The organism is Lactobacillus sp. ESL0228 (genome assembly GCF_003692825.1).
Lineage (GTDB): Bacteria > Bacillota > Bacilli > Lactobacillales > Lactobacillaceae > Lactobacillus.
Window position 1 is genome coordinate 1 of the sequence record NZ_REHJ01000007.1, and the last position, 57,671, is coordinate 57,671.

At 34.8% G+C, this 57,671-nt stretch carries 51 protein-coding genes, 28 tRNA genes, 1 rRNA gene and 1 riboswitch (1 of these 81 running past the window's edge); of the genes, 73 read left to right on the forward strand and 7 right to left on the reverse strand.

What is annotated here, in order from left to right; translation table 11 throughout:
- The first annotated feature begins 8 nt into the window (after nucleotides 1-8).
- From rrf to F5ESL0228_RS08580, 40 genes are all read left to right on the forward strand, one after another.
- Nucleotides 9-125, forward strand: a 5S ribosomal RNA gene (gene rrf, locus F5ESL0228_RS01725).
- Between the two features lie 4 nt (nucleotides 126-129).
- Nucleotides 130-202: transfer RNA gene (locus tag F5ESL0228_RS01730), tRNA-Val, on the forward strand.
- Between the two features lie 4 nt (nucleotides 203-206).
- Nucleotides 207-279: transfer RNA gene (locus F5ESL0228_RS01735), tRNA-Lys, on the forward strand.
- 12 nt (nucleotides 280-291) lie between these two features.
- Nucleotides 292-373: transfer RNA gene (locus F5ESL0228_RS01740), tRNA-Leu, on the forward strand.
- Between the two features lie 31 nt (nucleotides 374-404).
- Nucleotides 405-477, forward strand: a tRNA-Thr gene (locus F5ESL0228_RS01745).
- Between the two features lie 11 nt (nucleotides 478-488).
- Nucleotides 489-560: transfer RNA gene (locus F5ESL0228_RS01750), tRNA-Gly, on the forward strand.
- A 10-nt stretch (nucleotides 561-570) separates the two neighbouring features.
- Nucleotides 571-656: transfer RNA gene (locus tag F5ESL0228_RS01755), tRNA-Leu, on the forward strand.
- Nucleotides 657-665: 9 nt separating this feature from the next.
- Nucleotides 666-739 (forward strand) — tRNA-Arg (locus F5ESL0228_RS01760).
- A gap of 6 nt (nucleotides 740-745) precedes the next feature.
- Nucleotides 746-819 (forward strand) — tRNA-Pro (locus F5ESL0228_RS01765).
- A 34-nt stretch (nucleotides 820-853) separates the two neighbouring features.
- Nucleotides 854-927, forward strand: a tRNA-Met gene (locus tag F5ESL0228_RS01770).
- A gap of 13 nt (nucleotides 928-940) precedes the next feature.
- Nucleotides 941-1,014 (forward strand) — tRNA-Ile (locus F5ESL0228_RS01775).
- 40 nt (nucleotides 1,015-1,054) lie between these two features.
- Nucleotides 1,055-1,128 (forward strand) — tRNA-Met (locus F5ESL0228_RS01780).
- 3 nt (nucleotides 1,129-1,131) lie between these two features.
- Nucleotides 1,132-1,205: transfer RNA gene (locus tag F5ESL0228_RS01785), tRNA-Asp, on the forward strand.
- Nucleotides 1,206-1,211: 6 nt separating this feature from the next.
- Nucleotides 1,212-1,284, forward strand: a tRNA-Phe gene (locus F5ESL0228_RS01790).
- A 13-nt stretch (nucleotides 1,285-1,297) separates the two neighbouring features.
- A tRNA-Gly gene (locus F5ESL0228_RS01795) sits at nucleotides 1,298-1,368 on the forward strand.
- A gap of 7 nt (nucleotides 1,369-1,375) precedes the next feature.
- A tRNA-Ile gene (locus tag F5ESL0228_RS01800) sits at nucleotides 1,376-1,449 on the forward strand.
- An 11-nt stretch (nucleotides 1,450-1,460) separates the two neighbouring features.
- A tRNA-Ser gene (locus F5ESL0228_RS01805) sits at nucleotides 1,461-1,550 on the forward strand.
- A gap of 652 nt (nucleotides 1,551-2,202) precedes the next feature.
- A tRNA-Glu gene (locus F5ESL0228_RS01810) sits at nucleotides 2,203-2,274 on the forward strand.
- Nucleotides 2,275-2,302: 28 nt separating this feature from the next.
- Nucleotides 2,303-2,389, forward strand: a tRNA-Ser gene (locus F5ESL0228_RS01815).
- A gap of 10 nt (nucleotides 2,390-2,399) precedes the next feature.
- Nucleotides 2,400-2,473: transfer RNA gene (locus F5ESL0228_RS01820), tRNA-Met, on the forward strand.
- Between the two features lie 3 nt (nucleotides 2,474-2,476).
- Nucleotides 2,477-2,550: transfer RNA gene (locus tag F5ESL0228_RS01825), tRNA-Asp, on the forward strand.
- 6 nt (nucleotides 2,551-2,556) lie between these two features.
- A tRNA-Phe gene (locus F5ESL0228_RS01830) sits at nucleotides 2,557-2,629 on the forward strand.
- A gap of 7 nt (nucleotides 2,630-2,636) precedes the next feature.
- A tRNA-Tyr gene (locus tag F5ESL0228_RS01835) sits at nucleotides 2,637-2,718 on the forward strand.
- 4 nt (nucleotides 2,719-2,722) lie between these two features.
- Nucleotides 2,723-2,793, forward strand: a tRNA-Trp gene (locus F5ESL0228_RS01840).
- A gap of 12 nt (nucleotides 2,794-2,805) precedes the next feature.
- A tRNA-His gene (locus F5ESL0228_RS01845) sits at nucleotides 2,806-2,878 on the forward strand.
- 7 nt (nucleotides 2,879-2,885) lie between these two features.
- Nucleotides 2,886-2,957, forward strand: a tRNA-Gln gene (locus F5ESL0228_RS01850).
- A gap of 21 nt (nucleotides 2,958-2,978) precedes the next feature.
- A tRNA-Cys gene (locus F5ESL0228_RS01855) sits at nucleotides 2,979-3,049 on the forward strand.
- Between the two features lie 43 nt (nucleotides 3,050-3,092).
- Nucleotides 3,093-3,177: transfer RNA gene (locus F5ESL0228_RS01860), tRNA-Leu, on the forward strand.
- Nucleotides 3,178-3,283: 106 nt separating this feature from the next.
- The gene (locus F5ESL0228_RS01865) at nucleotides 3,284-4,456 is read left to right on the forward strand and encodes a glycosyltransferase family 4 protein (RefSeq protein WP_122022676.1); all 1,173 of its coding nucleotides are present in this window, start codon (nucleotides 3,284-3,286) and stop codon (nucleotides 4,454-4,456) included.
- On the forward strand, nucleotides 4,449-5,492 hold the full coding sequence (locus F5ESL0228_RS01870) for a glycosyltransferase family 4 protein (RefSeq protein WP_122022677.1): 1,044 nt from the start codon (nucleotides 4,449-4,451) through the stop codon (nucleotides 5,490-5,492). The genes F5ESL0228_RS01865 and F5ESL0228_RS01870 overlap by 8 nt, the downstream gene beginning before the upstream one ends.
- Nucleotides 5,492-6,508 (forward strand): lysylphosphatidylglycerol synthase transmembrane domain-containing protein, encoded by a 1,017-nt coding sequence (locus F5ESL0228_RS01875; RefSeq protein ID WP_122022678.1) that lies wholly within the window; start codon nucleotides 5,492-5,494, stop codon nucleotides 6,506-6,508. The genes F5ESL0228_RS01870 and F5ESL0228_RS01875 overlap by 1 nt, the downstream gene beginning before the upstream one ends.
- Nucleotides 6,509-6,560: 52 nt before the next feature.
- Nucleotides 6,561-8,621, forward strand: coding sequence for an LTA synthase family protein (locus F5ESL0228_RS01880; protein ID WP_122022679.1), 2,061 nt, complete (start codon nucleotides 6,561-6,563; stop codon nucleotides 8,619-8,621).
- Nucleotides 8,622-8,690: 69 nt separating this feature from the next.
- Nucleotides 8,691-8,924 carry a preprotein translocase subunit SecG gene (secG, locus tag F5ESL0228_RS01885; RefSeq protein WP_122017834.1) on the forward strand — a complete coding sequence of 78 codons (234 nt, stop codon included), beginning with the start codon at nucleotides 8,691-8,693 and terminating at the stop codon, nucleotides 8,922-8,924.
- Between the two features lie 71 nt (nucleotides 8,925-8,995).
- The gene (rnr, locus tag F5ESL0228_RS01890) at nucleotides 8,996-11,311 is read left to right on the forward strand and encodes a ribonuclease R (protein WP_122022680.1); all 2,316 of its coding nucleotides are present in this window, start codon (nucleotides 8,996-8,998) and stop codon (nucleotides 11,309-11,311) included.
- Between the two features lie 9 nt (nucleotides 11,312-11,320).
- Nucleotides 11,321-11,779: an SsrA-binding protein SmpB gene (smpB, locus tag F5ESL0228_RS01895; RefSeq protein ID WP_122017836.1), complete on the forward strand. Its 459-nt coding sequence runs from the start codon at nucleotides 11,321-11,323 to the stop codon at nucleotides 11,777-11,779.
- 261 nt (nucleotides 11,780-12,040) lie between these two features.
- Nucleotides 12,041-12,697, forward strand: a complete 657-nt coding sequence (locus F5ESL0228_RS01900; protein WP_122017837.1) for a nitroreductase — start codon at nucleotides 12,041-12,043, stop codon at nucleotides 12,695-12,697.
- Between the two features lie 78 nt (nucleotides 12,698-12,775).
- Nucleotides 12,776-14,119: a hemolysin family protein gene (locus F5ESL0228_RS01905; protein WP_122022681.1), complete on the forward strand. Its 1,344-nt coding sequence runs from the start codon at nucleotides 12,776-12,778 to the stop codon at nucleotides 14,117-14,119.
- A gap of 766 nt (nucleotides 14,120-14,885) precedes the next feature.
- A complete protein-coding gene (locus F5ESL0228_RS01910) occupies nucleotides 14,886-15,788 on the forward strand; it encodes an XRE family transcriptional regulator (protein WP_122022851.1) in 903 nt (300 codons plus the stop codon).
- Nucleotides 15,781-16,506 carry a hypothetical protein gene (locus F5ESL0228_RS01915; RefSeq protein ID WP_122022682.1) on the forward strand — a complete coding sequence of 242 codons (726 nt, stop codon included), beginning with the start codon at nucleotides 15,781-15,783 and terminating at the stop codon, nucleotides 16,504-16,506. The genes F5ESL0228_RS01910 and F5ESL0228_RS01915 overlap by 8 nt, the downstream gene beginning before the upstream one ends.
- Nucleotides 16,507-16,854: 348 nt before the next feature.
- On the forward strand, nucleotides 16,855-17,061 hold the full coding sequence (locus F5ESL0228_RS08580; RefSeq protein ID WP_369916838.1) for a helix-turn-helix domain-containing protein: 207 nt from the start codon (nucleotides 16,855-16,857) through the stop codon (nucleotides 17,059-17,061).
- A gap of 50 nt (nucleotides 17,062-17,111) precedes the next feature.
- Here F5ESL0228_RS08580 and F5ESL0228_RS01925 read toward each other — a convergent pair whose 3' ends face one another.
- From F5ESL0228_RS01925 to hpt, 3 genes are all read right to left on the reverse strand, one after another.
- Nucleotides 17,112-17,324 carry a DUF2087 domain-containing protein gene (locus F5ESL0228_RS01925; RefSeq protein WP_158592467.1) on the reverse strand — a complete coding sequence of 71 codons (213 nt, stop codon included), beginning with the start codon at nucleotides 17,322-17,324 and terminating at the stop codon, nucleotides 17,112-17,114.
- Between the two features lie 121 nt (nucleotides 17,325-17,445).
- Nucleotides 17,446-17,634 (reverse strand): hypothetical protein, encoded by a 189-nt coding sequence (locus F5ESL0228_RS08230; protein WP_147441415.1) that lies wholly within the window; start codon nucleotides 17,632-17,634, stop codon nucleotides 17,446-17,448.
- Between the two features lie 296 nt (nucleotides 17,635-17,930).
- On the reverse strand, nucleotides 17,931-18,500 hold the full coding sequence (hpt, locus tag F5ESL0228_RS01930) for a hypoxanthine phosphoribosyltransferase (RefSeq protein ID WP_122017841.1): 570 nt from the start codon (nucleotides 18,498-18,500) through the stop codon (nucleotides 17,931-17,933).
- Nucleotides 18,501-18,739: 239 nt separating this feature from the next.
- On the opposite strand from hpt, the gene F5ESL0228_RS01935 reads away from it, so the two are divergent.
- On the forward strand, nucleotides 18,740-19,822 hold the full coding sequence (locus F5ESL0228_RS01935; protein ID WP_122017842.1) for a M42 family metallopeptidase: 1,083 nt from the start codon (nucleotides 18,740-18,742) through the stop codon (nucleotides 19,820-19,822).
- Between the two features lie 50 nt (nucleotides 19,823-19,872).
- Nucleotides 19,873-19,962: riboswitch (TPP riboswitch) on the forward strand.
- A gap of 43 nt (nucleotides 19,963-20,005) precedes the next feature.
- Entirely contained in the window at nucleotides 20,006-20,584 is a 579-nt protein-coding gene (locus F5ESL0228_RS01940) for an ECF transporter S component (protein WP_122017843.1), read from the forward strand.
- Between the two features lie 45 nt (nucleotides 20,585-20,629).
- Here F5ESL0228_RS01940 and udk read toward each other — a convergent pair whose 3' ends face one another.
- Nucleotides 20,630-21,271, reverse strand: a complete 642-nt coding sequence (gene udk, locus F5ESL0228_RS01945) for a uridine kinase (RefSeq protein ID WP_122017844.1) — start codon at nucleotides 21,269-21,271, stop codon at nucleotides 20,630-20,632.
- A gap of 708 nt (nucleotides 21,272-21,979) precedes the next feature.
- On the opposite strand from udk, the gene F5ESL0228_RS01955 reads away from it, so the two are divergent.
- The 4 genes from F5ESL0228_RS01955 (at nucleotide 21,980) to F5ESL0228_RS01970 (ending at nucleotide 23,781) form a co-directional block, all read left to right on the forward strand.
- The gene (locus F5ESL0228_RS01955; protein ID WP_122017846.1) at nucleotides 21,980-22,315 is read left to right on the forward strand and encodes a PTS sugar transporter subunit IIB; all 336 of its coding nucleotides are present in this window, start codon (nucleotides 21,980-21,982) and stop codon (nucleotides 22,313-22,315) included.
- Between the two features lie 10 nt (nucleotides 22,316-22,325).
- Entirely contained in the window at nucleotides 22,326-22,685 is a 360-nt protein-coding gene (locus F5ESL0228_RS01960; protein ID WP_122017847.1) for a PTS lactose/cellobiose transporter subunit IIA, read from the forward strand.
- A gap of 468 nt (nucleotides 22,686-23,153) precedes the next feature.
- On the forward strand, nucleotides 23,154-23,366 hold the full coding sequence (locus tag F5ESL0228_RS08395) for a hypothetical protein (RefSeq protein WP_158593347.1): 213 nt from the start codon (nucleotides 23,154-23,156) through the stop codon (nucleotides 23,364-23,366).
- A 103-nt stretch (nucleotides 23,367-23,469) separates the two neighbouring features.
- Nucleotides 23,470-23,781 (forward strand): hypothetical protein, encoded by a 312-nt coding sequence (locus F5ESL0228_RS01970; protein ID WP_122017849.1) that lies wholly within the window; start codon nucleotides 23,470-23,472, stop codon nucleotides 23,779-23,781.
- Between the two features lie 537 nt (nucleotides 23,782-24,318).
- Here F5ESL0228_RS01970 and F5ESL0228_RS01975 read toward each other — a convergent pair.
- Nucleotides 24,319-25,764, reverse strand: coding sequence for a 6-phospho-beta-glucosidase (locus F5ESL0228_RS01975; protein ID WP_122017850.1), 1,446 nt, complete (start codon nucleotides 25,762-25,764; stop codon nucleotides 24,319-24,321).
- A gap of 141 nt (nucleotides 25,765-25,905) precedes the next feature.
- On the opposite strand from F5ESL0228_RS01975, the gene F5ESL0228_RS01980 reads away from it, so the two are divergent.
- The 7 genes from F5ESL0228_RS01980 to F5ESL0228_RS02010 all read left to right on the forward strand — a co-directional run bounded on the left by F5ESL0228_RS01980 (nucleotide 25,906) and on the right by F5ESL0228_RS02010 (nucleotide 31,656).
- A complete protein-coding gene (locus F5ESL0228_RS01980; RefSeq protein ID WP_122017851.1) occupies nucleotides 25,906-26,397 on the forward strand; it encodes a PTS cellobiose transporter subunit IIA in 492 nt (163 codons plus the stop codon).
- An 82-nt stretch (nucleotides 26,398-26,479) separates the two neighbouring features.
- Complete coding sequence (gene celB / locus F5ESL0228_RS01985; RefSeq protein WP_122022683.1) at nucleotides 26,480-27,829, forward strand: PTS cellobiose transporter subunit IIC; 1,350 nt, start codon at nucleotides 26,480-26,482, stop codon at nucleotides 27,827-27,829.
- 100 nt (nucleotides 27,830-27,929) lie between these two features.
- On the forward strand, nucleotides 27,930-28,514 hold the full coding sequence (locus tag F5ESL0228_RS01990) for a hypothetical protein (protein ID WP_122022684.1): 585 nt from the start codon (nucleotides 27,930-27,932) through the stop codon (nucleotides 28,512-28,514).
- Between the two features lie 84 nt (nucleotides 28,515-28,598).
- Entirely contained in the window at nucleotides 28,599-29,069 is a 471-nt protein-coding gene (locus F5ESL0228_RS01995) for a DNA starvation/stationary phase protection protein (protein ID WP_122017854.1), read from the forward strand.
- A gap of 116 nt (nucleotides 29,070-29,185) precedes the next feature.
- Complete coding sequence (gene rpiA / locus F5ESL0228_RS02000) at nucleotides 29,186-29,878, forward strand: ribose-5-phosphate isomerase RpiA (protein WP_122022685.1); 693 nt, start codon at nucleotides 29,186-29,188, stop codon at nucleotides 29,876-29,878.
- Between the two features lie 119 nt (nucleotides 29,879-29,997).
- The gene (locus tag F5ESL0228_RS02005; RefSeq protein WP_122022686.1) at nucleotides 29,998-30,918 is read left to right on the forward strand and encodes a nucleoside hydrolase; all 921 of its coding nucleotides are present in this window, start codon (nucleotides 29,998-30,000) and stop codon (nucleotides 30,916-30,918) included.
- 12 nt (nucleotides 30,919-30,930) lie between these two features.
- Nucleotides 30,931-31,656, forward strand: coding sequence for a GntR family transcriptional regulator (locus tag F5ESL0228_RS02010; RefSeq protein ID WP_122017857.1), 726 nt, complete (start codon nucleotides 30,931-30,933; stop codon nucleotides 31,654-31,656).
- 34 nt (nucleotides 31,657-31,690) lie between these two features.
- On the opposite strand, the gene F5ESL0228_RS02015 is transcribed toward F5ESL0228_RS02010, so the two are convergent.
- On the reverse strand, nucleotides 31,691-32,050 hold the full coding sequence (locus F5ESL0228_RS02015; protein ID WP_122022687.1) for a bacteriocin immunity protein: 360 nt from the start codon (nucleotides 32,048-32,050) through the stop codon (nucleotides 31,691-31,693).
- Nucleotides 32,051-32,057: 7 nt separating this feature from the next.
- Nucleotides 32,058-32,822 carry a DeoR/GlpR family DNA-binding transcription regulator gene (locus F5ESL0228_RS02020; RefSeq protein ID WP_122022688.1) on the reverse strand — a complete coding sequence of 255 codons (765 nt, stop codon included), beginning with the start codon at nucleotides 32,820-32,822 and terminating at the stop codon, nucleotides 32,058-32,060.
- 281 nt (nucleotides 32,823-33,103) lie between these two features.
- Here F5ESL0228_RS02020 and F5ESL0228_RS02025 point away from each other — a divergent pair, with 281 nt between their 5' ends.
- The 20 genes from F5ESL0228_RS02025 to F5ESL0228_RS02120 form a co-directional block, all read left to right on the forward strand.
- The gene (locus F5ESL0228_RS02025; protein ID WP_122022689.1) at nucleotides 33,104-35,503 is read left to right on the forward strand and encodes a phosphoketolase family protein; all 2,400 of its coding nucleotides are present in this window, start codon (nucleotides 33,104-33,106) and stop codon (nucleotides 35,501-35,503) included.
- 197 nt (nucleotides 35,504-35,700) lie between these two features.
- On the forward strand, nucleotides 35,701-36,897 hold the full coding sequence (locus F5ESL0228_RS02030) for a bifunctional UDP-sugar hydrolase/5'-nucleotidase (RefSeq protein WP_122022690.1): 1,197 nt from the start codon (nucleotides 35,701-35,703) through the stop codon (nucleotides 36,895-36,897).
- A gap of 10 nt (nucleotides 36,898-36,907) precedes the next feature.
- Nucleotides 36,908-38,080: a nucleoside transporter C-terminal domain-containing protein gene (locus F5ESL0228_RS02035; RefSeq protein ID WP_122022691.1), complete on the forward strand. Its 1,173-nt coding sequence runs from the start codon at nucleotides 36,908-36,910 to the stop codon at nucleotides 38,078-38,080.
- Between the two features lie 177 nt (nucleotides 38,081-38,257).
- Nucleotides 38,258-40,927 carry a calcium-translocating P-type ATPase, PMCA-type gene (locus F5ESL0228_RS02040; RefSeq protein WP_122022692.1) on the forward strand — a complete coding sequence of 890 codons (2,670 nt, stop codon included), beginning with the start codon at nucleotides 38,258-38,260 and terminating at the stop codon, nucleotides 40,925-40,927.
- A 261-nt stretch (nucleotides 40,928-41,188) separates the two neighbouring features.
- Nucleotides 41,189-41,926 carry an amino acid ABC transporter ATP-binding protein gene (locus F5ESL0228_RS02045; RefSeq protein ID WP_305017786.1) on the forward strand — a complete coding sequence of 246 codons (738 nt, stop codon included), beginning with the start codon at nucleotides 41,189-41,191 and terminating at the stop codon, nucleotides 41,924-41,926.
- An 11-nt stretch (nucleotides 41,927-41,937) separates the two neighbouring features.
- Nucleotides 41,938-42,753 (forward strand): glutamate ABC transporter substrate-binding protein, encoded by an 816-nt coding sequence (locus F5ESL0228_RS02050; protein WP_122017864.1) that lies wholly within the window; start codon nucleotides 41,938-41,940, stop codon nucleotides 42,751-42,753.
- Nucleotides 42,750-43,388, forward strand: coding sequence for an amino acid ABC transporter permease (locus F5ESL0228_RS02055; protein WP_122022693.1), 639 nt, complete (start codon nucleotides 42,750-42,752; stop codon nucleotides 43,386-43,388). Before F5ESL0228_RS02050 ends, F5ESL0228_RS02055 begins: the two co-directional genes overlap by 4 nt.
- 15 nt (nucleotides 43,389-43,403) lie before the next feature.
- Nucleotides 43,404-44,057 (forward strand): amino acid ABC transporter permease, encoded by a 654-nt coding sequence (locus F5ESL0228_RS02060; RefSeq protein ID WP_122017866.1) that lies wholly within the window; start codon nucleotides 43,404-43,406, stop codon nucleotides 44,055-44,057.
- A 112-nt stretch (nucleotides 44,058-44,169) separates the two neighbouring features.
- Nucleotides 44,170-45,291: a helveticin J family class III bacteriocin gene (locus F5ESL0228_RS02065; RefSeq protein WP_122022694.1), complete on the forward strand. Its 1,122-nt coding sequence runs from the start codon at nucleotides 44,170-44,172 to the stop codon at nucleotides 45,289-45,291.
- Nucleotides 45,292-45,670: 379 nt separating this feature from the next.
- Nucleotides 45,671-46,810: a CDP-glycerol glycerophosphotransferase family protein gene (locus F5ESL0228_RS02070; RefSeq protein ID WP_122022695.1), complete on the forward strand. Its 1,140-nt coding sequence runs from the start codon at nucleotides 45,671-45,673 to the stop codon at nucleotides 46,808-46,810.
- A 9-nt stretch (nucleotides 46,811-46,819) separates the two neighbouring features.
- Complete coding sequence (locus F5ESL0228_RS02075) at nucleotides 46,820-48,250, forward strand: oligosaccharide flippase family protein (protein ID WP_122022696.1); 1,431 nt, start codon at nucleotides 46,820-46,822, stop codon at nucleotides 48,248-48,250.
- Nucleotide 48,251: 1 nt separating this feature from the next.
- The gene (locus F5ESL0228_RS02080; RefSeq protein WP_122017870.1) at nucleotides 48,252-48,950 is read left to right on the forward strand and encodes a glycosyltransferase family 32 protein; all 699 of its coding nucleotides are present in this window, start codon (nucleotides 48,252-48,254) and stop codon (nucleotides 48,948-48,950) included.
- Nucleotides 48,950-49,405, forward strand: a complete 456-nt coding sequence (locus F5ESL0228_RS02085; protein ID WP_122017871.1) for a SprT family protein — start codon at nucleotides 48,950-48,952, stop codon at nucleotides 49,403-49,405. The genes F5ESL0228_RS02080 and F5ESL0228_RS02085 overlap by 1 nt, the downstream gene beginning before the upstream one ends.
- A 93-nt stretch (nucleotides 49,406-49,498) precedes the next feature.
- Nucleotides 49,499-50,185, forward strand: coding sequence for a MarR family winged helix-turn-helix transcriptional regulator (locus F5ESL0228_RS02090; RefSeq protein WP_122022697.1), 687 nt, complete (start codon nucleotides 49,499-49,501; stop codon nucleotides 50,183-50,185).
- 69 nt (nucleotides 50,186-50,254) lie between these two features.
- Entirely contained in the window at nucleotides 50,255-52,006 is a 1,752-nt protein-coding gene (locus F5ESL0228_RS02095) for an ABC transporter ATP-binding protein (protein ID WP_122017873.1), read from the forward strand.
- Between the two features lie 68 nt (nucleotides 52,007-52,074).
- Nucleotides 52,075-52,160, forward strand: a tRNA-Leu gene (locus F5ESL0228_RS02100).
- 188 nt (nucleotides 52,161-52,348) lie between these two features.
- Nucleotides 52,349-52,996, forward strand: coding sequence for a glycoside hydrolase family 73 protein (locus F5ESL0228_RS02105; protein ID WP_122017874.1), 648 nt, complete (start codon nucleotides 52,349-52,351; stop codon nucleotides 52,994-52,996).
- A 77-nt stretch (nucleotides 52,997-53,073) separates the two neighbouring features.
- Nucleotides 53,074-55,314, forward strand: coding sequence for a DNA helicase PcrA (gene pcrA / locus F5ESL0228_RS02110; RefSeq protein ID WP_122017875.1), 2,241 nt, complete (start codon nucleotides 53,074-53,076; stop codon nucleotides 55,312-55,314).
- A 36-nt stretch (nucleotides 55,315-55,350) separates the two neighbouring features.
- Entirely contained in the window at nucleotides 55,351-57,363 is a 2,013-nt protein-coding gene (gene ligA / locus F5ESL0228_RS02115) for an NAD-dependent DNA ligase LigA (protein ID WP_122017876.1), read from the forward strand.
- A 13-nt stretch (nucleotides 57,364-57,376) separates the two neighbouring features.
- Nucleotides 57,377-57,671 carry the beginning of a CamS family sex pheromone protein gene (locus tag F5ESL0228_RS02120; protein ID WP_122018164.1) on the forward strand. 845 nt of this gene lie beyond the right edge of the window, so 295 of the gene's 1,140 nt are visible here — the first part of the coding sequence; it begins with the start codon at nucleotides 57,377-57,379; the stop codon falls past the right edge of the window.

Consider the following 57,671-nt stretch of genomic DNA (forward strand, 5'->3'; position numbering starts at 1 on the left):
AGAGAAAGTACGGTGGCAAAAGCAAGAAGGAAACACCTGTAACCATGCCGAACACAGCAGTTAAGCTTCTTAACGCCGAGAGTAGTTGGTGGGAGACTGCCTGCGAGGGTAGGAAGCTGCCGTGCTTATGGAGGATTAGCTCAGCTGGGAGAGCATCTGCCTTACAAGCAGGAGGTCACAGGTTCGAGCCCTGTATCCTCCATACCGAGTCGTTAGCTCAGTCGGTAGAGCATCTGACTTTTAATCAGAGGGTCGACGGTTCAAGCCCGTCACGACTCATGACCCCATTTTGCGGGTGTGGCGGAATTGGCAGACGCGCTAGATTTAGGTTCTAGTGTTCTCGGACGTGTGGGTTCAAGTCCCACCACCCGTATTCGCCAATATTTATACCATATTTACATCATGCCGATTTAGCTCAGTTGGTAGAGCATCTGTCTTGTAAACAGGGGGTCGTACGTTCAAATCGTATAATCGGCATACATAGTTACGCGGAAGTAGTTCAGTGGTAGAACATCACCTTGCCATGGTGGGGGTCGCGGGTTCGAATCCCGTCTTCCGCTTTCATTACTTGCCGGGGTGGCGGAATTGGCAGACGCACGGGACTTAAAATCCCGCGGTTGGTTTCAACCGTACCGGTTCGACTCCGGTCCTCGGCATTTAATGATGCGCCCTTAGCGCAACTGGATAGAGTGTCTGACTACGAATCAGAAGGTTGAAGGTTCAAATCCTTCAGGGCGCATATTTACGGGAAGTGGCTCAGTTTGGTAGAGCACCTGGTTTGGGACCAGGGGGTCGCAGGTTCGAATCCTGTCTTCCCGATTTGTAATCTTTATATCTTATGGTTACATTTGTTGGCGGTGTAGCTCAGCTGGCTAGAGCGTCCGGTTCATACCCGGGAGGTCGAGGGTTCGATCCCCCCCGCCGCTATTCGCTAGAGCTTGGACCTTTAGCTCAGTTGGTTAGAGCAGACGGCTCATAACCGTCCTGTCGTAGGTTCGAGTCCTACAAGGTCCATAACCAATGTAGGTTTTGTACATTTATTTAATAATAACATCGCGGGATGGAGCAGTATGGTAGCTCGTCGGGCTCATAACCCGAAGGTCGGTGGTTCAAATCCACCTCCCGCAATATGGTCCATTGGAGCAGTGGTTTATCTCGTCTCCCTGTCACGGAGAAGATCATCAGTTCAAATCTGATATGGACCGTAAGATGGCTCGGTAGCTCAGTCGGTAGAGCAAAGGATTGAAGCTCCTTGTGTCGGCGGTTCGATTCCGTCCCGCGCCATTTTAGTTTAAGTGCGGGTATGGTTTAGTGGTAAAACGAAAGCCTTCCAAGCTTTAGTCGCGAGTCCGATTCTCGTTACCCGCTTTATAGGGGGCCTATAGCTCAGCTGGTTAGAGCGCACGCCTGATAAGCGTGAGGTCGATGGTTCAAGTCCATTTAGGCCCATATATATTTATGGAGACTTACTCAAGTGGCTGAAGAGGCGCCCCTGCTAAGGGTGTAGATCGGGTTATTCCGGTGCGAGAGTTCGAATCCCTCAGTCTCCGTTAAGAACAAAAAAGACTATTAAGCTTATTCTTTAATAGTCTTTTTTTGTTCTTAATTTAATTCTTTGAGAAAGTAAGATAATTGTTTTTTATTCTAAAGTTTATTTCTAAGTTTATCTTTAGCTAACAATCTGTCTTTCATGTTGCCATTATTGCTTTATATCCCAACGACAGGTTGTATTTCAAATGTTTTCATTTTATCACAACAATATTGTAACTTAAGTTGCTTTTTTGTTTGTGCCTTTTTTTACACAATAATAATTTTGGCAAATTGCTAGTTTTGATTCTAAAACCTATTTTAACTTAGGAGATAAGGTATCCAGTTCAATGATCCTGTTGAAGTTAGTTATTAATATTCTGTGGTATAGCTATCGGGATATTAATCATTAGCAGAAAAGTTAAAAAATTGAGGTTTTATATGTTATAAACTTTATAAGAGACGTTATTGCTACATTATTTTTATGTAAAATAAAAAAAGTTAACTTTTTTGTGAAAACCTCTTGCAAGATTCAAATTATTCCTGTATTATAAATAACGTTGTTGATTTAAAAAAGCAGTTAAGCGTTGAAATCAGGAATAAAAAGTAGTTGACAAATTCAGCTAAGTTAGGTATTATAATTAAGCGTCATGTGACGTTAATAATAACGAACATGACCCGTTGGTCAAGTGGTTAAGACATCGCCCTTTCACGGCGGTAACATGGGTTCAAATCCCGTACGGGTCATTACCATTAAGTTGGTACATTTACATTTGGAGGATTACCCAAGTGGCTTAAGGGGACGGTTTTGAAAACCGTTAGACGGTCTTGCCGTGCGTGGGTTCAAATCCCACATCCTCCTTTAATAACATCGCGGGATGGAGCAGTATGGTAGCTCGTCGGGCTCATAACCCGAAGGTCGGTGGTTCAAATCCACCTCCCGCAATATGGTCCATTGGAGCAGTGGTTTATCTCGTCTCCCTGTCACGGAGAAGATCATCAGTTCAAATCTGATATGGACCGTAAGATGGCTCGGTAGCTCAGTCGGTAGAGCAAAGGATTGAAGCTCCTTGTGTCGGCGGTTCGATTCCGTCCCGCGCCATCAGCCTGGAGGAGTAGCGAAGTGGCTAAACGCGGCGGTCTGTAAAACCGCTCTCTCTGAGTTCGGCGGTTCGAATCCACCCTCCTCCATAATAGGGATATCGTATAAAGGTAGTACATCGGTCTCCAAAACCGCTAGTGTGGGTTCAATTCCTACTATCCCTGTTTAACTTCATGGCGGAATTGGTGAAGGGGTTAACACACCGGTTTGTGGATCCGGCATACATGGGTTCGAATCCCATATTCCGCCCTAGCATTGGGATATAGCCAAGTGGTAAGGCACTAGACTTTGACTCTATTATGCGCTGGTTCGAATCCAGCTATCCCAATCTATTAATAAAATATTCAATGGCGGTGTAGCCAAGTGGTAAGGCAGAGGTCTGCAAAACCTTAATCGTCGGTTCAAATCCGATCCCCGCCTTAAGGTTCAGTCATTGAACTATTAGTTAATAATATTAGACGATGGCGGTGTGGCGGAATTGGCAGACGCGCCAGACTCAAAATCTGGTGTCCGTTTAGGACGTATCGGTTCGACCCCGATCACCGCTATTTTTAACAGCTCCCTATGGAGCTGTTTTTGTTTATAAATTTTTCTTTATAAAAATTGCACATGTTATGTGGAATCTTTATAATACCTTTATACGGAGGTATTCAAATGAATATTGGTATTTTTACCGATACATATTTTCCACAGATTAGTGGTGTGGCCACTTCTATCAAGACGCTGAAGGATGCCCTTGAAGAACAAGGCCATAATGTATTTATTTTTACAACAACTGATCCACACGTAGCTAAAGGGACAGTCGAGGCAAATGTTTTTCGTTTTAGTAGCATGCCATTTATTTCGTTTACAGATCGCCGAGTTGCTTATCGAGGCTTTTTTGAGGCAACAAAAGTTGCCCGAGAGGTTAAACTGGATATCGTTCATACACAGACAGAATTTGCATTAGGAATGATTGGCAAATATGTTGCACACCAACTAAAAATCCCAGCAATTCATACATATCACACAATGTATGAAGATTATTTACACTACGTGTTAAATGGTCATTTGTTGCGGCCTTACCATGTTAAGCAGTTTACGAATGTCTTTCTTAAAAGTATGGATGGTGTAATTGCTCCTAGTAAGCGCGTTGAGGAGCTTTTACGACGGTATAAAGTTTCTATTCCACTAAAAATTATTCCTACTGGAGTTGATATTAAAAGCCTTAATACGCCAGTTAACCGCAATGTTCGTCATGAATTGGGAATAGCGGACAATGCCCCCGTTTTATTAACGTTAAGCCGAATTGCTGGAGAAAAAAAGATTGACCGGATTTTAAATGTGATGCCAGAAATCATCGATGAATTTCCTCAGCTGCGTTTGGTGATTGCTGGAGATGGTCCTGATGTGGAAACTTTGAATGAGCAAGTAGAACGATTAACGCTTGAGGATAATGTAATTTTTGCTGGAGATGTTTTACATGAAGATGTAGGTGCCTTTTATAAAATGGCCGATCTATTCATTTCGGCTAGTGATACAGAAACACAAGGTTTAACCTATATAGAAGCTTTGGCTGCTGGAACTAAATGTGTTGTTTATGATACAGATTACACAGAGCACGTGTTTGATGATAAGGATTTTGGACAGGTTTTTACACGTCCTGATCAAATGAGGGATGAGATATTGTCATATCTTAGGGAAGATCCCATAAAAATTCCAGAAAAGAAATTATCTAAAAAACTTGAACAAATTTCCGCCAAACGATTTGGAAGTGAGGTTCACCAATTTTATAAAGACGTAATTAAAAACTACCAAGTAAATCTCAAAGAGGATAGCAATGATTAGAATTAATATGTTTTCACAGGCTGCTTCTGTTAAAGGTCAAGGTGTGGGCTCTGCTTATAACGAACTTATTAGTCTGCTTAGAAAGCGCTTAGTGGATCAGTTTTATGTAACAAATAATAAGTATGGTGAGAGTGATTTGACTCATTATCACACGATTAATCCCACTTATTTCGTTAATAGTTTTTCACCCGCTCGTGGCCGCAAAATTGGTTACGTTCACTTTTTACCAGAAACACTTGAGGGTTCAGTTAAATTACCTTCATGTGCCAAGAATATTTTTTACAATTATGTGATTAATTTCTATAAACGAATGGATCAGATCGTTGTAGTTAATCCAATTTTTATTGATAAATTAGTCAAATATGGAATTAAACGTGAAAATGTTCAGTATATTCCCAATTTTGTTGCAAAAAGTGAATTTTATATTGAAAGCCAAGAAAAAAAGAATGCCTTTCGTCATCAATTAAAAATACCATTAGATAAATTTGTGGTTTTTGGTGATGGTCAAGTTCAGGAACGTAAAGGTGTTGATGACTTTGCGCGAATGGCTCAGGCCAATCCTGAAATGCAGTTTATTTGGGCTGGTGGATTTTCCTTTGGTAAAATTACTGACGGCTATGATCACTTTAAAAAATTGGTTGATCATCCGCCGAAGAACTTAAAGTTTACAGGGATTATTGATCGTGAACAATTGGTGGATTACTTAAATATTGCTGACCTCTTTGTCTTGCCATCATTTGATGAATTATTTCCAATGTCCGTTTTGGAAGCTTTTAGTTGCGGAACACCTGTCTTGCTTCGTGACCTTGAGTTATACAAAGCAATTATCAGCGGATATTATTTAAAGGGTAATGATTTTTCTGAGATGAACGCGCGATTGCGTCAGGTTGCCAATGATAAGACGCTTTTGAATAAATATAGTAATTTATCTAATATGGCTAGTGAGAAATATTCAGAAGATAATTTGGCTCGAATTTGGAGTGATTTTTATCATGAACAGTATGAACTTGGTCGCAAATTGGGACAGATTCGCTGATGAATAAAAAATATCTGTGGGGAATTATTATTGTCTTATCGATCAGTGCTGGGGTTTTATATTTTGATTTACGCAATATTCCAATTAGACAATTACAACATGTTGCTCAAAATATTAATCCAGTTGGTTTACTATTGGTATTTGGCCTGATGCTTGCTTCTTACTTGTTTGAAGCAACTACTTTAGCAGTTTTAGCAAAAAGTCAAAATGAACCACAGCGTTCAAAGTGGGCATTTTTTAGAATTCCAATTATTCAAGCTTTATTTAATGCAATAACCCCAATGTCAACTGGTGGTCAACCGTCGCAATTAGCTGCAATGATCCAAATGGGTATTGAAGGCGGGCGTGCTACCTCTTTATTAGTGATGAAGTTTATTATTTATCAGGTTGTGGTTTTTTTCGCTTATGTAGTGACTATTATTACTGGGTTTCAGATGGTAGCGACTAAATTTGCCGGGCTAGCCCTTTTAATTGCAATTGGTTTTTTAATTCATATTAGTTCTATTGCTTTTTTATTGGCAACACTTTTTGCGTATACGTGGACCAAAAAGGTTACCAATGTGTTAATGACTTTTTTGGCAAAATTTGTTGATGCTAAACGCGTCGCAAGTTGGCAAAAAAATGTTATGGCCAAAATTGATTCTTTTTATCAAGAAAGTCAAAAATTAAAAAAAGAAAAAAAGAAATTACTTTTGTGTTGTGGGTTGACGATATTACAGCTACTTTGCTTTTATTCAATTCCTTTCATGATTTTGGTAGCACTTAATATTTCAGCAGATTGGATCAATGTGACCCAAATGAATATTATGATTACTATGTTAATGGCAGTTGTCCCAATTCCAGGAGCATCGGGAGGAGCAGAATATAGCTTTCAAAAGCTTTTTGCAAGTTTTGTTAGTTCTAAAGAATCGCTAATTGTGGGAATGTTTCTTTGGCGATTTGTTACGTATTTTTTTGGAATGATTCTCGGGATTTGGGGATGGATATTTAAACCCAAAAGGGTCGTAGATCAATAAAATGATTAATTTTACTTGATGTAGTATCTTAGCAAGATGGGGAGATAAAAGGATGGCACGGACTAAGTCTTTTATACAATGGTTAACCAAAAACAAATTAGGCTTTTTTACCATTGTTTTAATATCATTTTGGATAAAATCTTACGTAATATACTTAACCAAATTTAATTTGGGTGCAGTCGGGTCAATGCAAAATTTCCTTTTATTACTTAATCCTCTTCCAACGGGAATACTTCTATTAGGAATAGGGCTGTTCTTTAAGGGACGTAAGTCATATTGGATTATTCTTATAATTGATTTTTTGTTAAGTTTATGGCTATTTGCAAATATTTTGTATTATCGCGAATTTTCTAATTTTTTATCATTTTCAATTATTAAAACTTCTGGTTCAACAGCTGATAATTTAGGTAAGAGCATAGTGGGAATTACACATGCGACTGATTTTCTATCTTTTTTGGATGTTGTGGCAATTTTTGCTCTTTTATGTAGTAAGATTATCCACTACGATTTACGACCATTAAAAGTCAAGTTTAATTTGTTAGTCGAAAGTTTAGCTATAGTATTAATTGGAATTAACTTGTTGATGGCACAAAAAGATCGCTCAGGATTACTAACGAGAACTTTTGATAATAGCTATATTGTTAAGTACCTCGGTATTAACGAATATGCGGTATATGATGGTTTTAAAACAGCTCAAACTAGTGAACAAATGGCAAAGGCAAACGTTTCAGATTTGCGTTCAGTAAAAAAATACTTAAAAATAAACTACATTAAGCCAAATGCAGAATACACTGGAGTTGCAAAAGGTAAAAATGTTCTAGTTATTCACCTTGAAAGTTTTCAACAGTTTTTGATTGGCTATAAGTGGAAAGGTAAAGAAGTAACCCCTAATCTGAATAGATTATACCACTCCAAAAGTACGCTAAGTTTTGCAAATTTTTATAATCAAGTAGGGCAAGGTAAGACATCTGATGCTGAAATGATGTTGGAAAACTCGCTGTATGGTTTACAATCCGGCTCGGCTATGTCAAGTTATGGTACTTCTAATACGTTTGAAAGTGCTCCAGCGATTCTTCAACAAAAATCAGGTTATACAACAGCAGTAATGCATGGTGGTGCCGGTTCGTTTTGGAATCGTAATAATGCTTACAAGCAGTTTGGTTATCAATATTTTATGCCACTTTCATATTATGAAAATAAACCTAAATATTATATTGGTTACGGTTTAAAGGACAAAATTTTCTTTTCTCAATCAATTAAATATATAGAACATTTACCACAACCCTTTTATCTTAAGTTGATTACTGTGACAAACCACTACCCATATGATTTAGATAAAAAGAATCAAACAATTACACGTACTGATACAGGTGATGAAACAGTTGATGGATATGTGCAAACCGCACATTATTTGGATCAAGCAATTGGCGAACTTCTCAGTTGGTTAAAGAAAACGGGGCTTGATAAAAACACACTTCTAGTATTGTATGGTGATCATTATGGTATTTCGGGTAATCATCATAAGGCTAGTGCAGAATTACTAGGTCAAGATGAATTTAACAATTTTGATAATTTAAAGTTTCAACGTGTACCTTTGATGTTTCATATGAAGGGTTTGAAAGGAGGGATTAGTAAAACTTATGGTGGAGAAATAGATGTTTTACCAACGCTGCTCAATTTATTAGGAATTAGTAATTACTCCACAATTCAATTTGGTCATGATTTACTTAGTTCTGAAGCCCCGCAAATAGTAGCTCAACGAAATGGTGATTTTATTACTCCGCAATATGCTAAAGTTGGCAGTGCCTATTTTTACACAAAAACAGGTGATGAAATTGTTAACCCTGATTCCAAATTAAAGAAAAAGCTAATTGCGCTTTCAAACAAAGTAACGACACAATTGTCTTTGTCAGATCGTGTAATTACTGGAAACTTGTTGCGTTTTTATAAACCCAAGTGGTTTAAACGGGTTAAATCGCATGATTATGATTATAATGAAGAAGTGGCGCTAAAAAATTTATATTCTAAAGATAAGACATCGCTGTGGTATCGTCACCATAAAAAAACGACACAAAAGATGTTTAAAACTAATGCGCCAGAGTTAGAAAAATAAAACTCGAAATAATATATATTTTGTGTTAAAATTTATCAGTAATCGTATCTGTATATTGGAGGCAGCGTATTGTATAACTTATTTATGACGCTACTAATTATTGTTTCAATCTTAATTGTTATTGTGACAATGATGCAGCCGCAAAAGCAGCAAGATGCATTGAACGCCTTATCTGGCGGTGCAGTTTTTAGTGGCCAAACGAAAAAACGTGGTTTTGAGGCATTTATGGAAAAGGTGACGGCCGTTTTACTGGTTCTCTTTTTCGCTTTTGCTATTGTATTAGCTTATTTGTCTTCAAAGTAAGTTTCAGTTCCTCCCGATCAAGTGATGGGAGGACTTTTTTTATCTATTTATAAGAAATGGAGATTTAGTGCATGGCACAAAATGAGAAAATTTTAGCTAATGTTTTAGAAATCTTTCGCCATAATCCTAAAAAACAATATCAAGTAGAACAAATTGAACGTCTTCTGCGACGTGATCGTTTAGGGGGATTTTCTGACATTGTTAAGGCTCTATCTTTTTTGGAACAGGAAAAGAAAATTATTACTGATGGTCATGGACACTATCAATTAGCTCAAGAAAATATCATTGTAGAAGGAACTTTTAAGGCTAATAGTAAGGGATTTGGCTTTGTTAAACTTGATGATGAGGATACAGATGATATTTTTATTTCAAGAGATTACACTAACTACGCAATTGATGGCGACCAAGTTAGAGTTAAAATTACAGCTGGGGGCAATCCTTGGAATGGCAAAGGTCCTGAAGGACAGGTTGAGGCAATTATCGAACATGGGCTTAAGACCTTAGTTGGTGAATTTTATGCTTTAACAGATGCTCAAGTTAAAGTTAGCCACTTCATTGGTTATGTTTCAAGTACGAATAAAAAATTAACTAATTATCGTGTGTACGTGGGTGAGAATGGTTTACATCCCCAACCAAAGGATATTGTTAAAGTAACAGTCAGCGATTATCCAAATGCAGATAATCCTGATGCAATGGTGGGAGCAGTCATTGGAATTGTTGGTAATAAAAATATGCCCGGTGTTGACATTATGGCAATTGTTGCTGATCATGATGTTAAAACTGAATGGGATGAGGAAGCCCAATTACAAGCTAATGAAATTCCAGATCACGTTACTGAAAGTGAAATGGTTAACCGTGAAGATATTAGAAATCAACCAACAGTGACAATTGATGGGGATGATTCTAAAGATTTTGATGATGCGGTCGTTTTGTGGAAATTGCCTAACGGTAATTATCATCTTGGAGTACACATTGCTGATGTAGCACACTATGTTCGGGAAAATACACCACTTGACAAAGAAGCCTTTACACGGGGTAATAGTACTTATCTTGTTGACCGGGTAATTCCAATGTTACCGTTTCGACTATCTAATGGAATTTGTTCTTTAAACGAAGGTGTAGATCGGTTAGTTTTATCGTGTGAAATGGAAATCACACCAAAAGGTGACCGAGTAAATTATCAAATTCATCCGTCAGTTATGCGCTCACATGGCAGGATGACTTATAAGAATGTTAACAAGGTTTTGGACCCAGAAAACCACGAGGTACTGGAGAAAAAATATCAAGACCTTGCACCAATGTTGCAAGAAATGGCAGAATTACATAATGTGCTTTATCAAAAGAGACATCAACGTGGGGCAATCGATTTTGAGGAGCCAGAAGCTAAAATAGTTGTTGATAAGAATGGTAAACCCTTAGATATTGTTCTTCATGATCGGGGAACAGCTGAGAAAATGATTGAATCATTTATGTTGATGGCCAATGAAACGGTTGCTGAAGATTTTTATAAAAAACATGTGCCATTTCTCTATCGTGTTCATGAAACGCCTGATGGTGAAAGAATTAAGAGCTTTTTTGAATTTTGTAGTGCATTTGGGCTGAATATTACAGCTGATCCTAATCATGTTAAACCAATTGACTTACAAAAAGTGGTTACTAAAACAATAGGTACACCAGAAGAAGCAGTTGTTCAAATGATGATGTTACGTAGTCTGAAACAAGCACATTATTCTGAAGAGCCACTTGGTCATTTTGGATTAGCAGCACAGTTTTATACACACTTTACTTCGCCAATTAGGCGTTATTCTGATTTAATGGTTCATCGAATGATACATTTTTACAGTGAACAAGGATTGAGTAAGGATGTTCAAGACCATTTTGCTAATTACTTGCCTGACGTCGCTGATCAAACTTCAACACAAGAACGGGTGTCAATTGATACTGAGCGTGAAGTTAATGATTTAAAAATGACTGAATATATGGCTGATCAGGTTGGTCAACATTTCGAGGCAGTGGTTTCTTCAGTGACAAGCTTTGGAATGTTTATACAGTTACCTAACACAGTTGAAGGTCTGATACATATTTCAAATTTAAACGATGATTTTTATAGTTTTAATGAAAAGAATATGACTTTGACGGGGCGGGGAACTCATAAGCAATATCACGTGGGGATGCCAATAAAAGTTACATTAATCAATGCCAATGTTGATCAACATCAGCTAGATTTTGAAATTTATGACCCTAATTCGTCCCAAAAGATACATTCAAAAAATGATCATGGGGGTAATAAACGTAAATTTAACAATGATCGTGGTCGGCGTAATAGCAATCGAAGCAATTTTCATCAAAATACTAATCATCCTCATTTTAGTAAATATAAGCATTAGGTTAGAAAATTGAAAAACGAAAAAAATGACAATTTAATTACTCAAAATAAAAAAGCACATCATGATTATTTCATTAAAGAAACGTTTGAAGCAGGGATAGCCTTAACTGGAACTGAAATTAAATCAGTACGAGCACGGCGGATCAACTTACGTGATGGTTATGTTCAAATTATTAGAGGTTCTGCCTTTTTAGAAAATGTACATATTAGTGAATATGAACAGGGGAATCGTTATAATCATGAACCGGTTCGGAGTAGACGGTTACTTTTACATAAAAAAGAGCTTACTCGTTTGGCAAAACAGCAGGCCGAACGTGGAATTGCAATCATTCCACTTAAAGTTTATTTGAAGCATGGTTTTGCTAAAGTATTAATTGGTGTGGGTCAAGGAAAGAAAAAATATGATAAGCGTGAGACTATCAAAAAGCGCGATCAAGAACGAGATTTACGAAGACAGTATAAGATTTAAAAAAATGTTTGATTATATCTATAGTCAAACTTTTTTAATATATCAAATTTTGATCACATAATATTATTTCTGTTAAAATGGAGGCAAACAAATTAATTGTGAAAAACTTAGCTAAGTGTATTGATTACATTTTTAATTTTGCGTATTATTAAAATAGATATATTTAGTATAATAGATTGATGCACTATCACTTAGAATTAACTTTTTTGGGTAGCACGGTAGAAATCTAAAATCTGCTAACGTGTAAGGAATTGAGGCAAAATGAAATTTAATGACGTTTATAATCATGAACGAGTAACGCGAAAGTTTACTAATCGTAAAGTTAATGAAAAAATGATTGCTCAAATAATTGAGCGGGCACAACAATCACCATCACTGCTTAACTCTCAACCTTGGAAGGCATATACATTGACTGGTAATGCCCTCAGTGGCTTAAAGAAAGAAGTAAAAAAACAGCTTGATTTAAAAGTTGAACCACATGAAGATTTTGCGCGAATGCTATCACTTAATTGGGATCCATATCCTAGTCAAAATATGGCAGCTTTAGGAGCATCACAACCATACTTTTTTAATAATAAAATGGATTTATTTACTAATGCTAATAATACTATGTTTAATGCTCAGGATGTTGTATTTGTTACTATTCCTAAGGCGTCTCCTGTCTGGTCGGTTTATGATTTGGGAATTTTCTCGCAGAGTATAATGTTGTTGGCAATTAATGAAGGATTATCTGTTATGCCAGCACATTCAATGGTATCGTATCCAGAATTAGTTCGTAAGTATGGTCATATTTCCGAAGATGAGTTAATTGGAATGGCTATTGGATTAGGATATAAAGATAATACTGCTGAAGTAAATGATGATAAATATATTCCTGCTCGATTGCCATTTGAGGAAATTTATAAATTGGTTAAGTAGTTTGAGGATTTTTTATAAAAACAGGGGTATTGATGTTAAGATATATGGTAGAAGTTTTATTAAAAGGTGATATAAATTTTGAACAATACCCGTATAGTTATTAATTTGATAGCTACTTTAGTCATTTTTGCTTTTGCAGCGTTTTTTGTGGCAGCTGAGTTTGCTTTGGTTCAAACCAGATCAAGTCAGCTTGAGGATATGCTAGCAAATAACGAGGGCAACCGTCGTAAAATTAAGCGTGCATTGCACATGACCCATAATTTGAATGAATATTTATCAACAACACAGGTCGGTACAACTTTAGTGGGAGTTGTTTTAGGGTGGTTTTCTGCAGATACATTTGCGACACTTTTTGAAAGACTATTAAATTTGACGCAGGTAAATTATTCGATTTTACGGTCTATCAGTGCAATCTTAGGTCTAATTTTGCTAACCTATTTAGAAGTTGTTATCACTGAGATAGTACCTAAAAATATTGCTATTGATATGCCGGTTAAGATTTTACTTGAAATTACCTCACCACTACAATTTTTTCATACTTTGGTTTATCCATTTGTTTGGCTTCTTAATATAAGCTCTAATGGTTTATTAAAAATATTAGGTTTTGAACCTGCTGATGAAGAAAATCAAATTTATTCACAATCTGAAATTATTAAATTATCACGCAAGGCTGTTCATGGTGGATCACTGGATAAAAATGATCTTACTTATATGACAAGAGCATTTGAATTTAACGATAAAATAGCTAAAGATATTATGACAGATCGTACAAGAATCTTAGCGATCAATTCGACTGAATCAATTAAACATGCTTTAAACATGTATTTAAATGATGGCTTTAGTAGATTACCGGTTGTTCGTGAAAACAATAAAGACGATGTTGTGGGTTATATTTATGCTTTTGATGTCATTCAGCAGAGTCAAGTTGATGCTCAAGTCCCAGTGACTAGAATTATACGAACCATGATCACTGTTCCAGAATCGATGCCTATTCAGGATATTTTGCATTTGATGATTAAAAAGCATACCCCAATTGTTCTAGTCGTTGATGAGTACGGGGGGACAAGTGGAATTGTAACAGATAAAGATATCTATGAAGAACTGTTTGGAACGGTTAAGGATGAAATTGATGACGTTTCTGACGATTATATTATTAAGGATAAAGATGGCAACATTCATATTTCTGGTAAAACAACTCTATACGATTTTGCACGTTACTTTAGAAGTGATTTAAAGAGATTCCAAGATAGTGATATTATTACTCTTGGTGGTTATATGATGGAGCATTATCCCGATTTAAAAGAAAATGAAACTGTTGAATTTGATAATTTTGAGTTTAAGTTAGAGAAACGTGAACAGGGATTTATGAATTGGTTTATCGTTAAACAATTAAAGCTTAACCAAACAGATCAGTTTACTTAAAATAAAAAGTAGATTGATATAAGTCTACAAGGCAATAATAAACGTGGCAAATGTCAACGCTAATTCTAGCGCATGATAAACGCACAGTTATGTACACCTTTCTAAAGATTTCGTGCCATAAGCACCCTCTTCTTTCAAGTAAAACAGCTGATTGCCCTCAAAACAATTTGCTATCAATTCAACTTTAATTATAGCAAAAGCATTGAGTTTACCGAAACTTTGCATACAACATAGAGTATTATATGAAATATTTATTGCAGCTAAAACCCACTTTTTAAATTTTGTTGAATAGAATATACTGCATAATAAAATGTTTATTTATCAAATTTAATTAAAAGCCAAAATATAAACTTGCTTAATTTGGTATTTTATCTTTTCCTGCAACTAAATGATTGAATCAGTCAGTACAAGATGTTGAAGGTATCGGTCGGTTCGTTAATTGAAGGTAATTAGCCGATGCAATTAAGTGTATTCAAAAATAAATATTTTAGCCCATGGTTTAATACAGGTTATAAAAAATTATCAAGGTGTTGAATGAACTTGAATCTTATTTAATAGATATTTGATTTGGGCAAATTTTTAAAATATATTCTGAAGATTGAAAGAACGCTGGATATTAATCTGAGCGTTTTTTTGTGTAATGGATTTTTTCGAGACTTGTAGCAGCTTTGGCAACTGTAGGTTGTCAGTTACGCATCACAAATTTGCTTGGCAAAAAGGAGGGTTAGGAGATAATTAGGCTAACAAATTTGAAAGGATGATTGTGATGGAAAATATTTTTGTTGAGCAATTAAATAAATTGAGACGCAAACAAAGATTATCCCAAAATGATTTGGCGCAAAAATTGTACGTTTCGCGGCAATCCGTTTCTAAGTGGGAGTTAGGAGAAACTGAACCGGATATTACTAAGCTGATTAACTTAGCCGAGATATTTGGTGTATCACTGGATTATTTATTGGCAGGTGTATCAACTAAACGGGATCTTTTGTTGAAAGTTACTGATTTGCATAAGTCATTTGCCTATCCGGTATTAAGGAAGGTTAACTTAACGATTGCAACGAGAGACCGTATTGCATTGTTGGGCAGTAATGGTGCGGGCAAATCAACCTTAATTAAAATAATTACTCAATTGTTGCAGCCAGATAGTGGTAAGGTTGAATTGTTTTATGATCCCAAGACCGATTTAAGCATTATGCCTCAGAAAAATGTTTTGATTGACACGCTAAGGGTATCCGAACAGCTGCAATTAGAAGCCGCAATCGATCAGGTTTATGATGAGTGGAAAATTGATGCACTACTCGAAAAATTTAATCTTAAGCAGCAGGCTAAACTTGCTATTAAAAAGCTATCTGGTGGTCAAAAACGCAGATTACTTCTTTTGTTAACTTTGATTAAGCCGAGTAAGTTTTTTATATTCGATGAGCCGACAGCTGGAATGGATTTAAAAACAATCGATTTTTTTTGGCAGCAGCTGGATCATATTAACAGCACGGTTTTAACGACAACTCATGATTTTAACCAGATTGATAAGTATTTTTCTCGAGTTGTGTTGCTCAAAGATGGGCAAATTGCTCAGAATGTCAATGTTGATGAAATTCACCAGCATCATCAGACAATTGAACAGTGGTACCGGCATTTTAACGATGGCAAGGAGACTAATAATGATTAAATGGCTACAATTAAAAAACATTTTGCACAATCCTCGCTTCATAGTGTTTACAATTATTATTCCGATTTGCTGGTATATATTGATGCTGAATGCAATTCCTTCTTACACTGGTATCAATTATGCAATTTTCTTAATTGCCTGTTTGTGGGGGATTGTCGGCAACTCAGTTGTAACTTTTGGCAAAAGAATCAATACGGGCAAGCAGTATTATGCATTAAAAGATAAAACATCATTTTATTCCCTGGGACATTATTTGTTTGATCAGGTATTGCTGCAATTAATTCTGAATCTAATTATCATTATGGCGAATATTATTATCGGTGTTGGCTGCTCTAAGATAAAATTTGATGATAAATTGATTATTTGTATGCTGCTATTAAGTAGCGCTGGTATTTATAGTAGTGTGATCGGCTTTACATTAGGAATGCTCTTGCAAGAAGACACGCTTGATGAGTTAACTTTTTTCTTAATGCTAATTATGATGATGGTGATTAGTCCTTTTGAATTATTTAAACAAGATACTTTCACTAAATGGCTTACTAACTTGCAAAAAATGTTTCCCTTTCACTATATCTTTTGTGCAGTCAATGATTTGTTAACTAGACAATCCTTTGTTAAGGATTTAGCCTTGCTATGTTTAACATTTGTTGTCACACTAATTCCGTGGTTAATAATTATTTGGTGGAAAGATAAAAGGGGTACAATAAGTGCTTTTTAATAAATCACATGATTATGTTAAGTACTCTTGTTATCAACAATTTATATTGTAAATATTAACAAACTTGTCGCCTATAGGCTACGTGAGGTTGTTAATTTTATCTGTGACTATGATGACTTAAACTTGAAAGCTAAAAATCACTGCGAATGAGAGTGGTTTCTAGCTTTTTTGTACAAAAATAAAGACGAGGGTGCAACACTTAATATTTTAAATTTCTCCTCTTTGTGTGGTACTGAAGATCCTAATTTGCGGCAACTAATAAATAATCTTATTCTTGAGTATATAAATATCAGGCAGAAAGTGATCATGAACGAATTAAGGAGCGCCAACGTCAAGGTATCGAAATAGATAGCTAAAGCAGAAGGTCGCTATCATGAGCGTAAGCCTAAATATTCTAAAGATAGTCCACAATTGCAACACGTTTTTAGACTTTATAAGAGTGATATGACCGACACCAGGGTAGCAAAATTAACTGGTATCAATCGCGCAACCTTCATACGATATAGAAAAAAATTGAAATCGTTTATTAATCTTTCTATTATCACAAGGCGATAGAAAAAGCAGGCTTTTGGTGTTCATTTCAAAAGTACTACTTTTCAAATAATTTATTTACTTCTCCAATATAATCTACCGTCATCCGTTCTATTCAAAAAGTTATATTCTATTAAATCACGTCTTCTTGTAACATAATTATCTATAAGTCCCATTAAAATGAGATTTACATCCTGTTCAGAGTATTTCTTTTCAGGCTCAAATTTAGTCGCTAAATAAGATAAGACAAGTAATCGATTTTTTTCTTTTCCCGGCCAAATTTTCACTCTACCTCTAGAATCCACGTACTTATCTAATGTAATGTTATGCTCCATTAACTCTTACTGCCTTTCTATTTAACAAATAGCTTATTCCAAATAAAACTATCCCTAAAGTTGCTAAAAAAATTTAAGCACTACCAATTCCAAAATTATCTGATATATAACCATTAATTGACAAAACAATTACAGAAACACCCGCATCAAGTGCATTACTGACTGAAATTATTGTTGCCCTATTAGATTCCATTGTAATACTTTGTTGTAGTATTGTCTCTTGAAGAATTTGTTCAATACTACCGAATATAGTATTGAGCAAAAAGAAAAATTTTGATAAGTTTAAATCTTTAATTAAACAATAAAAATAACTTAGAAATCAAGGACTTGGACCTTAAACTAATATGCTATTCATGACACAATATAGCTGTAAAGAAAAAGAAATCTTGCAAAACAAGACTTCCCTTCTAAATATCAAGCCTCCGCTTTAAATGCGGCTGACAATTATAGTTTTACGAAAGAATCTACCATAACTAGCCAAAATAAAATTAACCCTCTAGATTGGACCAAAATCCATCTAGAGGGTTAACTTAACAGTCTTCTTTTTATTTGATTATTTTATTTATTGGTAACGCGTCCAATGATTTCAGGCTTAAGTACACCAATGTAGCGAAGATTGCGGTAGGCATTCATAAAATCTAGTCCATAACCAACAACAAATTCATTGCCTACTTTTGAACCATAATATTCAATATCAACATCGGTTCGTCTGTTAGTTTCTTTATTAAGTAGTACGCAGCATTTGACACTTTTGGCGCCTCGTTCTTTGAGCAAATTCTTCATATACTTTAAAGTAAGACCAGTATCAACAATATCTTCGACGATAAGTACATCGCGACCATTGACATCAGTCGTAAGATCTGAAATCAACTTAACTTTTCCAGAAGATTCAAACCCATTGCCATAACTGGAAACATCAAGAAAGTCAATTTCTTCTTTAACATCCATTTCTCGTACCAGGTCGGTTAAAAAGAATATTGCGCCTTTAAGTGCACCTACAATAAGAGGATTTTTTCCCGCATAATCTTCAGTTAGCTGTTTGCCTAGTTTAACGCACATTTTATGAATGTCGTTTTCGGTAAACAACTGATGGTCAATAATACTGTTAATATTGTCGTTTTTCGGCATTGATTTACCCTTTACCTTAAAATTTTTGAATTACTAATAGTATCGATTATATCATTTTATGGTTAAAAAAGCAGACTGTTTTAAACTTTTTTTGTCAATAGTTGTCTAAATTACGGACAAAATTATTATATTAAATAAAAATAGTAGGATTAACTGGATATTAACTCAAATTTATAGAGTTATTCCTAAAGTTTTTGTTACAATGAAGAAAGATATTAAATTAAAGAGAAGGCATTTAAATGAAAAAAGAAAAAGAAATAAAAATGCTTAAAGCCTTTGCGGATGCAAATGCGACGTCAGGCTTTGAAGAAGAATTTGTTAAATTGTTCACGCAAACTGTCAAAGATTTTGCTGATATCAAAGTTGATGGTATGCTTAATGTATACGCTGCTAAGAAAGAAAATCAAGCTGGACGGCCAGTAATTCAGTTAGATGCTCATTCGGATGCTGTTGGTTTCATTACTCAGGCAGTCAGACCAAATGGAATGATTAAATTTGTTCCCCTAGGTGGATGGGTAAAATATAATATACCAGCATTGCGAGTAAAAATTAGAAATAAAGATGGCGAATATATTCCCGGCGTTGTTGCAACAAAGCCACCACATTTTATGACTGAAGCAGAAAGGAATAATGTTCCAGATGTTGCTGATATGTCAATTGATGTTGGTTCATGTTCGCGTGAAGAGACCATCAATGATTTTAAAATTGATACGGGTTGTCCAATTTTTGTTGATGTAAAATGTGAGTATAACGAAAAAACGGGATTATTCTTTGGTAAAGATTTTGATGATCGTTTTGGTGCAGCAGCAATGGCAGATGTTCTTGAAATTTTAAAAGAAGAAGAAACTAACTTTAATGTAGTCGCAGCTCTTTCTAGTCAAGAAGAAGTTGGACTTCGTGGTGCTTATGTGACTGCGCGAGCAGTCAAACCTGATTTAGCAATTGTGCTTGAATCTTGCCCAGCCGATGATACTTTTACCCCTGAATGGTTGTCACAAACCGGTCTTAATCGTGGACCGATGTTAAGGGATATGGATACTACATTTTTACCGAATCCTAAATTCCAACAGTATGCTTGTGATTTAGCTGATAAGAATCACTTACCATATACACGTTCTGTTCGGACTGGTGGGGGACAAGATGGTGCAGCCATTTACTATGAAAATGGTGCGCCTACAATTGTTATTGGAATTCCAGTTCGATATGAGCATTCACCATATTGTTTTAGTTCATATCATGATTTTAAAGCTTCAGTAGATTTAGCTGTTGCAATTATTCGCGATATGACTAAAGAAAAACTGAATAGTTTTACTAAATTCTAGAATTAATTTGGTGAAATAATATTCTTTATGTTATACTTTAATAAATTATAGTAAGTCACTAGGGGTGCCACATAGCTGAGAAATACCCTCTGAACCTGAACGGGATAATACCTGCGCTAGGGAAGTGTTAAAGAAAAAATTTAACGTGTACTCCTATTGACTCAAGTTATAGGAGTATTTTTTATGTTTACAAGATCATCGAAATGGAATGTTAAGTCAATCATTTTAATCGCACTCATTGGAATAATTATGGGTGTGGTTTATACTTATGGTTTTAACTGGGCATACAATTTAATTAAGTTAATATTAATTCCAACTGGCTTTGCGCCTGTGACGGATACTGTTTTTACTGGATTATGGTTAATAGCTGCACCGTTAGCAATTTATTTTGTTCCAGCACCTGGTTCAGGAACAATTGGTGAATTATTGTCTGCAATTGTAGAAATGGCTATTGGCGGACAATGGGGTGCAATGACACTAATTTCCGGAATACTGCAAGGTGCAACGAATGAAATAGGCTTTTTCCCTAAAAAAAGTCGTTATCAAAGATTCTCATGGACAAGTGTACTGACAGGGGCAGTGTTTGCGGGTTTGGCTTGCTTTATATCTTCTTATATAATATATGGCTGGAATAAGTTCAGTTTTCAGCTTCAACTGGTTATGTTTATTACCAATTTAATTTCATCAATTGTTTTTGATGGTGTTTTAGTTAAGCTAATTACCAATTTGTTTGACCGTGCGTTAAAGCCAAAAGTCGATTAAATGTTTAATTACAAATAAAAACGAGAGAAAATTTGCTCTCGTTTTTTATTTGATATCCTTACTTAAAATTGAATGAACTTTAGTTGTTAACATGTCAATGGCTACATCATTGTCTCCGCCTTCTGGAATAATGATATCCGCATAACGCTTTGTAGGCTCAATGAACTGATGATACATCGGCTTAACTGTTCCTAAATACTGCTCAATAACAGATTCAATTGATCTACCACGTTCTTGAAGATCACGTTGCAATCGGCGGATGAAACGAATATCATCATCAGTGTCAACGTAAACTTTAATATCCATTAAATTACGTATTTCTTCGTTAGATAGAACCAAAATCCCTTCCAAAATAATAATATCAACCGGATCAGTATGAATGGTTTCCTTGCTTCTGGTATGTTCTTTAAAATCATATACAGGCATTTCAATAGCTTCATAATTAAGTAAGCTGCGTAATTGTTTCGATAATAGCGGGATATCAAAAGCATTAGGATGATCATAATTAATATTGAGTCTAGCACTCATTGGAATCCCTGTATTATCTTTATAATATGAATCTTGTGTCATAATTAAAACATGTTCATTTTCTTGCATCTGTTCGACAATTTTATGAGCAATGGTAGTTTTTCCACTACCTGAACCGCCGGTAATACCGATTACGACAGGTTTTTTAAGTTGAGACATTGAGACACTCCTTTTTATCAAATAACATTTTACTTTACTTTATCAAGAATTGCCAATAAGTACGTTAATACAAATTTTTTGTTTGAAATCGATTTATATATCATAATATGGGAAATAGATAATTTTAAAAACAAAGAGGAATAGTTACTAACTATAATTTAATGCCAGTTAAATATTTTATTGATGTGGTATGAACACATTGTTTTATTACAGCTTCTAAAAGAAATTATGTTTCTGAAACTGTGGTAAGTTCTATAATTTAAAAAATGTGGTATTATATACAATAATAAATGAAAAGACGCATTTAAGATTACGTCTGATTTTTAATATTGAGAGAAGGTAATATTTATGAATAACTTTTTTAATAGTCTTATTTTTAGTAGAATGGTAGGAATTATATTTATTTGTTTATCAGTATATGAGCTTGTTAATGCTGTACGGTACACGAATGGTATTTTACACAAGGGGACGGACAATGGATTCTCTTTAGCAGCAATAGGTTATTCTTTCTTTTTCGGTATTATTTTATTAGGGATAGGAATTACAGGTCTCGTTCATCCATTTTAAATTTTTATATCTAGCTGGGCGTAATTCGGAGCTGAGAAATAATTGCACTAATCATCAAAAAAATGGAAAGCGCTATCCAAAAAAGTGATATAAGTGATATAATAGAATAAACTTATGATACATTTAGGAGGAAATATTATTATGGCAGAACAAACAATTATGCTAAATTGCAGTGCTGGTATGAGTACGTCTTTATTGGTAACTAAGATGCAACAAGCTGCTGAGGAGCAAGGACTTGATGTTAAAATTTTTGCTTGTCCAGCTTCAGAAGCTTCACAGCATCTTGATCAAGAAGAAATTGATTGTGTCTTGCTGGGACCGCAAGTCAGTTATATGAAAGATGATTTTGCTAATAAAGTTAAGGGCAAAGGTAAGGACGGAAAAGATATTCCTCTTGGTGTTATCAATATGCAAGCCTATGGCATGATGGATGGCAAGAAGGTTTTGCAACAAGCTCAAGATTTAATTAACGGCTAATTGGGGGATTATGATGGCAGAACAAAAGACAGCTGAACAAAAAGAACAGGAAACTTTGCAAGCAGCTATGGGGCTGATTGCAAATGGTGGCAATGCGAAGAGTCTGGCTTTTGAAGCTATTAGATTAGCCAAAAAGGGCGACATTGATGGCGCACGTGCTAAATTAAAGGAAGCAGATGATTCATTAACTGAAGCTCATAATTCTCAAACTGCGATGTTAACGCAAGAAGCGCAAGGCAATCATACGCAGGTTACTTTGTTAGTTGTTCATTCACAGGATCATTTGATGAACGCAATTACTTTTAGAGACTTGGCTGGTGAAATGGTCGACTTATATGAAAAATTGTATAAAGCGGATGTATTAAAATAAAAACGTTGAATAAAAGTTAAAAAGCGAAGTTTTTACGACTTCGTTTTTTTTGTGTGTCAAATTAAAGCTCTTTGTCAAATGATGTAAATATTTATAAATATTTTAATTTCCTGTACTTGGCAGTTGGTTACTTCAGTATTTTTGAATTATTAATTACTAAAACACATTGCTTTTTTAGCAATCAATGTAATTATACTCTGTTTTAACGCTTCACATACTACCTACTAAACTAATTGTAAAAAATGATTTTTTATTATATACTAAATTCCAAAACTTGCTTTCATTATAAATAAAAGAGATATGCTCTAACTGGTGGTGATCCTGATAAATAATAGTCATAAATTAACTTATATTGTGATTACAATAATTATATTATTAGGAATATATATTTTTTGTTCTGAAACTTATATCTCTTATGAATTAGATTATCAAATTAATGCAATGATTAAAAATCACGATATTAAAGAAATGAAAAAAGTATCAGATAATAAAAAAATATATTTATTTTTAGTACATCTTAATAAAAATGATTCTTGCAAAAATACTTCTGATTACCAAGGTGGAGATAAAAATATTTATTTGTATGGTACAGAAATCAAAGGAAAAGCAATAGGGGTTGATATGAAAAAAGAAAATAACTTCTATTGGAAAGTAGATAAACTTTATTTTACTGAAAGGTAAGTCATGAAAACATATGCAAATGCCAAAAATATAATTAAAACAATATTTGGGGAATATTTAAGGTTAGATCTTGGCAATATAAAGATTGGAGCTAACAATAATAATGACAAAAAACAAGCCTACAATGAGAGAACAGCTGTTAACAGATCATGCCTATAAAGTTGTACGGATTATTTCACTATGCGAACTCTTGCTAGTTTTAATCTTACCGCTTTTCAAGCTTATGGATTTAAGCGTTGGTGTTTTAGGCTTTCATTGGCTAACTTTAGGGGACTTATTTACGACATTTTTTCAACGCCAACATATTCTTTTTATTATAAGTATGCTTTTAGGTGAGTTATTAGCTCTAATTATTTGTGTTATTTTGTTTTTTTATATTATTTGGGCTTCAGGCAACATGGTTTTTGGCAAATAATATATACAAAGGTGTAAGCGCCCTATTTTCAGTTTTAATTTCACAATTAGACCAATAAATCAAATACAAACAATAAAACTTGGTCATTGTGATTGTGCCAAACGTGAGTCGAATGACCATGGGCGATTAGATTACATTTATTGCAATGCTGTTAACAGTTTCGGCAACCTAATTAGTAACTGCGAGGTTAAGGTTTTTAATGTTGAGCAAAAGTTCAATACAATTAAAGAGAGGATAGAAGCAAACTCCTAAATAGATTTGAAGAGTAGAGTCAATGAATTTTATTGTTGAGGGCTTAGGACCTCTTTTTTGCCTAGAGAAACCTATTATATAGAATAATCATAGAAACTAGATTAAGATATCTATCAATAGGATGAGCCAAAATTAATAGGTTTATGTAGTTTTAAACCATTAACTGTATTATTTAAATAACTCATCATTAAATAAAAAAACAGGAGATAATTTTCAAATAAAGAAAATTATCTCCTGTTGCATTCGCAAAAAATTGTGAGTCTTCTTTGGTTGAATTGCTGGTAATTAATCTAAATCTAAGCCATTAGTAGTAATAACTTTTTTGTACCAAGCAAAGGAATCTTTACGTGAACGACTCAGGTCTCCTTCACCTGCATCATTCTTATCTACGTAGATAAAGCCATAACGTTTATCCATTTGACCAGTACCTGCAGAAACAAGATCAATAGGTCCCCAAGGAAGATAACCCATTAAGTCAACCCCATCAATTTCTACGGCTTTTTCCATTTCAGAAATATGTTTTCTCAAATAATCAACGCGGTAATCATCATGAATAGAGCCATCTGCTTCAACTTTATCGTATGCACCAAGACCATTTTCAACGATGAATAATGGCTTATGATAACGATCTGTTAAATGATTTAAGGCAATTCTTAAACCTTCTGGATCAATTTCCCAACCCCAATCGCTACGTTCTAAAGTTGGATTTTTAGCAATGGCTTTAGATAAATCGTTTAATTTATCTGGTTCAACGTTTTTCGCGGAAACAGTAGTTGTTTGGTAGTAGCTAAAACCAACGTAGTCAACAGTTCCTTCTTTTAAGACAATTCGATCTTCATCGGTAATGTCTGTCCGATAACCATTTTTGTTAATATAAGTTTCAACTTCTTTAGGATATTCACCAAAAACGTGGACATCTGAGAACCAATCGCGGCGTTGTTCAAATTTATCTGCCAAGAGAACATCATCTGAAGATGGCGTTAATGGCCGAACAGGTGAATAATTAATCATACAGCCAATTTCGAACTTAGGATTGATCTTGTGACCAACCTTAACTGCTAACGCAGAAGCTACTAATTCATAGTGAGCAGCTTGGTACATGGCTGCCTCTTTTTCTTTCTCACTGAGATTATTAAGAATAATTCCTGAATTTGTAACCATTAAAAAGTCTTCATTATACGCAGACTGATTATCAATCTCATTAAATGTCATCCAGTATTTGACACTATCTTTGTATCGATTGAAACAAACGGTGGCAAAACGAATGAAGAAGTCAATCAACTTTCGATTGGTAAAACCATTATACTTTTTGACTAAATTGAATGGAATTTCAAAGTGTGAAAGAGTCACTACAGGTTCAATTCCATAATGATGGCAAGTTGCGAACAAATCGTCATAAAATTTCAGACCTGCTTCATTAGGCTCTTCGTCATCACCATTAGGAAAAATTCTGGTCCAAGCGATTGAAGTTCTAAAAGCCTTAAAACCCATCTCTGCCATTAATTTGATATCTTCTTTATAGTGATGATAGAAGTCTATGGCACTATGATTTGGGTAATTCTTTCCCTCAATGACGCCATCGGTAATTTCACGTGGCTTAGTTGCTGACCCAACAGTCATTACATCGGCAATTGACATTCCTTTGCCGTCAACATTCCAAGCACCTTCTAATTGATGAGCAGCAACGGCACCGCCCCATAAAAATCCCTCTGGCATTTTTGCTGAATACATAAGTATCTCCTTTTTATAACTATTATAGATAGCGCTAACAAATATATTTTATACCAATTATGATATATCCATCAAGTTAAAATGAAAATGATTAAAAAAATAGCGTTATAATGTTATTAGTGACAAAGCGAGGTATATTCTATGGCAGAACAAAAAGATTACGAACGCAAAAAGCAAGAAGATAATATTAAGTATTTGTACTTTAGCCGTTATTTGATGATTCGGTATAGTGTTGTTGTTTTTCTATTCACTAATTTAATCTGGCTCTTGATTTTAATACAATATCAAAAATGGTTAGGTATTCTTTTCGCGGGCATAGACACTATTTTATCTGGTATGGCTGCAATTGAGCAGTTAACTAAAATGCACAATCGTAAAGCAGATGTGCCACTGACTCGGCATTATTTAATGATTCAAATTATTTTTAACTGCTTACTGGCAATTATTATCTTTTTGCCAATAAATGATAATTTTTTCCCATTTATCACTACAAGTGATATCCGCTATTTAATTTTAGGATTGCTTTTTGGTGGAATACTTTTGGCTTATGTTTGTGAGCGACGAATTCATAACATTCGAATCGGAAAAGATAGATATATCAAAACAATTGATACATTTAAAAAAGTTAAATAATTGCTTGTATTTTTTAAGAAAGCGATTACAATAGTTATATGTAGTATATTAAGGATATGCTATATTGAAGGGAGTTTTAAAAATGGCAGAAGCAAGTAAGAAACCGCTTAAGGAGCGAATTGCCGCCGCAGCTGGAAAATTTGCGGCAACAAGATTTGTGCGGGCAATTATGGATGCTGGTTACAGTGTGATCTCGTTTTCAATTGTTGGAGCGTTTTTCTTAATTTTGACGGTGTTGCCACAGATTATTAATACACCGGGATTTATAAGCTTTTATGCGAATACGATTGGCCGGTTTTCAAATTTATTCCAATCTGTGTATAACGCGACAATGGGGATTATTGCCTTGGTCTTCTCGGGCACCTTTGCTTATTCGTATACTAAAATTTATCATGATGAGGAAAAAATTAACTTAGTCCCGATGAATGGGTTAATGATGTTTTTGATGGCTTTCTTTATCACGGTAGCTGAGTTGGTCTGGAAAAACGGGCGAATGGAATTCGTGCAAGTTTTCAGTAAAACTCAGATGGTTGCTGGCGGTTATGAAGCTAATACCTCGGGTATATATCGGATTGGTGCAGTTGGGATCTTTATTGGGTTAGTCGTAGCTTGGTTGACTGTCCAAATTTATCGCTATACCATTAAGCATAACTGGCAAATTAAGATGCCAGCATCAGTTCCATCTGGCGTTGCTAACTCTTTTAGTGCTTTAATTCCAGCTTTTTGTATTGCTGTAATTATTGCGGCAATCAATGCTGCACTCGTTATGGCAGGGACTGATCTCTTTAAACTATTATTTATTCCATTTTCATTTATCAGTGACATCGCTGATACTTGGTGGGGCTTTTTGATTATCATCTTCCTAATTCACTTCTTATGGTGGTTTGGGATTCATGGAGCAACAATTATCAGTTCGTTTTATACTCCAATTGTTTTAGCAAATATGGTTGCTAATAATCATGGTGCTCACCACGTTTTTGCGGGTGATCCCACCAACTCATTTATTACCATCGGTGGTTCTGGAGCGATGTTAGGTGTTGCTATTTGGTTAGTAATAGGAGCACGTTCAGCTCAATTAAAGGAATTGGGAAAGGTTGAAATTGTTCCGGCAATTTTTAATATTAACGAACCATTAATTTTCGGATTACCGATTGTATATAATATCGATTTAATGATTCCATTTGTTTGTGCACCGCTTGCTTCAGGTATTGTGGCATATTTGGGAATTAGCTCGCATTTGGTGCCAAAAATTATTTTGCAACAGCCATGGCCTACACCTGTTGGCTTAGGTGGTTTTATTGCTACTGCTAGTTGGCAAGGAGGGGTTTTGGCAATTGCGTGTGCAATTGTTGCTTTCCTTGTTTGGTATCCATTCATTAAGCACTATGATAATGTGTTATTAAAGAAAGAGCAGGCAGCAACAGCTGAATAGGGTTATTTAAAATTAAGAGGTTGCCTATAATTTATAGGTGACTTTTTAATTTTAACAAAATGTAGTATATTGCTTTATTAAAAAAGAGAGTGTGTTATATATGTTAACCTTTGGTAAAAAATTAAATTTTCGTCCGTTATTAATTGCTCTATTTTGTTGTTTGTTTTTTGGGTACCTGTCTAACTTAATACTATTAATGATTTCGGAAGAGTTGGGATGGAATTTTCACACGGTTATTTTGAGTGCATTAGTGGGGATCTTGGTCTTTTTATTTATTACATTAATTTATTACCCAAATGTTTTGCAGAATGAATTCAATTACTTCACGATTTCCGATCAAGAAATAACATTTTATGATTATGGTGATCGCTATCAAAAGTTTAAGTTATTATTTTTGGGTAATAATGCCCCAATAAAGCACATTAAACTTGCTGATATTAAGAATGTTCGAATTGTTGGAAAAAATGAAATTAAGAAGATATCATTTCCATTACCTTTTGATATGATGCATATTTATTTTATGGGAATTATTTCAATGCACTTGAATCCATTCGGTTTTGAATTAGAATTAGTCAATGGTCAAAAAATATATTTATCAATCGCTCGAGATCGAATTTATCATTCTGAAGATACGTCTATAAAGGCTACAGAGGCTTTAAATATGATTAAGCAAAGAATGAGTTAAGGTTTGATAAAACCAAATTTTGGTAATGTGTTCGCTTTCTTGTTATGATTAGTTCAGTAATAAACTTAACATGGAGGCTCATAAATGAAATATACTCAAACTAAAGAAATTTTAAACCAATTAGTTGCTGACTTAACTCAGATGCATATGATTGTTCATCAACATCATTGGTATATGCGTGGTAATCGCTTTTTAAAGTTGCATCCATACTTGGATAAGGTAATGGATGAGTTAGCTGATCAATTAGATCAAGTTTCAGAACGATTAATTACACTTGATGGTTCGCCTGTGTCGACTTTAAGTGAAATCGCTGAAAAGACAAAGATTGAGGATGAAAAGGGCAACTGGAATGAGACAATTGATCAGCGCTATGCCAAAATAATTGCCGGATACAAATATCTTGACAAACTTTATGAAAAAGGTATTGAAGTTAGTGATAATGAAGGCGACTATTCAACTAATGATATGTTGACAGGTTTTCATACTGACATTGAAAAACGGATTTGGATGATGTCTGGTGAAATTAATCAAGCACCTGAAATTGATCCAGAATAGGAATTTAATCAAAGACAAGTAGTTACTTGTCTTTTTTTGTGTCTTAATTAATCATAATCTTTGCTATAATAAGAATGATTTACGGGTATAATTGGTTAGAAAAGAGGGTATGTATAGTGAATAAACAAGAACAAGATAATCTAAAAAAACAAGCGGCAGTCAAGGCGGCAAGTTTTGTTAAATCTGGAATGCGGTTGGGTATCGGTACAGGATCAACAGTTGCATTTTTAATTGATGAATTGGGAAGGCGTAAAAAAGAAGAAGGACTAGAACTAGCTAACATTGTTACTACTTCAAGTCGAAGTAAAGGGCAAATGGAAAGTTGGGGCTTCAAAATTGATGAACTAGCGGATGTTGAGCAATTAGATTTGACAATTGATGGAGCAGATCGGTTTGCTGCTAATTTTGATGGTATTAAAGGCGGTGGCGGCGCCTTAACAATGGAAAAAAATGTAGCTGTTAATTCTCAAAAAGTAATGTGGATTGTGGATGAATCTAAATTGTGTACACAGTTAGGCGACTTTGCTTTACCAGTTGAAGTTTTACCAATTTCATGTGAACAAAATTTTAGACGTTTTAAAAATGCGGGCTTAAATCCAGAATGGCGGGTGCAAAATAATAAGCGTTTTGTAACCCATTATGGAAACTTTATTATTGATTTACATGTTGATCCGATTCCAATTCCAGAGGGACTAGCTTGTTATTTGGATCAAACAGTCGGTGTTGTAGAACATGGCTTGTTCTTAAAGATGTGCGATGAAGTAATTATTGCTCATGCAAATGGTGAAATTGAGGATCGAAAAAAATGATTTGTTTAAATAACTATAAAATTTAGAACTAATAATTAAATGGTATTTAAATTCTCACGTCATTTAGGTGATGGATTTGGTATGATAACTTTATAAACTTTTTAAAAGAGGAGAAGCAAATGACTAAAAAACCTGTAATTATTAGTACTGATCCCGGAATCGATGATGTTGTTGCAATTACAATTGCGCTTTTTTCTGGTGAACTTGATGTTAAATTGATTGCTGCAACTTGGGGTAATGTTCCATTGGATAAAACTTTGAATAATACCTTGAAATTGGAAACTTTTTTAAAAACAAATGTCCCCGTTGTTTCAGGTGCTTCCCGTCCCTTACTACGAAATTTGATTGATGCATCCGATGTTCATGGTAAAAGTGGAATGGATGGCTATGATTTTCCTGAACCTGATACAAGTTTGTTGCAATCTAAGCTAGCAGCTGAAGCTATCCATGAAGTTGTAGCAAATAGTCAAGAAAAAGTTACTCTTGTGCAGATTGGTCCAGCAACAGATTATGCACTTTACTTTCGGCAATATCCGGAAGACTTGTCAAGAATTGAACAATTAGTAATTATGGGTGGTGCTATTGGTCGAGGAAATTGGGGTCCATATAGTGAATATAATGTTGCAGGTGATCCAGAGGCAGCACAAATTGTTTTTTCAAGTAATGTTAAAATTTTATTGGCACCCTTAGAACTTGGTCACCAAGCTTTTGTTACCCAAACTACAATGGAAAAAGTTAAAAAACTAGGTCGTGCGGGTGATATGCTCTATCATTTGTTATCTAAGTTAAATGATAAAACGGAAACCAACGGACGTGAAATTTATGACGCGTTGGCAGTTGGAATGCTGCTTAAACCGCAAATGTATGAATTTAAGCCAGCATATGTAGTTGTTGATACAAAAAGTCCCAATGCGTATGGTGCATCAGTGATTGACTTTGATAAATTCTTTAATAAGCCTGCTAATGCGCAGGTCGGAGTTCAAGTAGATCAAGTAGCTTTTGCAGAGTGGTTAATCGATGCAATTAGAAAAGTGAAGTAATTGAGGTAAAGCATGGCAGATTTTGTTTATCGAACAGTGATGCATGATATTAAGCAGAACATATTAGAGAATAAGTACGATGGAATGCGTCTACCTGATGAGCGAAGTCTTGCGGAACATTACCAGGTCAGTCGTTCATCCATGAAGAGGGCAATGGAGCTACTTTCCCAGCAAGGCATTGTTTTTAAAAAAAGAGGCAGTGGCACATTTATTAACCCGTTATATTTAAAAAATCAGTCGCTTTTTCGTTATGAGGGCTCAAATCTGGGTTTAACAGATAGTTTGAAGGTACCAGGAAAAACTCAAGGAATTAAGTTGCTTAATTTTAAAGTTATTAAGGCATCAGATGCTATAGTTCAGGATTTGTTTCTAAATCCAAATGATTTTGTGTATGAGTTTCGCCGTTTACGGTTGTTAAATAAACAACCTTTTTTGATTGAAACAGGATATTTGCCAATTAAAGTGGTACCTGAATTGAAACCAGAACACTTAAAAAATTCGTTATTTAATTACTTAGAAGATACTCAAAATAAGGTTGTTACTAAAGCTTTTTTAAATATTACGGTTGAACCTTCAAGTTCTGAGGATCAGAAATGTTTAAGACTTAAGCCAACTGAGCCTGTTGGAGTAATGGAAGGAATCTTTTTCCTTGATGATGGAACGCCTTTTGAGTTTTCAAGTATGCGAATACATTATCAATATATGCGATTTAATACCTTTGTTAATTTAGACAAATAAAACAGGCAATTGCCTGTTTTTTTGTTATAGTTAACTATTTATCGAGAAATTGTTGATCATCCATAATAGGTCCAGTATAAAGAAATCTAAGGCTGATACCTTTGGATTTGTTACTGAGCAGCTTTAGCAGATGCTGTTGTTCTGAAGATAGGTGAAGATGGTGAATAGTAACGTATGCCTGCAGAAACATTACCAGTTTTGCACAATATGCTTGCGGATGATCGTGAATTTCAAATTTATATATCACTAATCCAATTGCGTCACGTAATTTCTTGTACTTCAAAATGTTTAACTCATTATAAATATTGCTAAAAAAGCTTTGGTAGAATTGCTTTAATATTTGATAAACTTCGTTTAGTGCTTGTTCATCATTTTTGTTATTACTTAGATACATTTAAGAATCACTTTTTCAAAATAGGAATAATTTGAGTTTTTGGTGAAAACTGCTTCTTGATTTCTTGCGGTAAAGAAACATCTGTAATTAGGACATCAACTTGATCAAGAGAAATAGTCATATAAGGAGAAGTATTCTGACTATCGAATTTATGTTTTTCAGCTATTACAATTACTTGTTTAGCTCTAGAGGCAGCAACTCGAATAAGTTCAGCATCGCTCATTTTAGTAAGGTATATCCCATCACTTTTAACATTTGAAGTTCCGATAAAGGCGGTATTGAAGCTCATTCGTTTTAACAATTCTAATGCTGTAACTGAATAATTAAAGCGATGTTCTTTATCAACTTTGCCGCCTAATAACCGAACTTGAGGGAGATTTGAACGCATTAACTCAAGAGTGTTATCAATTGAATTAGTAACTATTTGCACATCAATCCCGTTAATGAGTTCGCATAATTTTTTTAGTGTAGTTGATGGACCGATAAAATCACATTGATTGGGATGAACAAATCTTTTTGCCTTTTCGGCCATTTTTATCTTAAGTGGTGAATCAATTTTATTTCTAGTCAAAAAGTTAGGGACATCATCATGATTAACAGAAATTAAACCACCGTGAACGCGAATGGCTTGACCGGTTGTTGTTAAACGTATAATATCACGCCGTGCTGTATCGAAGGAAACATTAAAATAAGAAGCCAAGTCTCTGGTAACTAGATGATGTTTTTGATTCAAAAGCTGTTTGATTTCATAAAGTCGTTCTTCTTGTGTCATTTTTTTCTCCTACAATTAATTTAACATTTTAATTTGATAAGATTAATGGTTTTAAAGCTACAGATTGTTTAAATTAAGTATTTTTCAGTATTTCGCCATATTAATGCTTAAGTGTAAAAATTATTTATTGTGAATTCAACTCTTATTAGAAGTCAATTCGTATAAACCCTATCATATAAATTGGTTCGTCCCAATTTTTAAAATGGTTGAACTTTAATCAAAAGCTGTTATAATAATGTGTATAAACAAAGAAATAATTTTCAAGACAAGGGAGAATTAATATGGCAGTTGATTACGATTCAAAAGACTTTCTTAAAAGCGTTGATGCTCACTGGCGGGCAGCCAATTATTTATCAGTCGGACAGCTCTTTTTAATGAGCAATCCATTGTTAAAAGATGATCTTAAAGCAAGCGATGTTAAACCTAAGCCAATTGGCCATTGGGGAACAATCTCACCACAAAACTTTATCTATGCCCATTTAAATCGGGTTATTAAGAAGTATGGGTTGGACATGTTTTATATTGAAGGCTCAGGACATGGCGGTCAAGTGATGGTATCTAATTCATACCTCGATGGCTCATATAGTGAGCTTTATCCTGAAATTCAGCAAAATGAAGCTGGAATGACTAAACTATTTAAGCGTTTTAGTTTTCCAGGCGGTTCTGCGTCTCATGCTGCTCCTGAAACTCCAGGTTCAATGCATGAAGGTGGAGAATTAGGCTATTCGATTTCTCATGGTACCGGTGCAATTTTGGATAATCCTGATGTTATTGCCGCCGTTGAAGTAGGCGATGGCGAAGCAGAAACGGGACCATTAGCAGCTAGTTGGTTTAGTGATAAATTTATCAATCCAATTAAAGATGGTGCGATTTTACCGATTTTGCAGATTAATGGGTTTAAAATTTCGAATCCAACTATTGTTTCTAGGATGACCGATGAAGAACTGACTAAATATTTTGAAGGTATGGGTTGGCATCCGTATATCATTTCAGCCTATCAAGGCGGTGAATTTGATGGCTATAAGGATCATATGGAAATTCATGAAGAAATGGCTAAGCTGATGGATACTGTGATTGAAGAAATTAAGGCTATTCAAAGACATGCTCGTGAAAATAATGATGCTTCGATTGTTAATTGGCCAATGATTATTTTCCGTGTACCTAAAGGATGGACCGGTCCTAAATTTGATCTTGACGGCAATCCAATCGAAAATTCATTTAGAGCCCACCAAATTCCAATCCCTGTAGCTCAAGATGATATGACGCATAAAGATATGTTGATTGATTGGCTAAAGAGTTATAAACCAGAAGAACTATTTGATTCAAACGGTGTACCAACCGAATTGGTTACTGCTGATAATGTTACTGGTGAAAGTCGCATGGCTATGAATCCAATTACTAATGGCGGTAAAAATTCTAGGCGACTAAGTTTACCTGATTATCGAAAATACGCTTTAAAATTTGATCAACCTGGTTCAATTGAAGCAGAAGATATGACGGAATGGGCAAAGTATCTAAGCGAAATTGCAGAACTCAATCCAGATAATTTCCGTGGCTTTGGTCCTGACGAAACAAAGTCAAATCGGCTGTTCAAATTTATTGATGAGCAAAAACGTCAATGGGAAAGTTCAATTCATACACCAAATGATGAAAATTTAGCAACGAGTGGACGTTTAATTGATTCACAATTATCTGAACATCAAGATGAAGGTTGGCTTGAAGGATACGTTCTTTCTGGTCGCCATGGGTTCTTTGCCACTTATGAAGCGTTTGGCAGGGTTGTTGATTCAATGTTGACTCAACATATGAAATGGTTAAGAAAAGCCAAAGAACAGTATTGGCGTAAGGATTATCCATCACTTAATTTTGTTGCAACTTCTACCGTTTTTCAACAAGATCATAATGGGTATACTCACCAAGATCCAGGCATATTGACCCATATGTATGAAAAGAATCGGCCAGATCTTGTTCATGAATACTTACCAGCTGATACTAATTCACTTTTGGCTGTTTCTAAAAAGGCCTTTACAGATCGTGAATGCATCAATATTTTGGTAACATCTAAGCAGGAACGCCCACAGTGGTTCTCGATTGATGAAGCAACTAGGATTGCTGAACATGGTTTATCATATATTGATTGGGCTTCAACCGATCAAAATTCTAAGCCAGATGTGATTTTCGCTTCAACAGAAACAGAACCAACTATGGAATCATTAGCAGCAATTGACATTTTACATAAGAATTTCTCTGACTTAAAGATTCGGTACATTAATGTGATTGATGTTATGAAATTGATGAATACTAAGGACAATCCAGAAGCTATTTCTGATGAAGAATTTGAGCAACTATTCCCAAGTGATGTTCCCGTTATCTTTGCATGGCATGGTTATAAGGCAATGATGGAATCAATTTGGTTTGGTCGCGGTCGTAGCAACGTTCATATTCATTGCTATGAAGAAGAAGGCGACATTACTACTCCATTTGATATGCGTGTTGTCAATGAACTTGATCGGTTCCATTTAGCGAAAGATGCTATTTTAAGTGTCCCACGATATGCTTCTAAGAGTACAGGCTTTGTAAATCAAATGGATACGCTTTTAGCTAAACACCATGATTATATTCGTGATAATGGTAAGGATATTCCTGAAGTGACAGAGTGGAAATGGACTGGCTTAGAATAAAGTAAATTTTGTTTAATTAAAATAAAGCGGTTAATTATTTTTGATTGAGGCTAACTCCTATTATCTTAAGGGAGTTAGCCTTTTTGTTTTGAAATACATCTTACATTGTAATTTTTATAAATTTTTGTTGATATTTACGAACAATTTATTATAGAATTTAATTAAATGTTAGGTTTGATACTAAAGTAAAGGAAAAAATGATGACTAAAAAAATTAATGTGTTAACCACAACGGATATCCATGGTTTTATTGCGAACAATGCCCAAGCGCCAGCGTTAGCTTTGCAAGGATTAAAGCAAAAATATCCTAATTCATTATTAATGGATAGTGGTGACTTTTTTGTCGGCAACCCATTGACAACTTTTTTTTGCGATGAGTTACCAATCTCACCGCTAGTAGAGTACGCCAACAAAGTTGGTTTTGACGTTATGGTACCGGGGAATCATGATTTTGATCATGGTGTTCGTTATTTAAAAGAGCAAGTTAAACATTTAACCGCTGATTACGTCTGTTGTAATGCGTTTTCAGATAATGATGAGTTGCTTTTTCCTCCGTTTTCAATTAAAGAGGTGGCAGGTATTAAAGTTGGTGTTATTGGCTTGTTAACAAGCAGAATGTCTATGATTAGTGACTATGATGTAACATCAGGATTAATTGTTAAAGAGGCGTTACCAGAGCTGCAAAAACAAGTTGCGATTTTACGGGATCAAGTTGATCTGGTATTGGTTGGCTATCATGGTGGAATTGAACGTGATCTTACTACCCATAACGAAATTAATTATGCTACTGGTGAAGATGAAACTTTTAAATTAGTAACAAATACACCTGGAATTGATGGATTTAGTTGTGGACACCAACACCGCGTTAACCATGGACAACTCGGCCAAACTTTAGTTGTTCAAGGAGGATATCGTGGAAATTATTTTGGTCACATGGCGTTTGAATTTAATGAGCAAAAAGAAATTAGTACACGTCAAGAAGAAGTTATTGCAACAGATACTCTGCCTATGCAGTCTGGCAAATTTTATAGTGAAGAAGCCTACCAGTCTTGGCTACAAACACCATTGAATTTTGACTACCTAATAAAATTTTTACAAGAAAAATTTGCAAGAAATGAAATGGGAGTTTTTATTAAATTAGAAGGTAAAACCAGAAAACAGGTAATTGATTCTTTTACAATTCCATATGGCGTTAGAATCTATCATTTAAATCAACAGGAATATAAGAAATTTACAAAGCAAAACTGGACCTTGAAGCAAGAAAACTATAAACCGGGGGCCAATGATTTTGTTATTCTCACTAATACATATGATGTACCTGAATATCGTTTAACGGATCAATTTGTAGATAATATTGTTGATGAGTATTCACACTACTTGAAGCAGCACAATTAAGGAGAAAATTATGGGATTAATTGGAATAATATTGGTATTAGGATTGCTTTATTGGGTCAGTTTTGATCGAAAAATGATTGATTATAAATCAATTTTATATTTATTTGTTACTGAAGTTGTAATTTTATTTTTAATATTAAAGACAACGGTTGGTGACTGGATTATTAAGGGTTTATCGAGCAGCTTAAATATTATTAGTGCTTCTAGCAGCAAAGGTGTTAACTTTGTTTTTGGTAATTTGAAAAATCCAGCAGCAGCCTCACAGTTTTTCTTAGATGTGTTGCTGCCATTGATATTTATTTGTGCATTGATTGAATTGTTACAATATCTACGAATTTTACCATTCATTATCAAATATGTAGGTAAAGTACTGAAAAAGCTATTTCATATTGATGAAATTAATGCATTTACAATTTTAAGTTACCCGATTGTAAGTAATGGTGTCTTTGTTCCATTTAAAGATCAAATGAAAGATATGTCGCCTAATCAATTATTTACTTTATCAATTTATACATTGTCAAATACAACGCTGACAATGCTTGCTTCATATATGCATATTATTAAATCGGAATTTATTATTGTGGCGTTAGTCCTTAATCTATTTACTTCGATTATCGTTGCTAAAATCGTTGCCCCCTATGATATATCAAAAGTCAGTTATGAAATTTCTACTCAAAATACGAATCAAAAATCTCTCATTACTAGGCTGATAGACAGCATGAATCTAGGCTTTAAATTAGCAATTAATATTTCAATTTCAATTATTGGTTTCGTTTCTTTAATTACCTTTGTTAATATTATCTTTAAATCGGTTTGCGGTAAAACGTTGACGGCTCTTATAGGCTATGTATGTGCTCCAATTGCATTTTTAATGGGTATAGATGTCCACTCTATTGTTAGTGCTGGTACTGTAATTGCAACTAAGGCTTTTACTAATATTTTTGTTGCAATTAACCAAATTAATATGAATACTGTACCGCTAAAAACTCAAGCAATTGTAAGTGTATTTTTAATTTCCTTTGCCAATTTACCAAATTTAGGAACAACTTTGGGAATTATGCATACAATGGTTGATGACAAACATGGTGAGGCGATTGCAAGTCATGCCTTACGTTTGTTTTTGGTTGCAACGGCAGTCAGTATTATTAATGGTGCTTTAGCGGGACTATTTTACTCATTTTAATTATCATTATTCTTGTTAAAAACAATAAATTTATTTATAATAAAATTAATCATAAGGGAGTAACAGCATTACCTGCGATAAGCCCAACAACCGAAGAAATACTTCTGGACTTATCTTAATTAGTGAGACTTGTGTGTCAGGCATACGAGTCTCTTTTTTTATATTAGGAGGTCAAAAATGCCCCAAAGTTTTTATAATGAAACAACTGAAGAAGTAGCTAAACAATTAGCCACTTCGTGTAATCAAGGTTTGACTGACATTCAGGTTAAACAAATGAGGGAAAAATATGGACCCAATAGTTTAGCCAGTAAAAGAAAAATTAGTATTTGGCAACGTTTTATTGCGCAATTTAAGGATTTTATGATAATCGTTTTGATAATCGCTGCTTTACTTTCGGGATTCGTTGCTCGAGAGTGGACTGATGCAGCAATTATTATGGTGGTTGTCATCTTAAATGCAGTTCTTGGTGTGTTTCAAGAAGCTCGTTCTGAAGAGGCAATTAATGCGCTAAAGAAAATGGCAACACCCAATGCGCATGTGCGGCGTAATGGACAAATTGTTGAAATTCCAAGTACAGATTTGGTTCCAGGTGATATTGTTTTACTTGAGGCTGGTGACGTTGTACCTGCTGATTTACGTTTATCGGTTACAAAAAGTTTGAAAGTTGAAGAATCTACTTTGACTGGTGAATCAGTATCTGTCGATAAATCGGATACTCAAATTGATGAAAAAAAAGTTGCATTAGCTGATCAAGTTAATATGGCCTTTGCTAATACAAACGTTACGTATGGGCGAGGCGAAGGAATTGTTACTCAGACAGGTATGAATACTGAGGTTGGTAAAATTGCAGCAATGCTCAATAATGCTGATGAAACTGATACGCCTTTAAAGCAAAACTTGAATCAATTGGGTAAAACTCTAACACTTATGATTTTGCTGATTTGTGTGGTTGTATTCGCGGTCGGTTTCTTTACTAAAAAGGGAACGGAGCCGACTGATAAACTTGCAATTGACATGTTTTTAGTTGCAGTTTCACTTGCTGTTGCTGCCATACCTGAAGGATTACCAGCAATAGTAACGATTATCTTAGCTCTTGGTACACAAGTTATGGCAAAGCATAAATCAATTGTGCGTAAATTACCCGCAGTTGAAACCTTAGGAGCAACCGATATTATTTGTTCTGATAAGACTGGTACGTTAACTCAAAATAAAATGACGGTTGAGCAAGTATTTTATGATAATCAACAGCATACAGCTACTCAAAAAATTGAAGAATCTAATCATGCACTAATGGTGATGATATTAGCAAATGATTCAAAATTAGATGATAGTAATACGTTGCTTGGAGATCCGACAGAAACAGCTTTGATTCAATATGCGATTGATCATCAAATTGCAGTACCTGAATTATTAAAGAAACACAAGAGAAGACAAGAAGTGCCATTTGATTCAAGCCGCAAGTTGATGAGTACTATTAATCAAGACGATGAACAATATTTGGTTGCAGTAAAAGGTGCTCCTGATCAATTACTTGAGCGCGTGACGCAAATTGAACAAAATGGGCAAATTGTTCCAATTACTCAAAAACAAAAACAATTGATTCTAACTCGTAATAAGGAGATGGCTCAAAAGGCGTTACGTGTTTTAGGCTTGGCTTATAAAAAAGTTGATCAACTTTATGAAGAACCTACAACTAATAATGTTGAGCAAGATTTGGTTTTTGCTGGTTTAGTAGGAATGATTGATCCTGAAAGACCAGAAGCAAAAGAGGCGATTATCGAAGCTCATCAAGCCGGAATTAGAACTATTATGATAACTGGAGATTTTCAGGTAACTGCTCAAGCAATTGCTGAAAGGTTGGGAATTTTAAAGCCTGGCCAAGATGAACAAGTTGTGACAGGTAGTCAATTAGATGAGTTTAGTGATAACTACTTAGAGCAACATGTGCCAGACTTTAGTGTGTATGCACGAGTATCACCAGAACATAAAGTAAGAATAGTTAAAGCTTGGCAGGCTCGGGGAAAAATTGTGGCAATGACTGGTGATGGTGTTAATGATGCTCCTAGCTTAAAGCAAGCAGATATAGGTATTGGTATGGGGATTACTGGGACAGAAGTATCTAAAGGTGCCAGTGATATGATTTTGGCTGACGATAATTTTGCGACAATTGTTGAGGCAGTCAAGCAGGGGCGTAAAGTTTTCAGTAATATTCAAAAAGCGATCTTATATTTAATGAGTTGTAATGTTGGTGAAGTCTTAACTGTCTTCATGATGACAATGTTAGGATGGGACATTTTAGCACCGGTGCAATTATTATGGATTAACTTAGTAACAGATACATTGCCAGCGATTGCGTTGGGACTAGAACCCGTTGAGAAGGGAATTATGAAGCGAATGCCACGGGGGAAAAAATCAAACTTCTTTAGCGGGGGCGTTTCGAGTTCGATTATTTATCAAGGTATTTTAGAAGGTATCCTTGTTTTAATAACTTACCAATTAGGACTAAATTTTGGCCCGCATACTGGCAATGAAAATTTGCAACATGCAGATGCACTAACGATGGCGTTTCTTACTTTAGGATTAATTCAATTATTTCATGCAGTTAATTCTAAGTATATTCATCAATCAATTTTTAATACGAATATTTTTGCTAATAAGTGGTTTAATTGGGCTATTCTGATTTCAGCAATTGTAATGGCTGCCGTTGAATTGCCGTTTATGACTAAATTCTTTGATGTAACTGAATTGAATGCCACTCAATGGTTAATTATCTTATCTGCTGGAGTTTGCATGATTGTGATCGTAGAAATTGTAAAGTTTTGTCAACGACTAGCTGGTAAAAATTAAATATACCTAAATAAAACAGTGCTGTTTTGATGTAAATTTTAAAACAGTGCTTTTTCTTATAATCGTTTAGTATAGCCATAAAAAATGTTCTGGCTGTTTTTTAGAAGTACTGTTTAAACGTTTTTTATAAATTTTTTTGTGTATTACATATAATTTTTTGTTAAAATTGAGCTTATTTTTTAAAGTTCTTAATAGATTATAGTAGAATTTACTAAATACTTAGTTTTTAAATTTGTATTGACTATGAAAGGGGCGATAACAGTGTCGATGATAGAATTCCACGATGTGCAAAAATATTATGGCCATTTTCACGCATTACACGACATTAACTTAGAGATAGATCAAGGTGAAACGGTGGTTTTAATTGGACCTTCAGGTTCTGGTAAAAGCACTTTGGTACGTACTGTAAACGGTCTTGAATCAATTCAAAAAGGCAAATTGATAGTTAATGGCCACGATTTGTCTGATCCTAAAACTAATTTAAATATTCTACGTAGTGATGTTGGCATGGTATTCCAGCACTTTAATTTGTATAAAAACAAAGACGTATTAGAGAATATTATGTTGGCGCCAAGAATTGTTAGTCATATACCTGAAGAAGAAAACAAAAAGCAAGCCATGGAGCTTCTTGAAATGGTTGGTTTAGAGAAATGGGCACACAATATGCCATCACAAATTTCTGGGGGGCAAAAGCAGCGCGTGGCCATTGCACGAACGCTAGCAATGAAGCCAAAATTAATTTTATATGATGAACCAACATCCGCGCTTGATCCTGAGATGATTGATGACGTTTTACAAGTCATTAAAAAGGTTACAAGTGAAAGCGGGATGACGTCATTAATAGTGACACACGAGATGGGTTTCGCAAAAGAAGTTGCCAATCGGGTAATTTTTATGGATAAAGGCACCATAGTTGAAGATGATGATAGTGATAGCTTTTTCAAGCATCCGAAAACGGAACGAGCACGACAATTTCTAAGTAAAATCATTTCACATTAAGGAGGCCAAGTATGAAAAAGAAATTTTGGCTATTTCCGCTAATGTTTTGGGTACTATTTTTGACAGGTTGTGGTCAAAAGATGAATGATCAATCTGTTTTAAATAGTGTACAACAAACCAAAACAATTACCTGGGGTGTCAAAGGTGATGTGAAATTATTTGGGCTAGTTGACGTTAAAGATGGTGAACAAAAAGGCTTTGATGTTGATATGGCTAAACATATCACTAAACATATTTTGGGACCAGATGGTAAAGCAGAGTTCGTAACTACAACTTCTCAATCAAGAATACCTTTACTTAAAAATGGTAATGTTGATGCAGTAATTGCAACCATGTCGATTACTCCAGAACGCAAAAAAGTAATCTCTTTTTCAAATTCATATTTTGATGCTGGTCAATCATTATTAGTCCCTAAGGATTCAAAAATAAAAGGTACCAAGGATCTTAATGGTAAGACGGTCATTGGTGTTGTTGGTGCAAATTCGGTCCAGAATATAAAGAAAGTTGCACCTAAAGCAAAGGTAATTGAACTTCAAGATTATGCTCAAGCAATGAATGCTCTGAAATCACATCAGGGTGATGCATTAACAACTGATAATGGTATTTTATTTGGATTGGCAGTTCAAAATCCTGGGTATGAAGTTCGCGGTGGCACTTTCACTGTTGAGCCGTATGGAGTTGCAGTTAATAAGGGACAAACCTCATTCACCAAGGCTGTGGACAAGGCAGTTCTTGAAATGCAGCATAGTGGTGAATACAATCACTTGATTAAAAAGTGGTTTGGCGATGTTCCGGGATTTAATTATAAGGAGCTGTATCGCCAATGATCAATATATTTTCTAAATTTAGCAATCAGTTGTTAGTAGGATTAGGCTGGACTGTGTTATCTAGTATTATTGCACTGTTTTTTAGTTTAGTCATAGGCACAATTTTTGCAATAATGGAAGTGGTTCCCAACCGAGTAGCACGAATAATCGGACGTTCATATGTTGAAATTATGCGAAATATACCCTTGCTTGTAATTACGATGTTTTTTTATTTGGTTATTCCAATGTATGTCGTTAAAGTAAATGGTTTTACAGCAGGAACAATTGGGCTAACACTGTACACATCAGCATTCATTGCTGAAACAATTCGCTCAGGAATTCAATCAGTTTCAGGCGGACAAATGGAAGGAGCCCGTTCAACAGGGATGACCTATTGGCAGGCAATGAGATATATTATCCTTCCGCAGGCATTCAAAATTGTTATCCCGCCTTTAGGCAATCAATTTGTTAATCTAGTTAAAAACTCCTCAGTACTAGCTTTTGTTGCAGGTTTTGACTTGATGTATCAAGCAAATGCGATTGCATCAACAACTTTTGATACAATTAACAGCTATTTGGTAGTTGGAGTATTATATTTGATTATTACCCTACCAATTAGTTACTATATGCAGCATCTAGAAAAGAAATTAGCTTAGAGGAGGTGCAGTCAAATGCAAAATTGGATTAATGCTTTTACATGGCTTAATTTACGCTTTTTATTGATGGGCCTCTGGGTAACTATATATATTTCCGTGATTTCGGTTATTCTAAGTTTTATTTTGGGTTCAATTTTAGGAATTATTCGCTATTCTAAGATTAAATATTTATCAAAAATAGTTGGGTTTATTATTGATATTATTCGTAATGTTCCATTATTATTGATAATCTTTTTTACCTATTTTGGATTACCTAACTTTGGACTTAGGCCGGAAACGATTCCTGCAGCAATTATTGCGATGACAATTTTTGAATCTAGTATGATTGCAGAAATTGTTCGTTCAGGAATTGATTCTGTATCTAGTGGTCAAATGGAAGGCGCTCGTTCAACGGGGATGTCGTTTGTCCAAGCATTATGGCATATTATTTTGCCACAGGCTTATAAAAATATGATTCCAACAATTATTAGTCAATTTGTTTCTTTGATTAAGGATACATCATTAGCAACGATTATTGTGGTTCCAGAAATGATGCAGCATGCACAAGTAATATATGGCCAAAATGCTAATTATATTTTGCCAATGTTTGCTGCATTAGCAGTGCTATATTTCATTGTTTGTTTTACTCTTTCAGTTATAGGTAATATAATTGGTAGACATTTAACATAATAATAAAACAAATAAGGCTTTTGCTGTTAAGGTAAGAGCCTTATTTATTTTATTTGAATGGCAGAAGCTACTGCTAGAGATTACTAATAATCAAAGGGTAAGGTTATAATTAGTGGGTATTATAATTAAATTAATCAATCCTTTTAGCAAAAGCATCAAGAACTACTTTAGAGTAGGCGATAGATTTGCTTGCATTTGCGATGATGTTTCTTTTAGAAAAGAGGGAGCCACAATTAAACTCGACAATTCGGAGTTCTCATTAACAATTGTTAATGAAATTTTTAACAAATTTCAAGGTTTGCATAATAACGTTATTCAAAAAGGCAATATCGGCAGTAAGTATGTGTATGCTTTGCAATATAACAATCAATACGACCCGCACAATTATGTCTATCGTGCAAAAAAACATCGCTATCCTATTTTTAAAAAAGTTTTCAGTGCATCAAAAATTGCGGGTGGTCATACACAGACATTTATGTATGCTAATCAAAAAAGCAAATGGTTTATTGGTACTAAAAAAAATCAAGCTGGCTGGTCTACACAACTTGCAAGAGTGGAAATTCCTTCTAAAAATCAACATTTTAGTAATACAGAATTTTCTCGACTCGCTTATCTTAACCGAGCCGGACGGGGGTTAAAAGTTGATGATACTAGTGGAATAGATGAATTTAGTAGGTTCACGGGAAAAGACTTTCTAAGATTTGATGCGGCAATTTCACCGCAATATAAAACTTTTCTGTTAGCTACAGTTGATCGAAAAAAAGATAATCTTATTAAAGGTGATAATGGATATTTTATTTTATATGATTTAAACGAGATTAATCAGGCTCTCGATGATACAGATGGTAGTTATGTTAATTTGGGCGAAATACCATATTTAAGTGAATTTTATATTAAGCATATTACTGCTAAGAGTAAAATTGGCTCATTACAAGGATTTGATTTGGATGATAATAATAATGTTTATATTTCAAGTGAGTATGGTCCAGTAAAAGGTGGCGTCAGTAAAAAGCCAAGAAGAATTATTAAAATGCCGTGGGGTGTTTGGGGACAATCAAATATGCGTGAGTGGGAAATTTTAGATTTTGATAATGCAGATATTGATATTCCAGGCTATGCAACGGAGCTTGAAAGTATCCAAGTAATTGCTCAAAATGATTTATACCTGACAATTTCATATCATAATTTTGCTGGAACTACAACGAGAAGTCGTATTTATCGAGTTCGGTGGTAATAAATTGGACTATAACAAACAGAACTAGATCTAATAGATTTGGTTCTGTTTGTTATTAACTCAGTAAGTATCTTTTAATTAAGAAAGTTAAAAAACTAGTTTTGATAAATTTAACAATTTAAAGACTTACAACTGTAGTAAATATAAAAAATGCTTTTCTAGTATTTCATCTTTTGGTTTTTTGGGTAATATAGTAGTAAATAGACAATACTATTAGAATCTGGTAATTAAAACATTCAATGATTTTGAAGATTACATCTGAATCATGCCATACTAGTTTACAATTGCTAAAAAAGTAATAAGCAACATTAAAAAGCTTGAGTTAAGTCTGTTGTTTATTATAATTTGGAATTAGAATAAGGATTGGGAAAGTTTATTAATGAAAAAATTTTTGTTTCGTCTATATTTAAACCTAATGAAACTAGTTGCTCGCTTTACGCGCATCAATAATAAAAGTGTCGTTATCTTGAATGGTGCTGGTCGATCTGGATCGAATGGTTATATATTTGCGAAGTATCTTCAAAAAAATCATCCGGAATATAAAGTCACTGTTGTAGAGCCGTGGCCCTCCTCACATTTGCCCTTTTCAATTTGGCGTAAGATTGGACAGGCTAAATTTATTGTAACAACTCATCAGCCATTTAAAATTCATTCTAGGCAAATAAATGTGCAATTTTGGCATGGTGTTCCACTTAAACGAATGGGTATTATGGCAAATAATACTGATCGAAAAGCTGATCTGCGCAATGTAAAATTATGGCAAAAAAATGTGGATATTGTTTGTTCAAGTTCTGACTTATATGAAACTATGATGAGTGCATGTTGCGCAATTGATACTAGTAAGTATCAGAAGGTCGGCTTTCCTCGTACTGATGCCTTAAAAAATCCAGTGATCACTAAAAAGCAACTTTTGTATGACTTATTTAAGCAAATTGATGATCAAGCTCAGATTGGGATTTATATGCCGACATTTCGCTATGAACTTGAAGATAGTCAAATAATAAATCAAATTAAAGCAGGTAATTTTTTTGCGTTACCGGATTTTGACATTGAGTCGTTAAATCAAAATTTAAAAAGGCAGCATCAATATTTATTGGTTAAATTACATCCGTATGAGCAGAAGATAGTCGGAAATTTTACTAGTCAATATTCCCAAATTGCCTTCCTCAATGATGATTATTTGTTTGAACATGAATGTGATTTGTATGAACTTCTTGGTTCTACTTCATTTTTAATTACCGATTTTTCTTCGATTTATTTTGATTATCTTGCGTTTGATCGCCCTATAATTTTTATTACTAATTTTTTGGCACAATATCAAAAGAAACGGGGACTGCTAATAGGTCCTTACACTAAGGTAGTACCAGGACCGTGTGTTAAAAGTCAAAAAGAGTTGGTAGCTGCTTTATCGGCTCCCAATAATTATCAAACAAAACGACATTATTGGTATAATTTAACAAATCAGGTTCAAGGCGTTTCGGCTTGCGATGCCATTTTTAAGATGATGACTAAAGATTAGAGGAAAGTTGTGAAACGAACTTTTTTAAATATTTTATATAATGCTGTTTATCAGATCTTTCTCGTTTTAGTTCCGCTAATTACGGTACCCTATCTGTCAAGAATTTTGGGTCCTAAAACTTATGGTATTTATAGTAATGTGAACAATATCGTGCAATTTTTAATGATTTTTTGTACTTTATCTGTGTCATATATTGGAATGAGAACTATTTCGCAAGTGCGCTCTTGCGGCAATCAAAAAGATTTGACAGATGCGTTTTGGGGATTGTGGTATTTTCAAGCAATTGCTGGCGTAGTGACAATTGTATTTCTAATCACAGCCGTAAGTTTTTTCCACATTAAATATTGGAATTACTTATTATTAATGGTTCCATATTTAATTTCAGCACAGGTTGATATATCGTGGTTTTTTCAAGGATTAGCGGAATTTGGACGAGTGGTTTTAAAGAACACAGCTGTTAAGCTGGTTTCTGTTGTGCTAATTTTATTATGGGTAAAAAAGCCAGACGACCTTTGGAAATATATGTTGATAATGTCTATTTCAACGATGCTGGGATCCTTTGTTTTTTGGTTTGATATCCATCGTTATATTGGTGTACCGGTTAAACATTTTTATCAGTTTCAGACAACAATTAAGGCAATCATTACTTTATTGATTCCTCAAATAGCAACGCAAGTTTATACATCACTTGATAAACCGATTCTCGGGTTGTTTCAAAATTCCACTCAAGTTGCTTTTTATGATAATTCACAGCGAATTTCAAACATGGTGTTAGGGATAGTTACCAGTATTTCTTTGGTTATTATGCCCAAAATGGCAAGTGAGAGTAAGGAAGAACAACGAATAATTTTAAAAAAATCACTGGAAGCGACTGTAATGCTAGGAACCTTGTTTGCAGTAATTATTATGGCGAATACAAAAGAATTTGTTCCATTTTTCTTTGGTGCTAAGTATATTCCAATGACATCACTAATGTTCTTTTTTTCATTAACAATTATTATGATTCCAATGGGTGGAGTCTTTGCTAATCAGTTTGCACTTGCTAATCATCGTGATCAAGACTATGCCTTACCAGTAATTGTTGGCGCAATTTTGGAAGTGATTTTGAGTTATTTTCTTGATCGCTATTATGGAGCCACGGGCGCGATGATTGCCATATTAGCGACCGAATTGATAGTTTTAATTTTGCGGTTATGGATTGTACGCGATGGGTATGATTTTAAATACTCTTTTAGAGAAGTTCCCAAATATTTTTTAATTTCTGTGATTGTGCTAATAGTTGGAATGGTTATACCACAAATTGTGACATCAGTTTTCTTAAATATGGCAATAAGATCAATTATTATGGCTTGCTTGTATTTTACTTTGATGTTTTTGATGAAGCTTGATTTTAATCAGGATATCATAATATTGTTCAAAAAAATTTTTAGGAGAAGTTAAAATGATTCCCAAAATTATTCACTATGTTTGGGTTGGCGGGAATCCGAAACCCAAAAATATTCAACGTTGCATGAAAACGTGGCATAAACATTTACAAGATTATCGATTTATGGAATGGTCTGAAGATAATTTTGATCTTCATGAAAATAAGTATATTGAGCAAGCTTATCAGGCAAAAAAGTGGGCCTTTGTATCTGATTATATTCGTGCCAAAGCCGTTTATGAATATGGTGGTATTTATCTTGATACTGACGTTTTGGTCTTAGACAATCTGAAAGAGTTACTTGTTGATCGTGCTTTTGCTGGATTTGAAAACAAGGATAATCCGTTTACTGCAGTTTTTGGTGCTGAAAAAAAGCATCCGCTCCTTAAAGATATGGTTGATTATTATGATAATCGTAACTTTGTATTTGATTGTAGCAATCAGCTTGCCGGTGTGAATACTCTCTCTGTTTCTACAATTTTAAAAACTAAGTACGGTGCGCAGCCAAATAATCAAGAGCAAATGCTGAAACAAGGCATTCACCTCTATCCTGACGGTGTTTTATGCAATCCATCAGCAGCTTCGAAAACAATTCATGTTTTTACTGGAACTTGGATGGAGGGAGAAAAGCCGCTAAAGCGCAAGCTTGTAACGGCACTTAAGGCAAGAATTAAAACACCAAAAGAAGCATCACTTTATGCTAGGCTTTTAAGATAATGACACAGTATGAATTAGAACAGTTGGTCAAAGAAATTTCTTTTAGGTTTTTTGGACAAAAATTTTCACATCAAGTTAAAATTAATCACCGAATGACCACAACCGGAGGACGCTACCATTTAAACGATCATCATTTGGAAATTAATGCCCATTTTTTGCTACCACAATATCGTGATGAATTAATTGGAATTATCAAGCACGAATTAACTCATTATCATCTTCATCTAGCTGGCAAAGGATACCACCATCGAGACCGTGATTTTAAAGTTTTACTTAATCAAGTAGGTGGTTATCAGTTTACTCCTGATATTGGATTACGGCGTACGAAAAAAGTGCGTTATGCTTATTTATGTCAAGATTGTGGACAAAACTTTATGCGAGTGCGCCGGATCAATTTAAGGCGCTATGTTTGTGGAAACTGTGGTGGTAAATTAATTCAACTTACTCTTAAATAATTTGTATGATTTTGTTTGACAATGTATTTATTAAGAAACTATAATTTAATTATAAGATTAGGTACCTAACTAAATGGAAAAGGAGATTTTATAATGAGTCAAACAAGTGATAATTTAATGAAACAACTTTATTTTATTATGCGGGCAGGTCGCTATTACATGTTTAAAGGCGAACAACCAATTTCCGGACAGAAACGTGTTCTAGCGGTTCTTAAGCTTGAAGATGGCTTAACCCAGAACTATTTAGCAGAAATTTTGGCTTTAAAACCAGGTTCCTTGGCCGAACTGCTCAAGAAAATGGAAGTTAAAGGTTATATTGAACGTAACACTGATGAAAATGATAAACGAGTAAAGCGGGTTTATTTGACTGCGCTAGGCAAAAAAGAAGCTGAAAAATTAGAAAAAATAAGTCAGGAATATGATACTTCATCATTTTTCTCTGGCTTGAGTGAGGAGGAACAAATTGAGGTTAGTCGAAAATTAGAAAAAATTGCTAATGGCTGGGATGATGACTTTAAGCATCAAGCCCAAAAATTTGTTGATCCAACTTTTCGGATGAAGGCGTTTAGACAATGGCGCAGTGCAGCAGTACATCATGAATTTTCAAAGGAAGAAATTGAAACTATTCGTCATCGGATGTCGGAACGTAATTCTAATGGTTTTCACTGTCAATTTAATCACCATGGTTTTAAAGATAGATATTGTTCTGGGGAACGAATGAATCAATATGACAAAGACTTTTGGAAAAAGTTTTGGGGAAAAGATGATAAAGAAAGTTAATTAATAAAAAAGTTTTTCAGAATTGAAAAACTTTTTGTTTAAATCGGAAAAAGAAAGTAGAGATAGGTTATGGCGTTTAAAGCGCATAAAAAGGAGACCAAGCTTGTTAGTTTGCGAAGTTTTTGGCAATTATTAAGCAAATTACAACTAAAAAAGTCGCTCTTTGTAGCCGGACTAACATTAAGCTTAATTACGAGTGTCACCAATTTAGCATTACCGCTTTTAACGAGAAAGTTAGTGGACACGAGTAAATGGAATAGGGTTAACTTTTTTGTTCTTTGGCTGATTGTAATTATTTTTGTTCTTCAATTAATTCTAGGAACAATTGGTGGCTATCTTTTGCGTTTTTTTGGTGAAAGTGTCGTGAAAACTTTACGAGAGAAGTTATGGGCACATTTATTAAGATTACCAATTTCTTACTTTGATGAAAATAAGGCAGGTGAAAGTAGTTCACGACTTGTCAATGATACTGGAGTCATTAAAGACGTGATTGCAGCACAGTTTCCCAACTTTATAACTGGTGCATTGCAGTTAATTTTTTCATTAGTGATTTTATTTGTCATGGATTGGCAATTAGCAGCCTTAATGTTTATTGTTATTCCCATAGTTGCTTTAGTTTTACTTCCTGTTGGACGAATTATGACACGCTTAGGACGTAAATTACAGGCTGCAACGGCCAGATTCAATGGAGAAGTTAGTGAAAAATTAGCAGAAGTTAGGCTAATTAAAGCAAGTAATGGTGAAAATTATGAACGTCAAGAAGGCAATAAATTAATTGAAAAGATATTTCAAATTGGAATTTTGGATGCCAGAGTTGAAGCGATTTTACAACCAATGATGACGACCCTAATGATGGCAGCTTTTGCTGGTATCCTTGCTTTTGGAATTATTCGTGTTGGTCAAGGAACTTTGACTAGTGGTTCTTTGGTTGCATTTTTGCTTTACTTGTTTAATGTGATCACACCTGTTGCAAATTTTGCTGCTTTCTTTTCCCAAATTCAAAAGGCTCTCGGATCTACAGAAAGAATTCAAGCAATTTTTCGTTTGCAGCCAGAGGTAAGTATTGTGCAAGATGGCTGTACTTTACGTAATCAAACATTATCTTTTGAAAATATTAATTTTAGTTATCAGGTAGGTGAACCGGTTTTACAATCAATTTCTTTTACTGTTAAACCTAATTCTGTCATAGCCTTTGTTGGTCCGAGTGGAGCAGGAAAGTCGACAATTTTTTCGTTATTAGAACGATTTTATCAACCTGATTCAGGCCAAATTATGATTCAGGGACGTGATATTCAATCACTTGATTTACAAGCTTGGCGTGAACAACTTGGTTATGTATCACAAAATAGTGCTATTTTTTCAGGTAGTATTCGTGAAAATTTAAATTATGGGTTATCGCAAAAATTAAGTGATGATGATCTTTGGCAAGGGCTTAATTTTGCTTATGCAGCTAACTTTGTTCGTGAGTTCCCACAACAGTTAGACACACAAATTGGTGAACGTGGAATCAAATTATCTGGCGGACAAAAACAGCGATTAGCAATTGCACGGGCATTTTTGCGCAATCCGCAGATATTAATGCTTGATGAAGCAACTGCAAGCTTAGATTCGGAATCTGAGCGTAAAGTTCAACAGGCTCTAGAACAATTGATGTCTAATCGAACAACGTTAGTTATTGCTCACCGCTTAGCAACAATTGTTAATGCTGATCAAATATATTTCATTGAGCATGGCTACATAACTGGTCATGGAACGCATCATGAATTGTTAAAAAATCATCCCCTATACGCTCGTTATGTTAATGAGCAAATGGTTAATTAGTGTTTAAAAAAATGTTCAATAAAAACTTGTGTTGAAGTAAATTTTGCGCTATAGTATTGAATGTACTTGCGGGCATGGCGGAATGGCAGACGCGCAAGACTAAGGATCTTGTGATCGTTTTTAGATCGTGGAAGTTCGAGTCTTCTTGCCCGCATTATTTAGAGGAGCTATTGCTCCTTTTTTTGTCTATTAATGTTGGCATTCAAAATGCTACGTGCTCAAGTTTTAAGCAGTAGTTAATTTTTGAATGCTTTTTTTATTTTAAAAATTAATTACATTCCATAATTTAAACGTTGAAGAGGTTATACTTAAAGTAACAATTAAAAAAGCAAGGAATATTTCATGGTAAAAAGACGGAAGAACAAAAAGCAACCCAGTTGGCTGATCATTATTCATGTGTTTATAATTTTATTCTTATTGATTATTCTGTTTATTGCTATACGGTATTATCGCAGACAAGCAATTCAATCAGAACAACTTAGACAAGAACAGATTGCTCGCCAGCAAGCTCGGGCCAAAGTCATTAGAGAACATAAGGCATTTATTCAGAAAATAGGTCCAATTGCTCAAGAAGTAGATCAAGAATTTGCTCTCTTGCCAAGTATTACGATTGCTCAGGCATGTCTTGAAAGTGATTATGGCCAAAGTAGCTTATCGCAAAAGTATAATAATTTGTTTGGGGTTAAAGGTACTAATCCCAATACTTCCGCAGTTTTAATAACTAAGGAATACGAAAAAGGTAAATGGATTGTTGTCAAAGCCAGGTTTCAAATTTATGATTCATATGAAGCATCAATTAGAGCTCATGCACGACTTTTTCAAAAAGGCACAAGTTGGAATGCCCACCAATATCGACATGTATTAGCATCTAAAGACTATCAAACGCAGGCCAAAGCCTTAGTTAAGGATGGGTATGCTACTGATCCCAATTATGCAAATAAATTGATTAAATTGATAGAAGAATATCATTTAGATCGATTTGATAAATAAAAGACAAACCATTCCGAATACCGTCTTTATCTTTGGTACAATATAAGAGCTATAGAAATTTTGTGAAGGGAATCAGAATGAGCGAAGAATCAATTTTGGCTGGGTTAAATCCGCAGCAAGAGCAAGCCGTTAAAACCACCGAAGGACCACTATTAGTTGTTGCTGGTGCCGGTTCGGGAAAAACATCTGTTTTAACCAGACGAATCGCCTACCTTGTCGAAAAAAAAGGTGTCTTACCGTGGAATATTTTGGCAATCACGTTTACTAATAAGGCGGCTAGCGAAATGCGCGCGCGTGAGCAGAAATTATTGGGGTCACAAGCAGCAGACATATGGATGTCGACTTTTCATGCTCTGTGTGTCCGTATTTTGCGTCGAGACGCTGAAAAAATCGGTTATAATAACAATTTTTCAATTGCTGATTCGGCTGAGCAATTAACCTTAATCAAACATATTGAAAAGGAATTAAATGTTAATCCTAAAACATATGAACCTAAGCGTGTATTATCAACCATCTCTAATGCTAAAAATGATTTATTGACACCCGATGAGTTTGAAGCTAATAAAACATTGCCCTTTGAAAAGGTCGCGGCGCAAATTTATCATGAGTATCAAAAGCGATTGAAACATGATCAAATAATGGATTTCGATGATTTGATTATGCAGACATTGGTTTTATTTAAAACTGATGAGACCGTTTTACATTATTATCAAAATAAATTTCGTTATTTACTAATTGATGAATATCAGGATACTAATCGTGCTCAATATGAATTATGTCACAAATTAGCAGCCAAATATAAAAATATTTGTGTTGTTGGTGATGCGGATCAGTCAATTTATGGTTGGCGTGGGGCCAATATGGAAAACATTATGAATTTTGAGCAAGATTATCGAAATGATGGTGTTCAAACAGTTAAGTTAGAGCAAAATTATCGTTCAACCGGGCATATTCTATCTGCAGCTAATGCGGTAATTAAGAATAATCGTAATCGTAAAGCTAAAAAGCTCTGGACAGACCAAGGTGATGGCGAAAAGATAACGTATTATCGTGCCCAGAGTGGTGAAGATGAAGCTCATTTTATTATTAGCAAAATTCAAGAAAAAACTGAAAAAGCTCATTTTTCTTATAGTAATTTTGCTGTATTGTATCGAACCAATGCACAATCAAGAACAGTTGAAGAAGCATTTGTTAAATCAAATATCCCATATCAAATTGTAGGAGGACATAAATTCTATGATCGTAAAGAAATCATGGATATCATGGCTTATCTTAAACTGATAGCTAATCCTAGTGATACACTGAGTTTTAACCGAATTGTCAATACACCTAAACGTGGGATTGGAAATGTAAGTGTTGAAAAATTCATTTCATTTGCGCAAACGAATGGGTTGTCTTTACTTGATACATTTAATCATATAGGTATGGCTGGGCTATCGGTTCGTGTTGCAGATAAGTTGAGTGATTTTGGTGTAAAACTTCGTGATGCAATTAACTATGCTGAAAGTCATAGTGTGACTGGCTTAACAGAAAAGATTCTCCAAGATTTTGGTTATACAAAAGCGCTCAAAGACGAAAAAACTATTGAAGCTGAAACTAGACTAGAAAATTTAGATGAATTTTTATCAGTTACTAAGCGATTTGATGATCAGTATGAAGCTAGTGATGATACTAGCGCACTGAGTGATTTTTTGGCAGAAGTTTCGCTACTAAGTGATCAGGATGATTTAGCAAATAATAATGATCAAGTCGCATTGATGACCCTTCATGCTGCAAAAGGACTAGAATTTCCAATTGTTTTTTTAATTGGAATGGAAGATGGACTTTTCCCTTTGTCAAGGGCTTTGCTAGAAGATGATCAATTAGAAGAAGAACGAAGATTGGCCTACGTTGGAATTACGCGGGCGCAAAAACAGTTATTTTTAACTAACGCTTATTCACGAATGATGTATGGACGCATGCAAAATAATCAACCATCGAAATTTTTAGAAGAAATTGATCAGGCTGACCTTAATTTGGAAAGTTCTGTTTCTGAGAGAATTACCAATCCAGATTTTCACGTTCAGACTGCTCCTTTTGCAAATATAGATGAACGAGCCCGAGCACAAGTTTATACACCTAAAGTTAAAGCAGCAGGAGCAATTGGAGCTGAGAAAAAAGGTTGGAATGTTGGCGATCAAGTTGAGCATAAGGCATGGGGTCGAGGTGTTGTGACTAAGGTTAGTGGTAAAGGTGAAGATATGGAACTAGATATTGCCTTTAAAGATCAAGGAATCAAGCGGCTATTAGCGGCATTTGCTCCAATTAAAAAGGTATAATAATAGTTAATAATAATTTTTATCAGGAGAAAGAAAATGGCAGATTTAACTCTTGATGAGGCCAAAAAAGAAGTTTCCGTACTTAGAGAAAAACTTAATGATTGGGCTGATGCGTATTATACAAAAGACGCGCCCAAAGTTGAAGATTATATTTATGACCAAAACTATAATCGACTAGTTGAACTAGAACAAGAATTTCCCCAATTAATCAGTTCAGATTCAATCACTCAGCACGTGGGTGGTCAACTTGATAGTGAGCTTTCAAAAGTCACACACCAAGTCCCGATGTTATCTATGGGGGATGTTTTTTCAAAAAAAGAATTAGTGGAATTTGATCAACGTGTTCAAAAACAGTTAGGTCATGCAGTTGTTTACAACGTAGAATTAAAAATTGATGGACTATCAATTAACTTAGAGTATACTAATGGTAAATTAATGCGTGCTTCAACTCGTGGAAACGGGCGCGTGGGTGAAGATGTTACTGCTAATGCGCGATACATTAAAGATATTCCTCAAACTTTGCCTGAGAAACTGACAATGGAAGTACGCGGTGAGTGTTATCTGGGGAAACAAGCTTTTGCAAAGTTGAATGAAGAGCGTGATGAAAATGGCGAGACAATTTTTGCTAATCCGCGTAACGCTGCAGCGGGGTCATTACGACAGTTAGACGCACAAATTACAAAAAAACGTAATTTAAGTACATTTATTTATACCTGGGTTAATCCTCCAAAACAAATAACTAGTCAACATCAAGCAATCGAAAAATTGGCTACTTTGGGTTTTCATACTAATCAAACTGGGCGTCAATTGGCAACTTTAGATGAAATTTTTGATTTTATCGATGAGTATACAGCTAAAAGGGACAAATTAGCCTATGGAATTGATGGAATTGTTCTTAAAGTTGATGATTTGAATTGGCAAAATCAGCTGGGAGCGACAGTAAAAATTCCGCGGTGGGAAATTGCTTATAAGTTTCCTCCAGAAGAACAAGAAACCATAGTTCGAGAAATTAAATGGACGGTGGGACGAACAGGAGTAGTTACGCCAACAGCAATCATGGATCCGGTTCAGTTGGCAGGAACTACCGTTTCTCATGCTGTTTTACATAATGCGGATTTATTAAAAGAAAAAGATGTTCGTATAGGTGATACCGTGGTACTACATAAAGCTGGTGATATAATTCCTGAAATATCACAAGTTATTATAGCTAAGAGACCAGCAGACACTATAAAGTACCAAATTCCCGTGTATTGTCCGTCTTGCGGTGAAAAGCTGATTCATTTGCAAGATGAAGTCGCTTTGCGTTGTGTTAATCCGTCATGTCCAGCTCAAATAGAAGAAGGTATCACGCACTTTGCATCACGACCGGCAATGAATATTGACGGATTAGGACCTAAAATTGTTCGCCAACTTATTAAGCAAAATTTAGTCCACAATGTAGCGGATTTATACCATTTGCAAGCTACTGATTTAAAAAAATTAGATCATTTTAAAGAAAAATCTATTAATAATTTGTTGACTGCGATTAATAAGTCCAAGAATAATTCAGTTGAATTGCTTTTAACTGGATTAGGAATTGACCATGTTGGTGCAAAGGCAGCTAGATTGATTGCTCAAAATTTTAAAAATATAGCAAAGATTATGGAAGCAGACGTGCAGGATATTACAGGAATCGCTACAATAGGCATGACAATTGCGGAATCATTGACTACATATTTTGCTCAAGAAGAGGTTGTGGATCTGATAAAGGATCTGCAAACTAGTGGCGTTAATATGGATTATCTTGGTGAAAGTAAAGAACAAGTATCTGAGATCCCAGCTAATTACTTTAAAAATAAGACTGTAGTTTTAACGGGAACCTTGGAGCACTATACACGTAGTCAATTTACTGAAAAATTGCAGGCATTAGGGGCTAAAGTAACAGGGTCAGTTTCTGGTAAAACTGATTATGTTATTTATGGCAAAGATGTCGGTTCAAAATATACTAAGGCACAAAAATTAGGAGTAACGTTATTGACTGAAGAAGAGGCAATTGCTCAAGTTGAATAGGGGAACAGGTAAATTGAAAAAATATTTGCAGATAATTGCAATTTTGGGTACGCTGCTGAGCTTGACGGCTTGTGGAAACTTAAAGAATTCAAGTTTAGCTAATAATGCCAAGACATCATCAGGCTCGAGCGTCAAGACTTATCAAACAACGGATACAGGTAATAATGGTTATACCGTTTTACTAAAAAATGGTCACTATGTAACCAGTCCTATTTCAGGCTTAACCGCTACTAATAATGATAATTCTGTTGATACACGAGAATTAGAAAGAGGATTAGTTCAAATTTCCAAAGGTGTTTACTCAACTA

Excerpts from the sequence above, each read along its gene's own strand:
- F5ESL0228_RS01975 (WP_122017850.1), bottom strand. The coding sequence starts at position 25,764 with ATGTATTCAGCAAAAATGCCAGAGGGATTTTTATGGGGCGGTGCCGTT.
- F5ESL0228_RS02060 (WP_122017866.1), top strand. The coding sequence starts at position 43,404 with ATGCAAAATTGGATTAATGCTTTTACATGGCTTAATTTACGCTTTTTA.
- F5ESL0228_RS01970 (WP_122017849.1), top strand. The coding sequence starts at position 23,470 with ATGACAAAAAACAAGCCTACAATGAGAGAACAGCTGTTAACAGATCAT.
- F5ESL0228_RS01955 (WP_122017846.1), top strand. The coding sequence starts at position 21,980 with ATGGCAGAACAAACAATTATGCTAAATTGCAGTGCTGGTATGAGTACG.
- F5ESL0228_RS02010 (WP_122017857.1), top strand. The coding sequence starts at position 30,931 with ATGGCAGATTTTGTTTATCGAACAGTGATGCATGATATTAAGCAGAAC.
- F5ESL0228_RS01935 (WP_122017842.1), top strand. The coding sequence starts at position 18,740 with ATGAAAAAAGAAAAAGAAATAAAAATGCTTAAAGCCTTTGCGGATGCA.
- hpt (WP_122017841.1), bottom strand. The coding sequence starts at position 18,500 with ATGCCGAAAAACGACAATATTAACAGTATTATTGACCATCAGTTGTTT.
- pcrA (WP_122017875.1), top strand. The coding sequence starts at position 53,074 with ATGAGCGAAGAATCAATTTTGGCTGGGTTAAATCCGCAGCAAGAGCAA.
- F5ESL0228_RS01865 (WP_122022676.1), top strand. The coding sequence starts at position 3,284 with ATGAATATTGGTATTTTTACCGATACATATTTTCCACAGATTAGTGGT.
- F5ESL0228_RS02025 (WP_122022689.1), top strand. The coding sequence starts at position 33,104 with ATGGCAGTTGATTACGATTCAAAAGACTTTCTTAAAAGCGTTGATGCT.
- F5ESL0228_RS01960 (WP_122017847.1), top strand. The coding sequence starts at position 22,326 with ATGATGGCAGAACAAAAGACAGCTGAACAAAAAGAACAGGAAACTTTG.
- F5ESL0228_RS02040 (WP_122022692.1), top strand. The coding sequence starts at position 38,258 with ATGCCCCAAAGTTTTTATAATGAAACAACTGAAGAAGTAGCTAAACAA.
- ligA (WP_122017876.1), top strand. The coding sequence starts at position 55,351 with ATGGCAGATTTAACTCTTGATGAGGCCAAAAAAGAAGTTTCCGTACTT.
- F5ESL0228_RS01875 (WP_122022678.1), top strand. The coding sequence starts at position 5,492 with ATGAATAAAAAATATCTGTGGGGAATTATTATTGTCTTATCGATCAGT.
- udk (WP_122017844.1), bottom strand. The coding sequence starts at position 21,271 with ATGTCTCAACTTAAAAAACCTGTCGTAATCGGTATTACCGGCGGTTCA.
- F5ESL0228_RS01980 (WP_122017851.1), top strand. The coding sequence starts at position 25,906 with ATGGCAGAACAAAAAGATTACGAACGCAAAAAGCAAGAAGATAATATT.
- F5ESL0228_RS02005 (WP_122022686.1), top strand. The coding sequence starts at position 29,998 with ATGACTAAAAAACCTGTAATTATTAGTACTGATCCCGGAATCGATGAT.
- F5ESL0228_RS02050 (WP_122017864.1), top strand. The coding sequence starts at position 41,938 with ATGAAAAAGAAATTTTGGCTATTTCCGCTAATGTTTTGGGTACTATTT.
- F5ESL0228_RS02095 (WP_122017873.1), top strand. The coding sequence starts at position 50,255 with ATGGCGTTTAAAGCGCATAAAAAGGAGACCAAGCTTGTTAGTTTGCGA.
- F5ESL0228_RS02030 (WP_122022690.1), top strand. The coding sequence starts at position 35,701 with ATGATGACTAAAAAAATTAATGTGTTAACCACAACGGATATCCATGGT.
- F5ESL0228_RS01915 (WP_122022682.1), top strand. The coding sequence starts at position 15,781 with ATGATTAAATGGCTACAATTAAAAAACATTTTGCACAATCCTCGCTTC.
- F5ESL0228_RS02080 (WP_122017870.1), top strand. The coding sequence starts at position 48,252 with ATGATTCCCAAAATTATTCACTATGTTTGGGTTGGCGGGAATCCGAAA.
- F5ESL0228_RS01880 (WP_122022679.1), top strand. The coding sequence starts at position 6,561 with ATGGCACGGACTAAGTCTTTTATACAATGGTTAACCAAAAACAAATTA.
- F5ESL0228_RS01940 (WP_122017843.1), top strand. The coding sequence starts at position 20,006 with ATGTTTACAAGATCATCGAAATGGAATGTTAAGTCAATCATTTTAATC.
- F5ESL0228_RS02090 (WP_122022697.1), top strand. The coding sequence starts at position 49,499 with ATGAGTCAAACAAGTGATAATTTAATGAAACAACTTTATTTTATTATG.
- F5ESL0228_RS02055 (WP_122022693.1), top strand. The coding sequence starts at position 42,750 with ATGATCAATATATTTTCTAAATTTAGCAATCAGTTGTTAGTAGGATTA.
- F5ESL0228_RS08395 (WP_158593347.1), top strand. The coding sequence starts at position 23,154 with ATGAAAAAAGTATCAGATAATAAAAAAATATATTTATTTTTAGTACAT.
- F5ESL0228_RS02015 (WP_122022687.1), bottom strand. The coding sequence starts at position 32,050 with ATGTATCTAAGTAATAACAAAAATGATGAACAAGCACTAAACGAAGTT.
- F5ESL0228_RS02020 (WP_122022688.1), bottom strand. The coding sequence starts at position 32,822 with ATGACACAAGAAGAACGACTTTATGAAATCAAACAGCTTTTGAATCAA.
- F5ESL0228_RS01870 (WP_122022677.1), top strand. The coding sequence starts at position 4,449 with ATGATTAGAATTAATATGTTTTCACAGGCTGCTTCTGTTAAAGGTCAA.
- F5ESL0228_RS01910 (WP_122022851.1), top strand. The coding sequence starts at position 14,886 with ATGGAAAATATTTTTGTTGAGCAATTAAATAAATTGAGACGCAAACAA.
- rnr (WP_122022680.1), top strand. The coding sequence starts at position 8,996 with ATGGCACAAAATGAGAAAATTTTAGCTAATGTTTTAGAAATCTTTCGC.
- F5ESL0228_RS02085 (WP_122017871.1), top strand. The coding sequence starts at position 48,950 with ATGACACAGTATGAATTAGAACAGTTGGTCAAAGAAATTTCTTTTAGG.
- celB (WP_122022683.1), top strand. The coding sequence starts at position 26,480 with ATGGCAGAAGCAAGTAAGAAACCGCTTAAGGAGCGAATTGCCGCCGCA.
- F5ESL0228_RS01995 (WP_122017854.1), top strand. The coding sequence starts at position 28,599 with ATGAAATATACTCAAACTAAAGAAATTTTAAACCAATTAGTTGCTGAC.
- F5ESL0228_RS02070 (WP_122022695.1), top strand. The coding sequence starts at position 45,671 with ATGAAAAAATTTTTGTTTCGTCTATATTTAAACCTAATGAAACTAGTT.
- F5ESL0228_RS01900 (WP_122017837.1), top strand. The coding sequence starts at position 12,041 with ATGAAATTTAATGACGTTTATAATCATGAACGAGTAACGCGAAAGTTT.
- F5ESL0228_RS01990 (WP_122022684.1), top strand. The coding sequence starts at position 27,930 with ATGTTAACCTTTGGTAAAAAATTAAATTTTCGTCCGTTATTAATTGCT.
- F5ESL0228_RS02105 (WP_122017874.1), top strand. The coding sequence starts at position 52,349 with ATGGTAAAAAGACGGAAGAACAAAAAGCAACCCAGTTGGCTGATCATT.
- F5ESL0228_RS02035 (WP_122022691.1), top strand. The coding sequence starts at position 36,908 with ATGGGATTAATTGGAATAATATTGGTATTAGGATTGCTTTATTGGGTC.